At 59.2% G+C, this 57,671-nt stretch carries 48 protein-coding genes, 4 tRNA genes, 1 pseudogene and 1 riboswitch (1 of these 54 running past the window's edge); of the genes and pseudogenes, 15 read left to right on the top strand and 38 right to left on the bottom strand.

Annotation, left to right across the window (positions count from 1 at the left end):
- On the top strand, window positions 1-401 hold the final stretch of the coding sequence (rne, locus tag BW43_RS14765) for a ribonuclease E (RefSeq protein ID WP_218186593.1). The gene continues 2,782 nt to the left of window position 1, outside the view; the window shows 401 of its 3,183 coding nt (coding positions 2,783-3,183); its start codon lies beyond the left edge, outside the window; it ends in the stop codon at window positions 399-401.
- Between the two features lie 61 nt (window positions 402-462).
- Here rne and BW43_RS14770 read toward each other — a convergent pair whose 3' ends face one another.
- The 3 genes from BW43_RS14770 to BW43_RS14780 all read right to left on the bottom strand — a co-directional run bounded on the left by BW43_RS14770 (window position 463) and on the right by BW43_RS14780 (window position 3,501).
- Entirely contained in the window at window positions 463-1,041 is a 579-nt protein-coding gene (locus BW43_RS14770) for an NTP transferase domain-containing protein (RefSeq protein WP_032886793.1), read from the bottom strand.
- Window positions 1,038-2,024, bottom strand: coding sequence for an XdhC family protein (locus BW43_RS14775; protein ID WP_032886792.1), 987 nt, complete (start codon window positions 2,022-2,024; stop codon window positions 1,038-1,040). The genes BW43_RS14770 and BW43_RS14775 overlap by 4 nt, the downstream gene beginning before the upstream one ends.
- Window positions 2,025-2,169: 145 nt before the next feature.
- On the bottom strand, window positions 2,170-3,501 hold the full coding sequence (locus tag BW43_RS14780) for a dicarboxylate/amino acid:cation symporter (RefSeq protein ID WP_032886791.1): 1,332 nt from the start codon (window positions 3,499-3,501) through the stop codon (window positions 2,170-2,172).
- Between the two features lie 339 nt (window positions 3,502-3,840).
- Here BW43_RS14780 and BW43_RS14785 point away from each other — a divergent pair, with 339 nt between their 5' ends.
- A complete protein-coding gene (locus BW43_RS14785) occupies window positions 3,841-4,839 on the top strand; it encodes an AraC family transcriptional regulator (RefSeq protein ID WP_032886790.1) in 999 nt (332 codons plus the stop codon).
- 138 nt (window positions 4,840-4,977) lie between these two features.
- Here the strand turns inward: BW43_RS14785 and BW43_RS14790 are convergent, their stop codons facing one another.
- From BW43_RS14790 to BW43_RS14800, 3 genes are read right to left on the bottom strand one after another with little or no spacing between them, the layout of a single operon-like run.
- The gene (locus BW43_RS14790; protein ID WP_032886789.1) at window positions 4,978-6,324 is read right to left on the bottom strand and encodes an ATP-binding protein; all 1,347 of its coding nucleotides are present in this window, start codon (window positions 6,322-6,324) and stop codon (window positions 4,978-4,980) included.
- On the bottom strand, window positions 6,321-6,998 hold the full coding sequence (locus BW43_RS14795; protein ID WP_032886788.1) for a response regulator: 678 nt from the start codon (window positions 6,996-6,998) through the stop codon (window positions 6,321-6,323). Before BW43_RS14795 ends, BW43_RS14790 begins: the two co-directional genes overlap by 4 nt.
- A gap of 18 nt (window positions 6,999-7,016) precedes the next feature.
- Window positions 7,017-7,325 (bottom strand): hypothetical protein, encoded by a 309-nt coding sequence (locus BW43_RS14800; protein ID WP_032886787.1) that lies wholly within the window; start codon window positions 7,323-7,325, stop codon window positions 7,017-7,019.
- 125 nt (window positions 7,326-7,450) lie between these two features.
- On the opposite strand from BW43_RS14800, the gene BW43_RS14805 reads away from it, so the two are divergent.
- The gene (locus BW43_RS14805) at window positions 7,451-8,167 is read left to right on the top strand and encodes a 4'-phosphopantetheinyl transferase (protein ID WP_032886786.1); all 717 of its coding nucleotides are present in this window, start codon (window positions 7,451-7,453) and stop codon (window positions 8,165-8,167) included.
- A 4-nt stretch (window positions 8,168-8,171) separates the two neighbouring features.
- Here BW43_RS14805 and BW43_RS14810 read toward each other — a convergent pair whose 3' ends face one another.
- Both BW43_RS14810 and BW43_RS14815 read right to left on the bottom strand, forming a co-directional pair.
- Complete coding sequence (locus BW43_RS14810; protein ID WP_032886785.1) at window positions 8,172-9,782, bottom strand: ATP-binding protein; 1,611 nt, start codon at window positions 9,780-9,782, stop codon at window positions 8,172-8,174.
- Window positions 9,779-10,504: a response regulator gene (locus BW43_RS14815; RefSeq protein WP_032886784.1), complete on the bottom strand. Its 726-nt coding sequence runs from the start codon at window positions 10,502-10,504 to the stop codon at window positions 9,779-9,781. Before BW43_RS14815 ends, BW43_RS14810 begins: the two co-directional genes overlap by 4 nt.
- Window positions 10,505-11,219: 715 nt before the next feature.
- Between BW43_RS14815 and BW43_RS14820 the strand changes: the two genes are divergently transcribed.
- A complete protein-coding gene (locus BW43_RS14820) occupies window positions 11,220-14,114 on the top strand; it encodes a ribonucleoside-diphosphate reductase subunit alpha (RefSeq protein ID WP_032886782.1) in 2,895 nt (964 codons plus the stop codon).
- Between the two features lie 184 nt (window positions 14,115-14,298).
- Here the strand turns inward: BW43_RS14820 and flgE are convergent, their stop codons facing one another.
- From flgE to BW43_RS14850, 6 genes are all read right to left on the bottom strand, one after another.
- Window positions 14,299-15,603, bottom strand: coding sequence for a flagellar hook protein FlgE (gene flgE / locus BW43_RS14825; protein WP_032886780.1), 1,305 nt, complete (start codon window positions 15,601-15,603; stop codon window positions 14,299-14,301).
- A gap of 31 nt (window positions 15,604-15,634) precedes the next feature.
- Window positions 15,635-16,354 (bottom strand): flagellar hook assembly protein FlgD, encoded by a 720-nt coding sequence (gene flgD / locus BW43_RS14830; RefSeq protein WP_032886778.1) that lies wholly within the window; start codon window positions 16,352-16,354, stop codon window positions 15,635-15,637.
- A gap of 16 nt (window positions 16,355-16,370) precedes the next feature.
- Entirely contained in the window at window positions 16,371-16,814 is a 444-nt protein-coding gene (gene flgC, locus BW43_RS14835) for a flagellar basal body rod protein FlgC (RefSeq protein WP_032886776.1), read from the bottom strand.
- Window positions 16,815-16,817: 3 nt separating this feature from the next.
- A complete protein-coding gene (gene flgB / locus BW43_RS14840; protein WP_032886775.1) occupies window positions 16,818-17,225 on the bottom strand; it encodes a flagellar basal body rod protein FlgB in 408 nt (135 codons plus the stop codon).
- A gap of 312 nt (window positions 17,226-17,537) precedes the next feature.
- Window positions 17,538-18,365, bottom strand: a complete 828-nt coding sequence (gene cheR / locus BW43_RS14845) for a protein-glutamate O-methyltransferase CheR (protein WP_032886774.1) — start codon at window positions 18,363-18,365, stop codon at window positions 17,538-17,540.
- 44 nt (window positions 18,366-18,409) lie between these two features.
- Window positions 18,410-19,342, bottom strand: coding sequence for a chemotaxis protein CheV (locus BW43_RS14850; protein WP_032886773.1), 933 nt, complete (start codon window positions 19,340-19,342; stop codon window positions 18,410-18,412).
- An 80-nt stretch (window positions 19,343-19,422) separates the two neighbouring features.
- Between BW43_RS14850 and flgA the strand changes: the two genes are divergently transcribed.
- From flgA to BW43_RS14870, 4 genes are all read left to right on the top strand, one after another.
- Entirely contained in the window at window positions 19,423-20,187 is a 765-nt protein-coding gene (gene flgA, locus BW43_RS14855) for a flagellar basal body P-ring formation chaperone FlgA (RefSeq protein ID WP_032886771.1), read from the top strand.
- A gap of 141 nt (window positions 20,188-20,328) precedes the next feature.
- A complete protein-coding gene (gene flgM / locus BW43_RS14860; RefSeq protein ID WP_032886769.1) occupies window positions 20,329-20,646 on the top strand; it encodes a flagellar biosynthesis anti-sigma factor FlgM in 318 nt (105 codons plus the stop codon).
- Window positions 20,647-20,694: 48 nt separating this feature from the next.
- Window positions 20,695-21,165, top strand: a complete 471-nt coding sequence (locus tag BW43_RS14865) for a flagella synthesis protein FlgN (RefSeq protein WP_032886768.1) — start codon at window positions 20,695-20,697, stop codon at window positions 21,163-21,165.
- A gap of 96 nt (window positions 21,166-21,261) precedes the next feature.
- The gene (locus BW43_RS14870) at window positions 21,262-22,011 is read left to right on the top strand and encodes a flagellar brake protein (protein WP_032886767.1); all 750 of its coding nucleotides are present in this window, start codon (window positions 21,262-21,264) and stop codon (window positions 22,009-22,011) included.
- 60 nt (window positions 22,012-22,071) lie between these two features.
- Here BW43_RS14870 and BW43_RS14875 read toward each other — a convergent pair whose 3' ends face one another.
- Entirely contained in the window at window positions 22,072-23,466 is a 1,395-nt protein-coding gene (locus tag BW43_RS14875; protein ID WP_032886765.1) for an MFS transporter, read from the bottom strand.
- A gap of 277 nt (window positions 23,467-23,743) precedes the next feature.
- A tRNA-Arg gene (locus tag BW43_RS14880) sits at window positions 23,744-23,820 on the bottom strand.
- A gap of 326 nt (window positions 23,821-24,146) precedes the next feature.
- On the opposite strand from BW43_RS14880, the gene BW43_RS14885 reads away from it, so the two are divergent.
- The 3 genes from BW43_RS14885 (at window position 24,147) to BW43_RS14895 (ending at window position 25,281) form a co-directional block, all read left to right on the top strand.
- Window positions 24,147-24,374 (top strand): hypothetical protein, encoded by a 228-nt coding sequence (locus tag BW43_RS14885; RefSeq protein ID WP_032886764.1) that lies wholly within the window; start codon window positions 24,147-24,149, stop codon window positions 24,372-24,374.
- Window positions 24,375-24,385: 11 nt separating this feature from the next.
- Window positions 24,386-24,565 (top strand): PA3371 family protein, encoded by a 180-nt coding sequence (locus BW43_RS14890; protein WP_032886763.1) that lies wholly within the window; start codon window positions 24,386-24,388, stop codon window positions 24,563-24,565.
- Between the two features lie 389 nt (window positions 24,566-24,954).
- A complete protein-coding gene (locus BW43_RS14895) occupies window positions 24,955-25,281 on the top strand; it encodes an Arc family DNA-binding protein (protein ID WP_003175643.1) in 327 nt (108 codons plus the stop codon).
- A gap of 108 nt (window positions 25,282-25,389) precedes the next feature.
- On the opposite strand, the gene mgtE is transcribed toward BW43_RS14895, so the two are convergent.
- The 8 genes from mgtE to ltaE all read right to left on the bottom strand — a co-directional run bounded on the left by mgtE (window position 25,390) and on the right by ltaE (window position 33,130).
- Window positions 25,390-26,832: a magnesium transporter gene (mgtE, locus tag BW43_RS14900; protein WP_032886762.1), complete on the bottom strand. Its 1,443-nt coding sequence runs from the start codon at window positions 26,830-26,832 to the stop codon at window positions 25,390-25,392.
- Between the two features lie 339 nt (window positions 26,833-27,171).
- Window positions 27,172-27,248: transfer RNA gene (locus tag BW43_RS14905), tRNA-Arg, on the bottom strand.
- Between the two features lie 72 nt (window positions 27,249-27,320).
- Window positions 27,321-27,397: transfer RNA gene (locus BW43_RS14910), tRNA-Arg, on the bottom strand.
- A gap of 108 nt (window positions 27,398-27,505) precedes the next feature.
- Window positions 27,506-27,596 (bottom strand) — tRNA-Ser (locus tag BW43_RS14915).
- A gap of 62 nt (window positions 27,597-27,658) precedes the next feature.
- Window positions 27,659-27,847 (bottom strand): carbon storage regulator CsrA, encoded by a 189-nt coding sequence (gene csrA / locus BW43_RS14920; protein WP_003175645.1) that lies wholly within the window; start codon window positions 27,845-27,847, stop codon window positions 27,659-27,661.
- Between the two features lie 175 nt (window positions 27,848-28,022).
- On the bottom strand, window positions 28,023-29,264 hold the full coding sequence (locus BW43_RS14925) for an aspartate kinase (RefSeq protein ID WP_032886761.1): 1,242 nt from the start codon (window positions 29,262-29,264) through the stop codon (window positions 28,023-28,025).
- A gap of 96 nt (window positions 29,265-29,360) precedes the next feature.
- Window positions 29,361-31,979: an alanine--tRNA ligase gene (gene alaS / locus BW43_RS14930; RefSeq protein WP_032886760.1), complete on the bottom strand. Its 2,619-nt coding sequence runs from the start codon at window positions 31,977-31,979 to the stop codon at window positions 29,361-29,363.
- Between the two features lie 146 nt (window positions 31,980-32,125).
- Window positions 32,126-33,130, bottom strand: coding sequence for a low-specificity L-threonine aldolase (ltaE, locus tag BW43_RS14935; RefSeq protein ID WP_032886759.1), 1,005 nt, complete (start codon window positions 33,128-33,130; stop codon window positions 32,126-32,128).
- Between the two features lie 191 nt (window positions 33,131-33,321).
- Window positions 33,322-33,491: riboswitch (FMN riboswitch) on the top strand.
- A gap of 97 nt (window positions 33,492-33,588) precedes the next feature.
- Here ltaE and BW43_RS14940 point away from each other — a divergent pair.
- A complete protein-coding gene (locus BW43_RS14940) occupies window positions 33,589-34,098 on the top strand; it encodes a 6,7-dimethyl-8-ribityllumazine synthase (protein ID WP_032886758.1) in 510 nt (169 codons plus the stop codon).
- 133 nt (window positions 34,099-34,231) lie between these two features.
- Here the strand turns inward: BW43_RS14940 and astE are convergent, their stop codons facing one another.
- The 7 genes from astE to BW43_RS14975 form a co-directional block, all read right to left on the bottom strand.
- Window positions 34,232-35,236 (bottom strand): succinylglutamate desuccinylase, encoded by a 1,005-nt coding sequence (gene astE, locus BW43_RS14945; protein WP_032886757.1) that lies wholly within the window; start codon window positions 35,234-35,236, stop codon window positions 34,232-34,234.
- Window positions 35,237-35,247: 11 nt separating this feature from the next.
- On the bottom strand, window positions 35,248-35,538 hold the full coding sequence (locus tag BW43_RS14950) for a hypothetical protein (RefSeq protein ID WP_003214319.1): 291 nt from the start codon (window positions 35,536-35,538) through the stop codon (window positions 35,248-35,250).
- A gap of 24 nt (window positions 35,539-35,562) precedes the next feature.
- Complete coding sequence (astB, locus tag BW43_RS14955; RefSeq protein ID WP_032886756.1) at window positions 35,563-36,909, bottom strand: N-succinylarginine dihydrolase; 1,347 nt, start codon at window positions 36,907-36,909, stop codon at window positions 35,563-35,565.
- A gap of 156 nt (window positions 36,910-37,065) precedes the next feature.
- Window positions 37,066-38,535 carry a succinylglutamate-semialdehyde dehydrogenase gene (gene astD / locus BW43_RS14960; protein ID WP_163033222.1) on the bottom strand — a complete coding sequence of 490 codons (1,470 nt, stop codon included), beginning with the start codon at window positions 38,533-38,535 and terminating at the stop codon, window positions 37,066-37,068.
- Window positions 38,532-39,557: an arginine N-succinyltransferase gene (astA, locus tag BW43_RS14965; protein WP_032886754.1), complete on the bottom strand. Its 1,026-nt coding sequence runs from the start codon at window positions 39,555-39,557 to the stop codon at window positions 38,532-38,534. The genes astD and astA overlap by 4 nt, the downstream gene beginning before the upstream one ends.
- A gap of 51 nt (window positions 39,558-39,608) precedes the next feature.
- Entirely contained in the window at window positions 39,609-40,628 is a 1,020-nt protein-coding gene (aruF, locus tag BW43_RS14970; protein ID WP_032886753.1) for an arginine/ornithine succinyltransferase subunit alpha, read from the bottom strand.
- A 195-nt stretch (window positions 40,629-40,823) separates the two neighbouring features.
- Entirely contained in the window at window positions 40,824-42,044 is a 1,221-nt protein-coding gene (locus BW43_RS14975) for an aspartate aminotransferase family protein (RefSeq protein WP_032886752.1), read from the bottom strand.
- A 310-nt stretch (window positions 42,045-42,354) separates the two neighbouring features.
- Between BW43_RS14975 and BW43_RS14980 the strand changes: the two genes are divergently transcribed.
- Window positions 42,355-48,267, top strand: coding sequence for a dermonecrotic toxin domain-containing protein (locus BW43_RS14980; protein ID WP_032886751.1), 5,913 nt, complete (start codon window positions 42,355-42,357; stop codon window positions 48,265-48,267).
- Between the two features lie 33 nt (window positions 48,268-48,300).
- On the opposite strand, the gene BW43_RS14985 is transcribed toward BW43_RS14980, so the two are convergent.
- The 7 genes from BW43_RS14985 to acs all read right to left on the bottom strand — a co-directional run bounded on the left by BW43_RS14985 (window position 48,301) and on the right by acs (window position 56,187).
- A complete protein-coding gene (locus tag BW43_RS14985) occupies window positions 48,301-49,281 on the bottom strand; it encodes a GlxA family transcriptional regulator (protein WP_032886750.1) in 981 nt (326 codons plus the stop codon).
- A gap of 129 nt (window positions 49,282-49,410) precedes the next feature.
- Window positions 49,411-50,175 carry an ABC transporter ATP-binding protein gene (locus tag BW43_RS14990; protein WP_032886749.1) on the bottom strand — a complete coding sequence of 255 codons (765 nt, stop codon included), beginning with the start codon at window positions 50,173-50,175 and terminating at the stop codon, window positions 49,411-49,413.
- 27 nt (window positions 50,176-50,202) lie between these two features.
- Window positions 50,203-51,315, bottom strand: coding sequence for a succinylglutamate desuccinylase/aspartoacylase family protein (locus tag BW43_RS14995; protein WP_032886748.1), 1,113 nt, complete (start codon window positions 51,313-51,315; stop codon window positions 50,203-50,205).
- Window position 51,316: 1 nt separating this feature from the next.
- A complete protein-coding gene (locus BW43_RS15000; protein ID WP_032886747.1) occupies window positions 51,317-52,015 on the bottom strand; it encodes an ABC transporter permease in 699 nt (232 codons plus the stop codon).
- The gene (locus BW43_RS15005; RefSeq protein ID WP_032886746.1) at window positions 52,012-52,701 is read right to left on the bottom strand and encodes an ABC transporter permease; all 690 of its coding nucleotides are present in this window, start codon (window positions 52,699-52,701) and stop codon (window positions 52,012-52,014) included. Before BW43_RS15005 ends, BW43_RS15000 begins: the two co-directional genes overlap by 4 nt.
- Before the next feature lie 91 nt (window positions 52,702-52,792).
- The gene (locus BW43_RS15010) at window positions 52,793-53,578 is read right to left on the bottom strand and encodes an ABC transporter substrate-binding protein (RefSeq protein WP_032886745.1); all 786 of its coding nucleotides are present in this window, start codon (window positions 53,576-53,578) and stop codon (window positions 52,793-52,795) included.
- 653 nt (window positions 53,579-54,231) lie between these two features.
- On the bottom strand, window positions 54,232-56,187 hold the full coding sequence (acs, locus tag BW43_RS15015; RefSeq protein ID WP_032886744.1) for an acetate--CoA ligase: 1,956 nt from the start codon (window positions 56,185-56,187) through the stop codon (window positions 54,232-54,234).
- Between the two features lie 412 nt (window positions 56,188-56,599).
- Between acs and BW43_RS15020 the strand changes: the two genes are divergently transcribed.
- Window positions 56,600-56,869 carry a DUF2790 domain-containing protein gene (locus tag BW43_RS15020; protein WP_032886743.1) on the top strand — a complete coding sequence of 90 codons (270 nt, stop codon included), beginning with the start codon at window positions 56,600-56,602 and terminating at the stop codon, window positions 56,867-56,869.
- A gap of 575 nt (window positions 56,870-57,444) precedes the next feature.
- Window positions 57,445-57,671, top strand: a pseudogene (locus tag BW43_RS0127465) (ribonucleotide-diphosphate reductase subunit beta); the annotation flags it as partial.

Genomic DNA, 57,671 nt, shown 5'->3' with positions numbered 1-57,671 from the left:
AAGTTCGCGAAGAACAGACCGCCTTCCAGTGGACTGCCGAACCTGCCGCCCCGGTCGAAGCTCCCGCGCCTGCGCCTGTTGTAGAGGAAGCGCCAGCACCGGTGGTTGAAGTCGTAGTTGCCGAGCCTGCACCAGTGGTTGTTGAAGCCCCGGTTGTTGCCGAAGTTGAAGCACCCGTGGTTGAAGCTGCTCCTGCCAGCGCCTTGAGCGAAAACGGCCGTGCGCCGAACGATCCACGTGAAGTGCGTCGTCGCCGCAAGGAAGCTGAGGCAGCCGCCGCTGCCGCCGCCGCCGCCGCTCCGGCTGTAGTCGAAGCTGTCGAAGCGCCTGCTCCGGTTGCTGAAGCCGTGGTAGAGCACAAGGCCCTGGAAGAAGAGCACGAGCCTAAACCCCTCGTCTGATTCCATCAGCCACTAAAAAGCCCCGCCTGAGTGATCAGGCGGGGCTTTTTTTGTCTGCCGGTCAGCGGTAATGCAACAACGCGGGCACATCCACATCCCACAACACACCGGGGTCCTCCACCCGCACCTCCTTCAAAACAGCCTGTACAAATAACGCTTTGGCACCACGATCGCCACTCAGCGCCATCAAGGCGGGCCCAAATGCACGGGCAAAGGCAACCGGGTGGCCATACTGACCGACATGTACCGGCACATTGATGCTATCCAGGCCATCTATCACGCGCTCGATCGTCGACGCTTGAATAAACGGCATATCCCCCAGTACCACCAGCCAACCCTGCGCCGAAGCACTGGCTGCGACAGCTGCGGCAATACTGTCGCCCATGCCAGCCGACTGCAGCAGCAAGACCTTGCAGCCATACACCTTCGCCAACCGAATGACCTCCGAACGATCTGGCGAGGTCACCACCCAGCGCTCCACTACGTCTGCCGGCAGATTCAACAGCACCTGCTCGATCACCGGTCGCGTCACGCCATCGCGACCTACACAGAGCGCCAGCAATTTATCCTGGTCGGCCCCAGCTTCTGCGCGGAAGCGGCTGCCCTGCCCTGCCGCCAGCACAATCGCCGTCACGGTCACTCAGCTACCACCGGCAAAGGCTTTTTCTGCATAGGCGCCACGCCGTTCTTGATTGCGACAATTTCCGCCATCAGCGACAGCGCGATTTCCGCCGGCGTATGGCTGCCGATATGCAAACCAATCGGCCCATGCAAGCGGGCAATCGCCTCCGCCGACAAACCCAGTGCGGCGAGGTTTTCACGGCGCTTCTGGGTATTGACCCTTGAACCTAGCGCGCCGATATAGAAGGCATTGGAATTCAACGCCGTCAGCAACGCCATGTCATCCAGGCGCGGGTCGTGTGTGAGGCAGACAATCGCCGTGCGTTCGTCGGTCTGGATATTCAACACTGCCTCATCAGGCATACCCGGCACAAAGCGGCCATGTTGCTCTTCCCAGCCATACACGAACTCTTCGCGCGGGTCGCAGATCAGCACTTCGAAATCCAGCAAACGCGCCATTTCCGCCACATAGCGCGACAGTTGCCCGGCGCCGATCAGCAGCAGGCGCCAGCGTGGTCCATAGATGGCGCGCAAGCGTTCACCGTCGAAACTCACCACATCAGTCTTGCTCGCGCCGCTCAGGGTCACTTCGCCGGTAGCAAGGTTTAGCTCCCGAGCAACAATCTGATGATCCTCGCAGCGCGCCAGTAACTTCTCTACCCAGCCCCAGTCATCCACCCTCTCCTCGGTCAAGCGCAGCGTGCCGCCGCACGGCAACCCAAAACGCGCAGCTTCGTCGCGTGTAACGCCGTAGGTCACCATCTGCACCGGCGGGCCGTCATGAGGCAAGCGGCCGTCCTGCAACCGCGCGATCAAGTCATCCTCGATGCAACCACCGGAAACCGAGCCAATCACCACGCCGTCGCCCCGCAGGGCTAGCATTGCCCCCGGCGGACGCGGTGCACTGCCCCAAGTCTGGACCACGCTGTACAACACCACTCGCTGTCCAGCGCGGCGCCATTCCAGCACGCTGCGCAGGACATTCAAATCCACACTGTCCATTCAGTCTCCCGCCAGCGTTGTTGATGAAGTATTCATTTACTGTAAAGCAAAGCGATTCAAAAGTGGCCGAGCAGAAACGCAAACGCCCCGAACCAGTCGGGGCGTTTGCGTATAGCTGCTAGCGTGGGCTCACGCCTTCAGCGGCTTACTTGACGACAGGTGCAGGGCCTTCGGCCACGCCCAGGTCATCGATTTCGCGGGTTTCGGAGATACCGGTACCGCCAGACGCCAGCTCGCTTTGCAGCTTGTCGGTGTCCAGTTCCTTGACCCACTTAGCCACAACGATGGTGGCAACGGCGTTACCGACCAGGTTGGTCAGTGCGCGGGCTTCGGACATGAAGCGGTCGATACCCAGGATCAGCGCCAAGCCGGCAACCGGCAGGTGGCCTACAGCCGACAAGGTTGCAGCCAAAACGATGAAGCCACTACCGGTCACGCCAGCAGCGCCTTTGGAGGAGAGCAGCAGCACCAGCAGCAGAGTGATCTGGTGGGTGATGTCCATGTGGGTGTCAGTCGCTTGAGCGATGAACACGGCAGCCATGGTCAGGTAGATCGAAGTACCGTCAAGGTTGAAGGAGTAGCCAGTCGGGATTACCAGACCTACTACGGATTTCTTGGCACCCAGACGCTCCATCTTGATCAGCATGCGTGGCAGTGCGGACTCGGAGGAGGAAGTACCCAATACGATCAGCAGCTCTTCACGGATGTAGCGGATCAGCTTGATGACGCTGAAACCGTGAGCGCGGCAGATACCGCCCAGCACCACCAGCACGAACAACAGGCAAGTGATGTAGAAGCAGATCATCAGTTGGCCCAACTGCACCAGGGAACCTACACCGTAGGCACCGATGGTGAACGCCATGGCGCCCAGGGCACCGAGTGGCGCGAGCTTCATGATCATGTTGATGATGTTGAACATCACGTGGGCGAAGCGATCGATGAAGTCCAGCACCGGCTTGCCGTAGGCACCCAGGCGATGCAGGGCAAAACCGAAGATCACCGAGAACATCAGCACTTGCAGGATGTCGCCGTTGGCGAAGGCGCCGACGATGGTGTTCGGGATCACGTTAAGCAGGAAGCCAACGATGCTCTGGTCTGCGCCAGCAGTCACATAGGCAGCGACTTTGGAAGCGTCCAGGGTCGCTACGTCGATGTGCATGCCGGCGCCCGGTTGCACAACGTTCACCACGATCAGGCCGATCAGCAGGGCGACGGTGGAAACGATTTCGAAGTACAGCAGCGCGTAGCCGCCGGTTTTGCCGACCGATTTCATGCTTTGCATGCCAGCGATGCCGCTGACAACGGTGCAGAAGATGATCGGGGCGATGACCATTTTGATCAGTTTGATAAACCCGTCACCCAGTGGCTTAAGGGCCACACCGGTTTGCGGGTAGAAGTGACCGAGCAAAATACCGATAACGATTGCAACGATCACCTGGAAATACAGGGATTTGTAGATTGGCTGACGAGTCGTCATTGCAAAATTCCTCAATCGTCCCGTGTGGCAAATATCCGCCATTGCCCACGACACTTGAATTGCGAACCCTCCTGCACTGGAGGGATTTGTTGTTTGCGAAGCCTGTAGGTCCAGGCCTGCGCTGTAATCCTTATCGCAAACGCCGTGCCACTTTGCTCAAAAGCCCTAAAGGCCTTTAGGCATCAGGGCTGATCGTTTTCAGACGCCTCGCCAGGCGCCAAATCGGTTGGCGAATTTCCGCCACCGCACCCAATCGCGTCCTACAATTTGGCGGATATCCGCCTTGTCGCCTTGCCAGGTGCTGACTACCATCCGCCATTCCATGGACGAGGGCCCCGCATGCGTGAACGCACCATCGCCAGTCACTACGCACGGGCCGCCCTGGGCGGAGCGCGTCGGGCCGGTTACGATTATTCGGGCCTGCTGCAACAGTTGGGCATCACCCCCGAGCAGTTGACTGAACCTCGCGCCCGCATTGCGCCGGAGCAATTTACCCGGTTGCTCCAGATGCTTTGGCTGGCGTTGGACGACGAATACCTGGGCTTTGCCGACGGTCCGAGCAAACGTGGCACTTTCGCCATGATGTGCCATGCGTTGATCCACTGCCGCACGCTGGAGAAAGCCCTGGAACGCGGCTTATTATTTTATAGCCTATTCCCACAAGGCCCGCGTTGGCAGCTCACACGGGAAGGCGAAATGGCCCGCCTGAGCCTGGATGACTCCCAACTGTGGGACCCGGATCACTTCCTCAGCGAATGCCTGCTGGTGATCTGGCACCGCCTGGGCAGTTGGCTGATCGGCCAGCGCATCCGACTGCACCAGGCCACGTTCAGCTACCCGATGCCGGCCCACTCCAGCGAATATGACCTGCTGTTTCCCTGCGACCGGGTGTTCGGTTCGCCGAACAGTAGCCTGGTGTTCCCTGCCCGCTACCTGAACATGCCGCTGCTGCAGGATGAGCGCACCCTCAAGCACTTTCTGGAGCGCTCTCCCGCTGACCTGCTGTCACGCCCGGATGAAGGCGATAGCTTGAGCAGTCAGTTGCGACGCCTACTGAGCCGCGATCGCACGCCGTGGCCGGATCTGGAAGCCGTCGCTCAGCACTTGCACATCAGCCCACAAACCCTTCGCAGGCATTTGCGCGAAGAAGGCACCAGCTTTCAGGCGCTCAAAGATGAGTTGCGGCGGGACATCGCCATCTACCATCTGGGACGGGCGGATTTGTCGTTGCAGGAGATTGCCGAGCAGCTGGGATTTTCCGAACCGTCGGCATTTCATCGGGCGTTCAAGAAGTGGACAGGGTTAACGCCGGGGGCCTATCGTGCACGGGAGAGTTAGAGAGGCGTTGTGTGTGAGGGCATCATCGGGCGCAAGCCCCCTCCCACCTTTGACTGCGTTCACAAAGTTTGATGCTTGAATAAATTCAAAATGCGGGAGAGGGCTTGCCCCCGATAGGGCCAGCCCAGCCAGTGAAGATCACACAGATGGAAAGTGGATCTTGAACGCCGCGCCACCCAGTGGTGAATCCCCAAGCGTCAGTCGCGCGCCGTAGCTTTCTATGATGTCCTTGACCACCGCCAACCCAATCCCCTGCCCCGGATGCTGGCGGTCCAGCCGCTCGCCCCGTTGCAAAATCCGCGCGCGCTGATCTGGCGGCACGCCTGGTCCGTCATCTTCTATGCACAACTCAATGCCTTCGAGGTTCTCGACCAGACTAACGCGCACTTCACTCAGGCACAGCCGATAGGCGTTTTCCAGCAGGTTGCCGAGCAATTCGAGCAAGGCACCCTTTTCGATCGGCACATCGCAGGCGTGCGGCAGTTCAAAGGACACCCTGACGCCCTTGTCACGGTAGACCTTGCCCAAGGTATCGCACAGGCTTTGCAGCACCGGTTCCAGGCGCACTTGATGGCGCACCAGGCCGCTTTTGCGCAAACTGGCGCGCTGCAACTGGTAGCTGATCTGCTGGCTCATGCGTTCGATCTGCGATTGCAGCACCCAGGCCTGATCGCGGTCTTCTGGGCGCTTGGCCATGTCTTCACTCACGCCTTGCAACACGGCGAGCGGGGTTTTCAGGCTGTGAGCCAAGTCATCGAGGGAGTCGCGGTATCGCGTACGTTGTTCACGCTCACTGTGCAGCAAGCGGTTGAGGGAGCCGGTAAGGCGCAGCAATTCACGTGGGTGTTGTTCGGACAGGCTTTCGCGGGTGCCGCCTTCGATCTGGTCAAGCTCCTGACTCAGGCGCCGCAGGGCTTGAAGGCCCCAGGTCAGGCCCAGCCACAGCAACGTCAGCAGCACCAGCAACGCCGCGCCGAAGCCCAAGTAGAGGTTTTCGCGCAGGCCTTCGAGGGTCAGTTGGTATTCGCGCACCGGTTGCAGGGCGACGATACTGAACGCCGCGCTCTTGCCGCCGAGCAGCTTGACCTCCACGTCATAGACGAAGAACTCCTGGCCGTCCGCTTCGCGAATCCTCGCGAATTCATTGCCTCGCCCGTCATAGCGCGGCTTGTAGTTGATGTTTTCTTCCCGGGTAGCCCGCGAGCGCCACACCAAGTGGCCTTCGCGGTCGTAGATATAGCCGAGCAGACGGCTATCGGTCAGGTTGAAACGTTCGTCCGGCAACTGCGCAGGCATCAGCAGGCGGTTGTTTTCGACCCGCGCGGCGGAGATCAGCGTCGTCACGTCCGACGCCAGGCGCTGTTCGATGGAGTCCTGCAGCGCCAGACTGAAAGCGCCCTGCATGGCCGGCAACAAGCCCAGCATGAACAACACGGCCAGGGTCGCTGCCGCCAGCATCAAACGCACACGTAACGAGCGGATCAACGGCAGCGCTCATTGAACAGGTAGCCCAGGCCACGCACGGTGTCGATCGGCTTGAACCCTGTGGGGCCTTCCAGCTTGCGGCGCAGGCGGCCGACCAAGACTTCAATGACGTTTGGATCGCGCTCGTCGTCGTCGGGGTAAAGCTGTTCCATCAAGCGGTCTTTGGCGACAACTTGCTGGTGATGGCGCATCAGGTATTCAAGGATGCGGTATTCGTAGGCGGTCAGCGCCAGGGGCTGTTCGTCGAGGGACGCTTGCTTGCGGTTGAGGTCCAGCAGCAAGGGCCCGGCAACGATAGTCGATTGGGTGAACCCGCTGGAGCGGCGCAGCAAGGCGTTCATGCGCGCCTCCAACTCTTCGAACTGGAATGGTTTGACCACGTAGTCGTCAGCGCCGGCGGCCAGGCCTTCGACCTTGTCCTGCCAGTTGCCGCGCGCGGTGAGAATTAGGATCGGAAACGTTTTGGCCTGGCTGCGCAGTTGGCGGATCAGGTCCAGGCCGCCCATGCCGGGCAGGCCCAGGTCGATAATCGCCAGGTCATGGTTGAATTGACCGACCTGGTAAAGCGCCTCTTCGGCGTTGGCCACAGCTTCGACCACGTGGCCGCTGTCGGTCAGGCGGGTAAACAGGTGATGACGCAGCAGCGCCTCATCTTCCACCACCAGCAATTTCATAAGGCTCTCCAAAGCAAATCAACTGTCCGACAGGGGGACATCATAGCGGCCCTGCAGGTCTTGCGGGCGCAGTTTAATGCCATTGAACTGGCCACTCAGGTGCGCGTAACCGGTGCGGTAGGCTGGCTGTGGGGTAGCAAGGCCCAGGGACTGGCCCCAAGGCGTAGGCTGACTGCTCGCGTCTTCGAAACTGACACGTTGAATCAAGGTGCTGGTTTTCTTGGTTTTCTCGCGGCCGAATGCGGCAAAGTCACCATCAGAGGCCTGGACCCCTGCGGTAGCACTGAGCATGGTCAACGCCAACATCAGCTTTTTGATCGCAGTCATGGTGTTACCTCATACGCGTTTGGCTGTTGAGGTCAGCCTACGCAAAAGCCCCTGAACTCCCCCTGAACAGGCGGTGCGCCGCAGCGGGCTATCCTCTGGCGCCTCAACTCGGCAAAATACCGCCCATGAATCTTCTGCCCGCTTGCTGCACACCACTCGACGCCCATTGTCCACTGCCCGAACCATTACCGGGAACAGTGTTTCTCGGCACTCACTTCGACCCGGCATTGTTGGCAGCCGGTGATTTCCAACGCTGCGCAGTGCCGGCACCGGCGAGCATCCAGCGCTCAGTGGCCAAGCGCCAAGCCGAGTTTCTGGCCGGTCGCCTGTGCGCCCGCGCCGCTCTGCAACACCTCGATCAGCTTGACTGCATCCCGGCTATCGGCGAAGACCGTGCACCGGTCTGGCCCGCGCACATCAGTGGCTCGATCACACACAGCACCGGGCATGCCGCGGCGATTGTCGGGTACAAGGCGCAATGGCGCGGGTTGGGGATGGACCTGGAAAATGTACTCACGCTGGAGCGCGCGGAGCGTCTGGCCGGGGAAATTCTGACAGCCGACGAGCTGCAGCGTATGGGCGGTGTGGCGCGAGAGCAGATTGCCCTGCTGGTGACGCTGACGTTTTCGGTCAAAGAGAGCCTGTTCAAGGCGCTTTACCCGATTGTGCACAAGCGCTTCTACTTTGAGCATGCCGAGGTGGTGGAGTGGACCGAGGCCGGGCGAATAAAGCTGCGGCTGCTGACTGACTTATCGGATGAGTGGTGCCATGGCAAAGAGTTGGTTGGGCAGTTTGCGGTGAATGATGGGCAGCTCTTGAGCCTGGTGAGCATCAGCGCCTGATAGGTCAGGTTTTATCCTGCCCCCTCGGCCAACTCAAACTGAAACACGCCCCACCCAGGTTGTTGCTCTTGCTGATCAATGCGCGCCCGCCGTGCCAATAGATAATCCGCCGTACAATCGACAAGCCCAGGCCATGGCCCCCGGACGCTCGGGTGCGGCTGTCGTCGAGCCGCAGGAAGGGCGTAAAAATACGCTCCCAGGCGTTTTCCGGCACACCGGGGCCATCGTCCTCGACATCGATTCGACAGCGCACCTGACCCACCTGATAACTGATCAGCACCTGGCTCTGCGCGTGGCGCATGGCATTGCTCACCAGATTTTGCAAGGCACGGTGTAAATAGCGGGGTTCGGCGTCGACCCAGGCGTTATCCCAGTGGGCCGATGACAAGCAGATACCCCGCGCCACAGTCACCTGTGGGCGCAGTGGCGATAATTCGCCAATCACCTGATCAAGCAACGCATCAAGGTCCACTCGCTGAAAACTCAGCTCGGGTGCGCCCTGCTCCAGCCTTGCGTAGGTGAGCATTTCATCCACCAGGCCATCGAGGTCCTGGATATCGCTGTCCATGCCTTCCAGGTACTTGCGCCGGGCCTCTGGGGTAGCAGCGTCGCCGATCATCTCCAATCCGAAGCGCAGGCGCGCTACCGGCGTGCGCAGTTCGTGGGACACCGCACGTACCAGTTCGCGCTGAATCGCCAGCAATTGCTGCAAGTGCTCAGCCATGCCATTGAAGGCCGCGGCGAGGCGACCCACCGAGTCCGCTCCCCGGGCCGGCACGCGTACTTCCAGATTGCCCTTGGCAATGCGTGTCGCGGCCGCCTCCAGGCCACGCAGCCGGCGCTCAAGCTGACGCACCAGCAGATAGACGATCAAGCCGATCAAGGTCAGGCCAATCAAAGCAATCAGGACCAGCCACTGCACCGGGTACGGGTTCATTTGATACAGCGGACCGAGTTCCAGCACCCAGGGCGTACCGACGATGCCGGAGAACACGCGGATCGAGTCGCCACCCTTGCCCAGGGCCATCACCGTATCGCCCTCCGACACGCGGCGGCGCTGGTCGTCGTCCATATCGGCCTGGTCGAGGGTCATCAGGTGCATTTCGAACCCAAAGCCCTTGGCTTCTTTTATATCCGCCAACCTTTGTGGCTGCTCGGCCACGGGGAAGCGCACCAATTCGTCAGCCAGCAGGTAAATGGTCGCACGGGCCAGTTGTTCGCTGATCTGCTGCACCTCGCCCGTCAGCACCCATTGCTCTTTATCGCTGACCAGGCGCAGAACACGGGCGGCGTGAGGGCCGGTCTGCTGCACCAGAACCTGGCCGCGTTGCAGGCTGTTGCGCTGGCTGAGGTCCAACTGCGCGTCGGTGAGGCTGCGCAGTTCCAGGGGAATCCCCAGCAAGCGCTCCCACACCGCCAAGGCACGTTGGCGTTCGATAGCGCTCATGGGTTGCAGGTTGTCGCCCATCAAGGCAAAGGTGCCATGGGCGAGGCGCTCGCGGTATTGGCCGCTGCGCACCTCGTTAAGCAGGTGCAAGGCCAGTACGCCCAACAGCGCCACCAGGATCAGCGCCGCGCACATGCCGCCGTAGATACGCAGGAAGATCGAGTTCACAGCGACATATCGGCGGCGGCTTCAGGGACGAATAAGTAGCCTTTGCTACGAATGGTCTTGATCAGACGCGGATGGATCGGATCGTCGCCGATTTTCGGGCGAATTCGTGAGATGCGTACATCGATGGACCGGTCTTGGCCGTCATAGCCGATACCCCGCAGGGCGATAAAGATTTCTTCGCGGGACAGGATGCGCCCGGCATTCGCCACCAGCAGCCACAGCAGGTCAAATTCAGCGCTGGTCAGTTCGATACTGCCGTCGTGCAGCCAGGCTTCGCGCAGGGCGTTGTCTACCACCAACGGGCCGAATTCCAGGCGGCGCTGGTTTTCTACCGTTGCGGATTCGGCGGGCTCACTGCGCCGCAGCAGCGCCTGGATACGCGCCAGCAACAGCCGGGGGCGCACGGGTTTGCATACGTAGTCGTCGGCGCCCATGTCCAGGCCCAGCACCTGGTCCATGTCGTCGGTGCGCGCGGTAAGCATGAGGATCACGCCCTCGTAGCGCTCGCGCACCTTGCGGCAGATGCTCAGGCCATCTTCGCCGGGCAGCATCAGGTCGAGGATCACCAGGTCTGGTTGCTCGGCGATGATACGCGCTGCGGCCTGGGCGCCATCGCCTTCAACCGAAACACGCAGGCCGTTGCTTTCCAGGTACTCACGGGTCAATTCGGCCAATCGCTCGTCGTCCTCGACGATCAGGATTTGCCAGGCTTCTTGCTCCATGCGCTACCTCGATTCTAATTATTGTCATGTACGGGAAGCACAATACTGCCTCTATTGAAGGCCGATTGTAGCCATGCCCCAACCCTGGAACACAAGGCGGTAAATCCATTCGGTGATCGCGTTTTTTTGTGGTAGGGTTCGCGCCCTCAAAAATCCAACCGGCTGTTTTTATATTGGAATATTCGGTGACAAACGGCCGAATCCAGCAGTACTGCGGCCTACACGGGCGTTCCACGTTTCATACACATTTTACCCACAGCGTTATCCACAGGTCGTGCGTTGCTAAGCCCCCCAAAACGCATTATCTTGTACCTCGGCGCTAAAAAAACCCTACATGTAGGGTTTTGAGCGAAAAGACCCAACACAAGTCAGACAAGAAACTCAAGCCCTTTCTTGCTCCTGTTTGGTCGAACCCAAGCATTTTTTGAAAGCCCAAACCGCTCAAGCGGATGGCAGCCGTTTTCAAGCTCCAATAGCAGAAAACGGTACGGGTGTTGCAGTGCTTGAACCTGGCAACTGTCACCCACCAGGAATACGGCCAAGGGCATTAAAGCCCCGAACCGAAGACTTCGGCATGGAAGCGGCGCGAACAGCCCCCCTTCCTCCTGTCCCGAAGTTGTTATGCCAGGCCAACGCCTGCTGTAAGTGCTTCAGGACGGAACGGTGGGCACCGTGATGGTGCCCAAATAAATATAGAATGTGGAGACAACCCCCCATGCAAACCGACACAACTCGCGAGAACCCGCAGGGCTCCGTGCCGCTGGCAGCAGATTCGAATATGGATCTGTCCGCCACTGCACCAGGGCAACTGCGCGTGATCAAGCGTAACGGCACTGTCGTTCCTTACACCGATGACAAAATCACCGTCGCTATCACCAAAGCGTTTCTTGCAGTTGAAGGCGGCACCGCTGCCGCTTCGTCGCGCATCCACGACACCGTTGCCCGCCTGACCGAACAAGTCACCGCGACCTTCAAGCGTCGCATGCCGTCGGGCGGCACTATCCACATCGAAGAAATCCAGGACCAGGTCGAACTGGCCCTGATGCGTGCCGGCGAGCAAAAAGTTGCGCGCGACTACGTGATCTACCGTGACGCCCGCTCCAAAGAGCGCGCCGTGCGCTCCCCGGCCGAAGAAGCCGCCGTACAAGCTCACCCGTCGATCCGCATCACCCTGGCCGACGGTACGTTTGCACCGCTGGACCTGGGCCGCCTGAACACCATCATCACCGAGGCCTGCGAAGGCCTGGAAGAAGTCGACGGTGACCTGATCCAGCGCGAAACCCTGAAGAACCTGTACGACGGCGTGGCCCTGACCGACGTCAACACCGCCCTGGTGATGACCGCCCGTACCCTGGTTGAACGCGAGCCGAACTACTCGTTCGTGACCGCGCGCCTGCTGATGGACACCCTGCGTGCCGAAGGCCTGGGCTTCCTGGGCGTGGCCGACAGCGCCACCCACCACGAAATGGCCGACCTGTATGCCAAGGCCCTGCCTGCCTACGTCGCCAAGGGTATCGAGTTCGAATTGCTGAACCCAATCCTGGCCACTTTCGACCTGGAAAAACTCGGCAAGGCGATCAATCACGAGCGCGACCAGCAGTTCACTTACCTGGGCCTGCAAACCCTGTACGACCGTTACTTCATCCACAAGGACGGTATCCGCTTCGAACTGCCGCAAGTGTTCTTCATGCGCGTGGCCATGGGCCTGGCGATCGAAGAGAAACACAAAGAAGACCGTGCGATCGAGTTCTACAACCTGCTGTCGTCCTTCGACTACATGTCGTCGACCCCGACGCTGTTCAACGCCGGCACCCTGCGTCCACAGCTGTCGAGCTGCTACCTGACCACCGTGCCGGATGACCTGTCGGGCATCTACCACGCGATCCACGACAACGCCATGTTGTCCAAATTCGCAGGCGGCCTGGGCAACGACTGGACGCCGGTGCGGGCCTTGGGTTCGTACATCAAGGGCACCAACGGCAAGTCCCAGGGCGTCGTACCGTTCCTGAAAGTCGTGAACGACACCGCGGTAGCGGTCAACCAGGGCGGCAAGCGCAAAGGCGCTGTGTGTGCCTACCTGGAAACCTGGCACATGGACATTGAAGAGTTCATCGAGCTGCGCAAGAACACAGGTGATGATCGTCGTCGTACCCACGACATGAACACCGCCAACTGGATCCCTGACCTGTTCATGAAGCGTGTCTTCGATGACGGCCCGTGGACCCTGTTCTCGCCATCCGAAGTGCCGGACCTGCACGACCTGACCGGCAAGGCTTTCGAAGAACGCTACGAGTATTACGAAGCCCTGTCCCAGTACCCAGGCAAGATCAAGCTGTTCAAGACCATCCAGGCCAAAGACCTGTGGCGCAAGATGCTGTCCATGCTGTTCGAAACCGGCCACCCATGGCTGACCTTCAAGGACCCATGCAACCTGCGCAGCCCGCAGCAGCACGTGGGCGTGGTTCACAGCTCGAACCTGTGCACCGAGATCACCTTGAACACCAACAAGGACGAGATCGCCGTTTGCAACCTGGGTTCGATCAACCTGCCGAACCACATCGTCAACGGCAAGCTGGACACTGCCAAGCTGGAGCGCACCGTCAACACCGCAGTTCGCATGCTCGATAACGTAATCGACATCAACTACTACTCGGTGCCACAGGCGCAGAACTCCAACTTCAAGCACCGCCCGGTTGGCCTGGGCATCATGGGCTTCCAGGACGCGCTGTACCTGCAGCACATCCCTTACGGTTCGGATGCAGCGGTCGAGTTCGCCGACAAGTCCATGGAAGCGGTCAGCTACTACGCGATCCAGGCGTCCTGCGACCTGGCCGACGAGCGCGGTGCCTACGAGACGTTCCAGGGTTCGCTGTGGTCCAAAGGCATCCTGCCGCTGGACTCGCAACAGATCCTGATCGAGCAACGTGGCCAGAAGTACATTGATGTTGACCTGGAAGAATCCCTGGACTGGGCGCCGGTACGTGCCCGCGTGCAGAAAGGTATTCGTAACTCCAACATCATGGCCATCGCACCGACCGCGACCATCGCCAACATCACCGGCGTGTCCCAGTCGATCGAACCGACCTACCAGAACCTGTATGTGAAATCGAACCTGTCGGGCGAATTCACCGTGATCAACCCGTACCTGGTTCGCGACCTCAAGGCTCGCGACCTGTGGGACTCGGTCATGATCAACGACCTGAAGTACTACGACGGTTCCGTGCAGCAGATCGAGCGCATCCCGCAAGAACTCAAAGAGCTCTACGCGACCGCCTTCGAAGTGGACACCAAGTGGATCGTTGACGCCGCCAGCCGTCGTCAGAAGTGGATCGACCAGGCTCAGTCCCTGAACCTGTACATCGCTGGCGCTTCGGGCAAGAAGCTGGACGTGACCTACCGCATGGCTTGGTACCGTGGCCTGAAAACCACTTACTACCTCCGTGCCCTGGCCGCAACCAGCACCGAGAAGTCGACCATCAACACCGGTAAGCTGAACGCTGTATCCAGCGGCAACCATGGTGATGACTCGGTACTCGCTGCTCCAGCCGGTCCGGCACCCGTGCCAAAGGCCTGCGCGATTGATGAGCCGGATTGCGAAGCTTGCCAATAAGCTGAGCAGGTAAGCGCCCAACAGCGCTTACTCGAAACCCCCGATCAACCCTCTGGGCTGGTCGGGGGTTTTCTTTTGCCTGCGGTTTGATCGCTCTCACGCGTGGGGACCGTTTCAAACACACTTTTCTTACATCCACAAAAAAGCCCCTCTCACGAGGGGCTTCTTGTGGAGCATTACCGCATCAGGTCATCTGAATGATGGTCTGCATGATGGTGCTCTGGGTGGAGATGGTCTTGGCGTTCGCCTGATAGTTGCTCTGGGCCTTGATCAGGTCTACCAGCTCGTTGGTCAGGTTGACGTTGGAGTTCTCCAGGGAGTTGGCCACAATCGAACCCAGGGTCCCGGATTGCGGGGTGTCGTAACCCGGCTGGCCCGAGGAGAAGGTCTCTCTCCAAGCGGTACTGCCCGCAGGCTGCAGGCCCTGTTCGTTGTTGAAGCTGGCCAGGGAGATCTGGCCAATGGCCTTGCTCTGCTGGTTGCTGAACGTGGCGAACATGACGCCGTTGCCGTCGATTTTCAGGCCGGTGATCTGGCCGGTGGCGTAGCCGTCGGTAGTCGGTGGGTTGCGGTAGCTGGCAGAGTTGTACTGGGTGATATTGCCCATATTCACGGCAATTGGCCCGGCGGTCGCTTCGTTTGGCGTCCAATTGCCATCGGTCACCGATCCTGGGACCCAGCCAGTGAGCGTCAATGTCTTGCTGCTCACGCCACCGGTAACAACATCTTTAAGCTTACCGGCACCATCAAAAGTGATGGTCGATGGCACAGGTGCAGTGGTGCCGGTCGTTGTCGGCTTGGAACCATCCAGGTTACGACCATCGATCAACGTGTAGGCATTCCATTCGTTGGCGTCGGTTTTCACCATGTACTGCACCATGGCGTGCGAGTTGCCTTGGGAGTCGTACAAGGTGGTGCTGTACTGAGTGGTAAAGGTGGTGGTGTCGCTTGGGTTGAACGGCTTGTCGGTCTGATTGATCACCGGCTCCGACGAGTTCAGGTTACTGGTGGAATCCACTTTGGTGGACGCCTTCGGCGGCAGGTAAGACAAGTTCAGTTGCAGGTCGGTCAAGCCACCCTTGATGATCTTGCCGTCTTCATCCGCTGCGTAGCCTTGCAGGCGCGAGGTGCCGGTGTTGTTGGTGATATAGCCGTCTTTGTCGGCACGGAACGCACCACTACGGGTGTATTCCAGCGAACCGTCGCTGCCCTTCTGCACGAAGAAGCCACCGCCCTGGATCGCCATGTCCAGCACGCCGCCGCTGTTGTTGACGTCACCTTGGGTGAACTGCTGGGACACCGCCGCCAGGTTCACACCATTGCCGATGCTGTTCTGGCCGGTGCCCAATTTGGATGCGGCGTAGATGTCGGCGAATTCCGCACGGGACGACTTGAAGCCAGTGGTCGCGACGTTGGCGATGTTGTTGCCAGTCACGTCCAATTGTTTGTTGGCCGCATAGAGGCCGCTAAGGCCGATATTAAAAGACATGTTTCTCTCCCTCTGCCGTAGTTAGCCGGCTCTATGTACCGATAGTCTGAATTTGCGACAGCTTGACGCTGCCCATGCCACCCGCAAGGTTCAGCAGCATCTCGCCACCGGTCTTGCTCAAAGTCACGCTGGTCACCGTTGCCGGCAACGAAGTGGCCAGGGCCACTGAATCGCCCGCGTCATTCTTGGTCGTGGCCGCGAAGGTGTAGGTGCCCGCTGGAGCCACCTCACCCGCATCGTTCTTGCCATCCCAGATGAAGCTCGCAGTGCCGGCGCTCTGGGCACCCATATCAATGGTGCGCACCAAGTTGCCATCTTTGTCTGTGATCTTGATGGCGACGTTGCCGGTGGCTGCAGTCACAGCTACCGAACCGTTCATGCTCTTGCTCGTATCCACCAGGGCCTTGTCGGTCTGGGTGATGATCGAACGCCCAACCAGCGACGAAGCCTGCAGCGCCTGGGAGGAGCTGAAGTTGCTGGAAATTGCATTCACCGAGTCGTTGAGGGTGTTGATGCCTTCCAGGCTGCTGAACTGGGCCAGTTGGGCCACAAATGCACCGTTGTCCTGAGGCGACAGCGGGTCCTGGTTTTTTAGCTGGGTGACGAGCAGCTGCAGGAATGCATCTTTACCCAACGACTGATTGCCGGTAGCAGCAGCAGCCGTACTCGCGACATTGTTTGTTGCAGTGCTGACCTTGGAATTGAAAAGGTCCTGGACTGCCGAATTAGTAGACGTATCAACGATGGCCATTATTTGGCGCCCCTTATCACTGACCCAGGGTCAGGACCTTCTGCATCATGGTTTTGGCGGTGTTCATCATTTCCGCATTGGTCTGGAACGAGCGGCTGGCGGAAATCATGTCGGCCATTTCCTCGACCACGTTGACGTTCGGGTAGTACACGTAGCCTTTTTCGTTCGCAGCCGGGTGGTTCGGCTCGTAGCGGGCTTCGAGGTTGCTCTGGTCTTCGACCACGCCGAGCACCTGCACGCCAGAGCCTGCTGCGCCCTGCTCCTGGAACAACGAATCGCTGCCGCCGTTCTGGCCGCCCTGGAACATGGTCGCGAAGACCGGGTGACGCGCACGGTAGGTCTGGTCAATGCTCGAAGACACAGTCTCGGCGTTGGCGATGTTACTGGCGACGGTGTTGAGACGCGTGGTCTGGGCGCTCATGCCACTACCGGCAATATTGAAAACACTGGACAGGGACATGGCTTACTCTCCACGAAGGGCCGACATCAGCCCTTTGAATTTGCTGTTGAGCAGCGTAAAGCTGGCTTGGAAGTTCACCGAGTTCTCGGCGTAGGCCGATTGCTCCAGCTGGGCGTCGACGGTGTTCTGGTCGATCGACGGCTGCATCGGCGTGCGATACAGCAGCGACTCGTCACCACTGCTCAGACCTTGTGCTTCGATATGACGGTTGTTGGTCATGTTCAAGGCGAAGGTGCCGTTCTTGGTCTTGTCCTGCTGTGCGGCAAGCACGGCGGAGAAGTCCAGGTCCCGAGCCTTGTAGTTCGGGGTATCGGCGTTGGCAATGTTGTTGGCCAGGACTTCAGCACGCTGGGCGCGGAAGCCCAGGGCTTTTTCGTGGATACCGAGCGCTTTATCGAAGCTGATGCTCATGGCGGAAACCTTTAGGCTGACCTGCTGTTCGTTAACTGGGTTATAGCAAAGCGCATGCCAGTTTCTGAAAAGCCCATGAATCAAGGGTTTACGGGGATATTGCCGGCGGCAATGCCAGAAAAGCGGCAACGGGTCTCCGCGTAGCGCCAGTAAAGCGGCAATCCGGCTTGCCGCTATCCTGAGGATTGCCGCACAAAAAAAATGTGGGAGGGGGCTTGCCCCCGATAGCGGTGTATCAGTGATAGATGCATCAACTGAACCACCGTTATCGGGGGCAAGCCCCCTCCCACATTCTTGACCGCGTACGCTTTATTACTTGGCCTGGTAGATGATCCCAGGGCTGCACTGCACCATCTGGAAATGATCCGGCAGGCCATTGAGCGCCTCGGAAGCACCGAGGAACAAGTAACCGCCACGCTTGAGGGTGCCGTGGATGCGCAAGAGGATGTCTTTCTTCACTTCGGCCGAAAAGTAGATCAGCACGTTGCGGCAAAATACCATGTCGAACTTGCCAAGGCTGGCGTAGCTATCAAGCAGGTTGAACGAGCGGAACTCAACGCGGCTCTTGATTGGCGCCTTGATCGCCCAACGCCCCGCCCCTTTCGGGTCGAAGTAACGTTGCAGGCGTTCCTGTGACAAACCACGTCCCAGAGCCAGGCTGTCGTACTCGCCGGTCTTGCAATTAGTGAGCATGGTGCCGGACAGGTCAGTGGCAACAATTTGTGCCCCGGCCTTCAACTGACCCATGTTTGTCCGTTCGAACTCATCAATGGACATCGAGATAGAGTACGGTTCCTGCCCCGAGGAGCAGGCTGCCGACCAGATACGCAGACGCTGGCCCGGGCTGGCCTTGATAGCCTCCGGCAGCACTTTGCTCTTGAGCACTTCAAAGGGGTAGGTATCACGAAACCAAAGGGTTTCGTTGGTGGTCATGGCATCGACCACCATTTCTTTGAGACCACTGCGCGGCTGCCCCTGGATCCGTTGAACCAACTCGCCCAGGGACTTGATGCCCTGCTGCTCCATCAGTTTGTTAAGACGGCTGGATACCAGGTATTGCTTGTTTTCACCGAGCAATATGCCACAGGCTTTTTCCAGGAAGACCCGGAACTGTTCAAAATCCAAATTACCCGTAGACACTGATACCGCCTCTAAAATCGTAAGACCGCCAGGGCAACAAGCCCTTAGCTGTGATCTGCTGCCTTGATCCGGTCGACTACCCGGGATGCCAGGTCATCAGGACGGAATTTGGCCAGGAAGTCATCGGCACCGACCTTCTTGACCATCGCCTGATTGAATACGCCCGACAACGAAGTATGCAGGATGATATGCAATTTTTGCATGCGTGGATCGCTGCGTATCTCAGCCGTGAGGGTGTAGCCGTCCATTTCCGGCATCTCGATGTCGGAGATCATCATCAAGAATTCTTCTTCCGGTTTCTTGCCTTCATCCACCAGCTTGCGCAGGTAATCCAGCGCCTGGCGACCATCATTAAGCGCCACGACTTCCACGCCGACGGTTTGCAGGCAACGGGTCACCTGCTTGCGTGCCACCGAGGAGTCATCCACCGTGAGCACACGCAGCGAGACCGCCTTATGCGCCGTTTCGGCATCCACCACGCCCACGGAAATCGATTCCGAGGTCGGCGCAACTTCGGCGAGGATCTTCTCCACGTCGATGATTTCCACCAACTGGTTATCGACCCGCGTCACTGCCGTGAGGTAGTGGTCGCGGCCAGTGCCCTTGGGCGGCGGATGAATCTCTTCCCAGTTCATGTTGACGATGCGCTCCACCGAGCGAACCAGGAAACCCTGGGTCTTGGTGTTGTACTCGGTGATGATTACGAACGGGTTCTCGCGGTCCTGCAGGCCAGCCGAACCGGTGGCCAGGGCCAGGTCAAGAATCGGGATGGTCGCGCCACGGATGTTGGCTACGCCACACACCACAGGGCTGGACTTGGGCATGATCGTCAGCTTGGGACATTGCAGCACTTCCCGCACCTTGAACACATTGATGCCGTACAGCTGTTTGCCATCCAGGCGAAAAAGCAACAACTCCAGGCGATTCTGCCCTACCAGCTGTGTGCGCTGGTTTACTGAATCCATTACTCCTGCCATGCCCAGACTCCTACGCTAAAACCTTGAAGGTGCGACGCGCACCCAACACTAAACGGCACGAGCTTTGCTATTTATTGGCCATGGATATTAAAACGACAGTTTCCCGACGCCTTCGATTCCCACAGTACCGCAGATTGCTCTGCGCCTCGGTGGCATTGCTTGCTTCCTGCCTCGGCGCCACGGCCCGCGCAGATAACGTCACCTTGCCTGATCTACTTATCGGCGTCACTCAGGGCTTTCTTGAGTTCACTGTAGAAGATTATCTGGCGACCACCCAGACACCGGGCCGTTATGAAATCCAGGTCAACCAGTTGGACCCGCGCCTGCGCATGCCTATGTGCGACAAGGAATTGACAGCGACCCTGGAAAGCCCCGCTCAGCCTATCGGCCGCGTGACGGTGCGGGTGCGCTGCGATGGCGCCTCGCCCTGGACGGTGTTTGTGCCGGCACAGGTCAAGCTATTCCGCGATGTAGTGGTGGTGGCCCGACCGCTGAAACGCACCGGCATCATTGGTTTTGAAGACGTTGTGCTGCGTGAACGCGACATCAGCCTGATCAACCAGGGCTATCTCACATCAGTGGACCAGGCCATCGGGCAGAAATTGACCCGACCAGTGGTCACCGATCAGGTGATTACGCTGGTGCATCTGGAACAGGCCGAGGTCATTCGCAAGGGCGATCAGGTGGTGATTTCCGCGAGCAGCGGAGGATTGAATGTGAAAATGCCTGGCGAAGCACTGTCCAACGGCGGCATGAGCGAACAGATTCGAGTCAAGAACCTCAACTCCAACCGCGTGATCAAGGCGCGGGTGACAGCCCCAGGGCAAGTCGAGGTCGCTTTATAGATTACTGGTACAGGACGCTGGGTTTTCCTACACTGTGCACGAGAAGTCCCGTGCGGAGATTTATTGTCATTCGCGCCTAAAGTTTGTCCGGGTATGGCCGAAAACATGGCAAGCGTCCAAATACCCAGAGGTTTTTTTATCATGGTCATCGATTTCAGCCGTTTGAATAACGCCCCGACGACGTCAGGCACTACGCGCACCACCAGCACCAAGGACAGCGTAGAAGCCAAGGCCCCGGCGCTGCCCGTCAAGGCAGAACAGGCCAGCCAGAGCGGGGAATCCGTACACCTGAGCAATGAGGCTCAACAGTTGCAGAAGGTCACTGACTCGCTGCGCGATCAACCCGTGGTCAATAAAGCCCGTGTGGCCGAATTGAAACAGGCAATCGCCGATGGCAGCTATAAAGTCGACAGCAACCGTGTAGCCAGCAAGCTGCTTAATTTCGAAGCCGAGCGCTAGGCAAAGGCCTGCGCAGGGCTTTTGGACGCTTAAAACCCAAGGCCAGCCATGCATCACGACGAACATTTGCTGCAACTGATCATTGATGATCTAGCGCCGACGCAACAATTGCTGGAGCTGCTAAGAGAGGAATCACTGGCCCTTTACGGCCGGGATATGCCGTTGCTGGAAGAAATTCTGGCCCGCAAACAGTCGCTGATTGTCCTCTTGGAACAGCACGGCAAAAAACGCAGCCAGATCCTGATCAGCCTTGGCCTGCCGGCAGACCACGACGGCTTGGCGCAGCTGGCCAGCCACTCCTCGGTCGGCGATCAGCTCTTGAGCCAGAGCAAAGAACTCAACCAATTGCTCGCCCAGTGCCAGGAAGCCAACCTGCTTAACGGTCAGTCGATCCAGCTTCAGCAAGCCACGACCGCCAACCAGTTGCGCATACTCCACGGCGGAGAGCCGCCGGCACTGTATAACGCCCAGGGATCAACCTCGCGCCTGGTCAAGCCAAGCACCCGCAGCCAAGCCTGACGCCAGTTTACTGTGCGCCCTATCCAAGGCGCGCCACATGCTGGCAAAATGCCGGTTCTTGCGTGTAGTCGTATTTTGTCTGGAGATGGAAGAACCGTGTTCAACGCCCTTAATGCGGAAGATGCGCCGCAGCCACCCAAGGTGCTCACCACGCCTCTGGAAATCGCAGGCACCTTGCGGATGCTGCAAGACAGCCATGACCCGCTGATCATCACCTTCCATGAGCGCAGCCAGCGCTTCCAGAGCTATCTGGTGGACGTTAACCGTGACAGCAGCACGCTGGCGCTGGACGAAATGATTCCCCGTGATGGCGAACGCCACCTCGAAAACGGCGAACCCTTCCGTATCGAAGGCTTCCACGACGGCGTGCGCGTCGCCTGGGAAAGCACCGGCAACCTCAAAATCAGCGAAAAAGATGGCCACCGTATCTACACCGGCAGCCTGCCGGACGAGGTGGTCTACCATCAGCGCCGCAATGCATTTCGCGCCGCGCTGAAGCTGGCACAACTGGTGAACATCGAGCTCGGCGGCGAAAAACTCAAGGCGCCGGTCAACGGCAAATTGCTCGATATCTCCGCCACCGGCTGCAAACTGCGCTTTGAAGGCGACATCTCCGAACGCTTGCAACTGGGCCAGGTCTACGACCGCTTTATCGCCGCCCTGCCGTTTGGCAGCATGACCACTTCGGTCGAGCTGCGTTACCTGCACTTCGAAGAGAAGATAAACACCACCTTTGCTGGCGTGCGCTTCCACAACATGAGTGGCCTGGTGCAGCGCCAAGTCGAACGTTTTGTGTATCAACTGCAGCGAGAAGCGCGGCGCTTCGACAAGGACGACGATTTTTAATCATTAAAGATCGCGGCAAAAAAACGGGCAGATCCTTTGGGGATCTGCCCGTTTTTACTTTCAGGGGCGCGCCCTGCTCAAGTCATGCGGATGCTCTTCCGGCCCCAGAGGTTCCGGCGGCCCGACAAAGGCTGGCTCATCTACTGGCGCCAGGGGATCAGTTTCCGGCTCAGGCTCAGGATTAGGATCAGGGACATTCTGCATCTGCTCCTGCACCACCTGCTCATCGACCCGTGGATCAAGCGCGGCCACCAGCGGCGAACTCGACATGCTGTCGGGCATCGCCACGTGATGCAGGGGGGCATCCTCCACCTGATGCAAATTGGTCACCGCCTTCGGCCGGATGCGCCATACCAGGATCAACGCACACAGGCTGAAGAAGGCATACAGCATTTGGCTGCCGAACATCTTCATGATCACGCCTGCCAGCAACGGCCCGATACTCGCACCAACGCCATAAGTCACCAGCAGCATGGCAGTCAGCGATACTCGACGGTCGCCTTCCACATGGTCATTGGAAAACGCCACCGCCAGCGGGTACAGACAGAACTGCACCAGCGAACACAGGAAGCCCGCGACAAACAGCACTTCCAGCGGCACCTGAGTCATGATCGCCAGCGGCAAGGCCGCTACCGCCAGGCACAAGGCAAAACAACGAATCAACAGCGCCCTATCATAACGATCCGACAACCAGCCCAGAGGCCACTGCACCAGCAGCCCGGCAAAAATACAGCTACCCATGAACAGGCCGACTTGCTCCGTCGTGAGCCCCTGCTGGGACGCATAAAGCGGCGCCAAACCGTAAAACGAACCGACAATCAGCCCCGCACCCAACACTGTACTCAGCGACTGGGGCACGCGCTTGATAAAGAAACGCGGCTCCATCGGCGCGGGGTGTAAGGCCGCCGGGTGAATACGTCGAGTCATGGCCACCGGCACCAGGCACAGGGCAAAGCACAGCGCCACCAGCATCAGCAACTCAAGGCCAAGCTGGGGATGCATGACCAGGATCAATTGACCCAGCACCAGCCCAAGGTAGGACGCGATCATATAGCCGCTGAATACCACGCCCCTCTGCTTGGCATCCGCCTGCTCATTGAGCCAGCTCTCGATGACCATGTACTGGCACATCATTCCGAGGCCGACGATCATCCGCAGCACGATCCAGGCCGGCAACCAGTCGATCAGGCCATGGCCCAGCACCGCCGCGCCGACGATACCGGCGCAGGTGGCATAGGCACGGATGTGCCCGACTCTCGCAATCAAGCGGTGCCCGATCTTGCCGCCCAAAACCAGGCCAAAGTAGTTGGCCGCCATCAGCGCACCCACCCATAGGCTGTCGACATGGTCGGCCGCCAGACGCAAGGCCAGGTAGGTACTGAGCAGGCCAGAGCCGATCAGCATCATCAAGGACGCGAAATAAAGGGCTCGAAAAGATTTCCAGATCTGACGCATCGGCGTTCCGAGCGGCTCCTTGCAGTGAGAGACAGGGCTATCGGCATGATAGTCCTGGGTGGCCGGTTCCGGACAGGCGGTATGAGCTGTTTCCGGGGATTAATTTGCTTGAACAGCTCAGACGACACGGGGCGTCGTAAGAGGTACACCATCGCGAAAAATACCCGACAGCACCTGCTGTGAACATTGATCGGCGGCAAGGTTCGATTGTTGTTTGAAAAGACCGAGCACGCACAAAAAAGCCCCGCCCAGAATAGTCTGTGCGGGGCTTTGGAACTGGTGTCCCAGGGCCGGTTCGAACGGCCAACCTTCCCCTTAGGAGGGGGATGCTCTATCCAATTGAGCTACTGGGACAAATGACAGCCGTCGGGCCAAGGGCATTGCGACGGACGGCGTGCATGTTAACGGCCGAGTTAGGTTTTGTCATGTCGTCCGTGGGCTTTTTGAGTGTAGGAGGATCCGCGCCCCGGAGGTTGCGGTTTCGACCCGCAAATACGGGCACTCAGGCCAATCGTGCAAAATGCACTACCCCAAAATGCCAGCATTGCAAATTGCAAGCCTTTGACATCTTTATAAATACCTAAACCATTGATTTTATTGAACTAATAGATTGGCACGACACCTGCAATACTTCTCCCATACCACCCCTTCAGCCACGGCGTTAAGCGGAGAACATGACCATGAACAGTGCCCTTTTGTTAACCCTTAACGCCATCGCTCTGGCTACGCTGGTCACATTCCATTTTCAGTCGGCGGGCGATAATGACCCAGCACAGATCAGCCAGGCTGTTCCGCACCACTTGCAACAACGCCCGCAGCTGGCAGTCATGACGCCGAACGCGCAATCCCCGGTACGCTTGACTCAAGGCACTCAGGCCGCCCCGGCCTCCGAACACTGGGTTTTTTAAGGTAACCGCTCATGACCAAAACTGCCTGGCTTTTTCTGTGCCTGACCACTGTCACTGGCATCTACGGCTTGGGTGCCGAGTCCCAGGACACTCAACTCAACGCACTGATTGCGAGCGGTGTCTGCGCCTGCATTCTACTGCTGACCCTTGTTATGGGTCGCCGCATCAAATTCGACCCGGTTTTGCGCTGACCCCCTCCCCCTTCGTCCTACCTTATGTCGCCTCGCCCTAGTAAATCGGCAAATTGCCACTAGTCTTAAAGACAGGGGCAAAAGGCCACTTTGCTATACGATGTGCCGCCCGAATGCCCCGTTGCGGCCCGTTCTACGGGAAGATCGTCAAGCGCCCCTCTCGCAGAAAAGTTTTCCAACCAGTCCGCAAAAATGCAAATCAGTGCTGGCATAAAGCCTTTAGGCAGTTCAATATTTGTCACAGAATTGACGCCAAGGAACTGGCAAATCTGAGGCATGATGCGGCCTCTTTGCAATTCGGGTTGAACTTTGGTCGTGAGTCTTGTCTTAACTCTCATCGCTTGCGGCCAATTCCAAAAACCGCTCCCCTGAACTAACCGGTTAAATATATGCGCCCATTGAAACAGGCAATTTATTCCAGCCGTACGGCTGACAAGTTCGTCGTACGTCTGCCAGACGGAATGCGGGAACGCATTGCCGAGGTGGCTCGCAATCATCACCGCAGCATGAACTCCGAAATCATCGCGCGCCTGGAACAGAGCCTTATTCAGGAAGGTGCGCTAGGTGACGAGTTGAGCATGCGCCTGGATAGTCCTGAGCTGTCACTGCATGAACGCGAACTGCTGCAGCGTTTTCGTCAGCTCTCCCATCGCCAACAAAATGCCCTCGTCTCGCTTATCGCGCACGACGTAGAGGCGGCCGCAGAAGCCAATTGATCTGCAACTGAAAGCCGAGGCCAGCCATGTGCTGGCTTTTTTTTGCCCGGATTTTAGAAAGATAACGCGAGGCTGGGGGGGCAAATTTGCCCCCGCCGTCGGAAGGGATCAGAGCAGGAAGATCGTCGCCAGACCCAGGAAGATAAAGAAGCCGCCACTGTCGGTCATGGCGGTGATCATCACGCTGGCGCCCATGGCTGGATCTCGGCCGAGGCGCGCCAGGGTCATGGGGATCAGCACACCCATTAGCGCTGCCAGGAGCAAGTTGAGCGTCATAGCGGCGGTCATCACCACCCCCAGCGACCAGCTGCCATAGAGCAAGTAAGCCACCAGACCAATCACACCACCCCATACCAGGCCGTTGATCAGACCCACTGCCAGCTCCTTGCGCAGCAGGCGGGAAGAGTTGGCGGTACTCACCTGATCCAGCGCCATGGCGCGTACGATCATAGTAATGGTCTGATTACCGGAGTTACCGCCAATACCTGCCACAATCGGCATCAACGCAGCCAAAGCCACCAGTTTTTCGATAGACCCCTCAAAAAGCCCAATCACACGAGAGGCTATAAATGCCGTGATCAGGTTCACCGCCAGCCAGGCCCAGCGGTTATGCAGCGAACGCCAGACCGACGCAAAAATATCTTCCTCTTCACGCAAACCCGCCATGTTGAGGACTTCGGTTTCACTCTCTTCACGAATAAGGTCGACGATTTCGTCGATGGTCAGACGGCCGATCAGCTTGCCGTTCTTGTCGACCACGGGCGCCGAGATCAAGTCGTAGCGCTCAAAAGCCTGCGCCGCGTCGTAGGCGTCTTCGTCCGGATGAAAACTGACGGTATCGCTAGCCATCAGGTCAGCAACCCTTTTTTCAGGATCGTTGACCAGCAGCCGCTTGATCGGCAGCACGCCCTTGAGAATGCCTTCGTAGTCAACCACGAACAGTTTGTCGGTATGACTCGGCAGCTCTTTCAAACGACGCAGGTAACGCAACACCACTTCAAGGCTGACATCCTCTCGGATGGTGACCATCTCGAAGTCCATCAGCGCGCCGACCTGGTCCTCGTCATAGGACAACGCGGAGCGCACGCGCTCACGCTGTTGGCCGTCGAGTGCCTCCATCAGCTCATGGACAACATCACGGGGCAGCTCAGGGGCCAGGTCAGCCAGTTCGTCGGCGTCCATTTCCCTGGCCGCAGCCAGGAGCTCGTGATCGTCCATGTCGGCGATCAGGGTTTCACGAACAGAATCGGATACTTCGAGCAGGATGTCGCCGTCGCGGTCGGCCTTGACCAACTGCCAGAGGGTCAGTCGATCATCGAGCGGCAAGGCTTCGAGAATGTAGGCAACGTCGGCGGAGTGCAGATCATCGAGCTTGCGCTGCAATTCGACGAGGTTTTGCCGGTGAACCAGGTTTTCGACGCGGTCGTGGTTTGGACCTTCCTGACGATGCGTAAGGTCTTCGACCACGCGCTGGCGCTGCAGCAGCTCAATGACTTGAGCCAAGCGATCTTGCAGGCTTTCTTGTGTTTTCTTTACTTCTACTTCGGTCATAGGCGAACTCCACTCCCAGCAGCGGGGCACGCCGGAAGGATCAATCAGTCAATTCATGATTGGTAAAGCGGGGTACTGAGTAACTACTGGGTAAGTCCATGGAGGTATTCCACAAGCCCCGGCGGGGCTGACGGGCGCAATGATACACCGACCGACCATCTTAAATGTCAAAAAACTGGAAAGAACAAGCGCTTGCGAGCCAAAGCTGAGTATTGGCTGCATCTTAGAACTGCGACGCCACGGCGCGAAGGGAAAACACACAAGGAAGGAGAAAAAGATAAAGTCCGACACAAACCCCAGACGGCAAAAAGCCCGCACTAGGCGGGCTTTTTGTTTGTATGGTGCACTCGACAGGATTCGAACCTGTGACCGCTCGGTTCGTAGCCGAGTACTCTATCCAGCTGAGCTACGAGTGCAGATTGTGTTTTTAGACCAGATCACAACTGGTTGAAGCCAAGTTAACCGCATTACTGCAACTAACTCTTAAATGGTGCACTCGACAGGATTCGAACCTGTGACCGCTCGGTTCGTAGCCGAGTACTCTATCCAGCTGAGCTACGAGTGCATTTGTTGCCGCGCATTATAGGCCGTTCAATCTCTATGTAAAGCTATTTTTTCGTTAATTTTCAACAACTTACCGAAAAAACCAGATTGCAACGTACTAAGCAAATAATGGCGGAGAACGGGGGATTCGAACCCCCGACACCCTTTTGAGGTGTACTCCCTTAGCAGGGGAGCGCCTTCGGCCACTCGGCCAGCTCTCCGCAACACGGGGCGTATATTAACCACGTTCCTCCCCGTTTGCAAACATAAAAAACGATAAAAATTAAAGGCTTGGTTCTTCGTCCTTCTCTTTCTTGATCCGCAGGTAGATTTCCTCGCGGTGGACCGCTACCTCTTTCGGAGCATTAACCCCGATACGTACTTGATTGCCTTTGACGCCGAGCACGGTCACGGTGATTTCGCCATCACCGATAATCAGGCTTTCTGCGCACCGACGAGTCAGAATCAGCATACCTTTCTCCTCACGCATTTCATTTCAGGAACAACAGTCTGCAAAAAAAAGGCGTTCGACCTACGACCCGAGAGTCATAGCCCTAACGACCTAAGTATTGTCGAGCGCACACAAAAGACCATGCGCCCTACAAAAAAAGGAAAGGCGCGGTAGACCGCGCCTTCCTGGCACTACATCACTCGCCCTGTCGGGCCGGAGCGTCTAGCTCAAACGCGGTATGCAGCGCGCGCACAGCAAGCTCCAGGTACTTCTCTTCGATCACTACCGAGACTTTGATTTCAGACGTGGAGATCATCTGGATATTGATGCTTTCCTTGGCCAGAGCCCCAAACATGCGGCTGGCAACGCCGGCATGGGAACGCATGCCCACACCCACGATCGACACCTTGGCAATCTTGATATCGCCGACCACTTCACGGGCGCCAATCTCGCTCGCGGTGTTCTCCAGGATTTTCAATGCCGCATCGTACTCGTTGCGGTGCACAGTGAACGTGAAATCGGTGGTGTTATCGTGCGAGACGTTCTGCACGATCATGTCGACTTCAACATTCGCATCACTGATCGGGCCCAGAATCTTGAAGGCCACGCCCGGGGTGTCTGGCACGCCACGGATCGTCAGCTTGGCTTCATCGCGGTTGAAAGCGATGCCGGAAATGATCGGCTGTTCCATGGATTCCTCTTCATCAATAGTAATGAGGGTGCCCGGACCCTCTTTGAAGCTGTGCAATACGCGCAGCGGAACGTTGTACTTGCCGGCGAACTCCACCGCGCGGATCTGCAAAACCTTGGAACCGAGGCTGGCCATTTCCAGCATCTCTTCGAAGGTGATCTTGTCCAGACGCTGGGCCACGGAAACGACACGCGGGTCAGTGGTGTAGACGCCATCCACATCGGTGTAGATCTGGCACTCATCAGCCTTGAGAGCTGCCGCCAGAGCCACGCCGGTAGTGTCCGAACCACCACGCCCGAGGGTGGTGATGTTGCCGTGTTCATCCACACCCTGGAAGCCCGCTACAACTACCACGCGACCAGCTTTCAGATCAGTGCGAATTTTCTGATCATCGATCTGCAGAATGCGCGCCTTGGTGTGCGCACTGTCGGTGAGGATACGCACCTGGCTGCCCGTGTAGGACACCGCAGGAACGCCACGCTTGTTCAGGGCCATGGCCAGCAAGGCGATGGTCACCTGCTCACCCGTAGAGACGATCACGTCCAGCTCACGCGGGAGCGGTTGCTGGTCGCCACTGATTGCCTTGGCCAGCTCGATCAAGCGATTGGTCTCGCCGCTCATGGCCGACAGCACCACCACCAGGTCGTCGCCAGCATCGCGGAATTTCTTAACCTTGTCGGCAACCTGCTCGATTCTTTCGACAGAGCCGACCGAGGTGCCTCCAAATTTCTGTACGATCAAAGCCATTTCTAAGCCGCCTCAGCCCGTAAAGGGGCGCCTAAATATCCAATCAACCAGCACCGAACAAGCCCGCGACTAGACCACGGGCCAGTTAACAGCGCCTTAAATACCTGCCTCGACAAACGGCACGGTCAGGGCCAGGGCCGCATCCAGAGCACCGGCATCGACACCACCGCCTTGCGCCATGTCCGGACGACCACCGCCCTTCCCGCCCACCGCCGCGGCGGCTTGCTTCATCAAATCACCGGCCTTGAGTTGGCCAGTCAGGTCTTTGGTTACACCGGCAACCAGAACGACCTTATCCTCATGGACACCGCCGAGCAGGATCACTGCGCGGCCGAGCTTGTTCTTCAACTGATCGACCAGGGCCAACAGCGCCTTACCATCCTGACCATCCAGGCGCGCCGCCAGGACTTTCACGTCCTTGACGTCCACCGCAGAAGACGACAGATCGTCGCCCGCCGCACTGGCTGCCTTGGCCTGCAACTGCTCCAGCTGTTTTTCCAGAGCACGGTTGCGCTCCAGCACGGCGGACAGCTTGTCGATCAGGTTGTCGCGGCTGCCCTTGACCAGGCTGGCCGCTTCCTTGAGTTGTTCTTCGGCCGCATTGAGGTAGGCCAGGGCCGCAGCGCCAGTCACCGCCTCGATACGTCGCACACCGGAGGCCACACCGCCTTCACTGATGATCTTCAGCAGGCCAATGTCGCCCGTGCGGTTGGCGTGGATACCACCACACAGTTCCACCGAGAAGTCGCCGCCCATGCTCAGTACGCGCACGTTGTCGCCGTACTTCTCGCCGAACAGTGCCATGGCGCCCTTGGCCTTGGCGGTCTCGATATCGGTTTCCTCGGTTTCAACCGGGGTGTTCTTGCGCACTTGTGCATTGACGATATCTTCCAGGGCCTTGATCTGCTCCGGTTTAATCGCTTCGAAGTGGCTGAAGTCGAAACGCAGACGCTGGCTATCGACCAACGAACCCTTCTGTTGGACGTGCTCACCCAGCACCTGACGCAATGCAGCGTGCAGCAAGTGAGTGGCCGAGTGGTTCAAGGCGGTTGCATGCCGTACTTCGGCATCGACCTGCGTGTCCACTGGCGCGCCGACCGTCAAGTTGCCCAGCACCAACACGCCGTGATGCAGGAACGCACCGCCGGTCTTGGTGGTGTCACGCACTTCAAAACGACCCGATGTCGAGCTCAGGAAACCACAGTCACCGATCTGGCCGCCCGACTCGGCGTAGAACGGCGTCTGGTCCAGGACCACAACGGCTTCGTCGCCTTCATTTAGAACGTCGACCGACTTGCCATCTTTATAGAGGGCAACGATCTTGGCCGAGCCAAGGGTCGCCTTGTAGCCAGTGAACTCGGTAGGCACATCAACTTTGACCAGGGTGTTGTAGTCCAGGCCAAAGGAGCTGGCGGAGCGAGCACGTACGCGCTGGGCTTCCATCTCACGCTCGAAGCCGGCTTCATCAATGGTCAGCTCGCGCTCACGGGCGATGTCAGCGGTCAGGTCCATCGGGAAGCCATAGGTATCGTAAAGCTTGAACACCACATCGCCCGGCACCACGGTGCCTTTGAGCTCAGCCAGGTCCTGTTCCAGGATCTTCAGACCGTGCTCCAACGTCTTGGTGAACTGCTCCTCTTCAGCCTTGAGCACGCGCTCGATGTTGCCCTGCTGCTGCTTGAGTTCTGGAAACGCTTCGCCCATCTCGGCCACCAAGGCGGCAACGATTTTGTAGAAGAAGCTGCCGGTGGCGCCCAACTTGTTACCGTGGCGGCAGGCTCGACGAATGATGCGGCGCAGCACATAGCCACGGCCTTCGTTGGACGGCAGCACACCGTCGGCAATCAGGAAGCCGCAGGAACGAATATGGTCCGACACAACCTTGAGCGAAGACTGGCCCTCATTGGCGCAACCAATGGCCGCCGCCGACGCGCTCAGCAGGTTGGTGAACAGGTCGATTTCATAGTTGGAGTGAACGTGCTGCATCACCGCACTGATCCGCTCCAGGCCCATGCCGGTGTCCACCGACGGCGCCGGCAGCGGATGCAACACGCCATCGGCGGTGCGGTTGAACTGCATGAATACGTTGTTCCAGATCTCGATGTAACGGTCGCCGTCTTCTTCCGGCGAGCCCGGCGGGCCACCCCAGATGTCGGCGCCGTGATCGTAGAAGATCTCGGTGCAAGGGCCACATGGGCCGGTATCGCCCATCGTCCAGAAGTTGTCGGAGGCGTAAGGCGCGCCCTTGTTGTCGCCGATGCGAATCATGCGCTCGGCAGGCACACCGATTTGTTGGGTCCAGATGTCATACGCTTCATCGTCCGTCGCGTAGACGGTGACCCAGAGTTTTTCCTTTGGCAGCTTCAGCACGCCGGTCAGGAAGGTCCAGGCGAAGGTAATCGCATCTTTTTTGAAATAGTCACCGAAGCTGAAGTTACCCAGCATTTCGAAGAACGTGTGGTGACGGGCGGTATAGCCGACGTTTTCCAGGTCACTGTTCTTGCCGCCGGCACGTACGCACTTCTGGCTGCTGGTGGCGCGGGTGTAGGCGCGCTTTTCCTGGCCCAGGAAGCAGTCCTTGAACTGGTTCATCCCCGCGTTAGTGAACAGCAGGGTTGGGTCATTGCCTGGGATCAAAGAGCTGGAGGCGACACGGGTGTGACCTTGCTCTTCGAAGAAGCGAAGGAAGGCTTCACGGATTTCTGCGCTTTTCATTAGGTTCTTCCACGGAGGCTGCGGCCAAAGGCCAGTGCGCAACATCATCAGACGGAGCGACGGCAAAAGGCCGCATTATATCGGCCCTTTGCCGGGGGTACAGCGTGTTTATGCGATAGAAACGCTCAATTAGACGGTCTGCACGATCATTTGCGCGAAAATTCGACGAATGTCGCAAGCACCTGCTCAATCTGCGCCCGACTGACATCCAGATGAGTGACCATACGAAGGCGTGGCGCGGCGCTCAACTTGATCCCGCGTTCGGCAGCAAAGGCCTTCAAGGCCTGGGCCTGATCGCCGATCTGCACGTAGACCATGTTGGTCTGCACCGGCTCGACCTCATACCCCGCTTTGCGCAGCTCTTCGCCCAGCCACTGAGCGTTGGCGTGGTCATCAGCCAGGCGTTGCACCTGATGATCCAAGGCATACAGCCCCGCCGCAGCCAGGGAACCGGCCTGGCGCATACCGCCACCGACCATCTTGCGCAAACGCCGGGCCTTGGCGATCAACATCGTAGAGCCGCACAGCACCGAGCCGATGGGGGCACCTAGCCCCTTGGACAGGCACACCGACACCGAATCGAAATGCTGGGCGATCTCCCGCGCATCCACCCCAAGCTTGACCGCCGCGTTATAGATTCGCGCGCCATCCAAATGGAGGGCCAAGCCATGTTCACGGGTAAACGCCCGCGCCTTGGCCAGGTATTCCAAGGGCAGCACTTTGCCTTGCATGGTGTTTTCCAGAGCCAGCAAGCGGGTGCGGGCGAAGTGGAAATCGTCCGGCTTGATCGCGTCCCGTACATGGTTCAAATCCAGGGAGCCATCCGCCTGCACTTCCAGCGGCTGCGGCTGGATCGAACCCAACACTGCTGCACCACCGCCTTCATATTTGTAGGTGTGGGCCTGCTGGCCGACGATATATTCCTCGCCGCGCTCACAATGAGCCATCAACGCCAGCAGATTGCTCATGGTGCCGGTGGGCACGAACAACGCCGCAGCAAACCCAAGACGCTTGGCCAATTCAGCTTCCAGCAGATTGACGCTGGGGTCTTCACCGTAGACGTCATCGCCGCTGACGGCAGTGGCCATCGCGTCCAGCATGCCGGGGGTGGGTTGGGTCACGGTATCGCTGCGCAGGTCAATCACGGTCATGAAACAGGCCTCTAACAGGTTGAGTACGTCCTTTTATCGACGATTACTGCGGGCAAAGCCCCGGAATATCAAGCCCCGTTTGCATTCAATCGAATACCAACCAAACAAACCGATATAGGTTATCGATACGGCGTCCGTGCAGTTTTTGAAAAACCATGTTAAAAATCTCCCCGCCGCCAGGGTTCTGGTGGCAACGTTCTCAGGGCGGGGTGTAATTCCCCACCGGCGGTAATTACACGCAATGTGTATAGCCCGCGAGCGCTTGGCGCCTCGAACTGCTCACGCGGGACGGCGACAAGGTCAGCAGACCCGGTGTGATCCCGGGGCCGACGGTCATAGTCCGGATGAAGAGAGAACGGGATTGAGACCTAAGGGCCGCGCGCCTATTGACGCATGCGTACCCTTAAATCCCATTCGATTCATAACGCCCTGTTTTTTTCTTAAACAGGAGTCAGAACATGCAACCCACCGCTATCGACAGCAAAAGCAAAAACCACTACGGCGAGCGCGTCGCGTTTATCCAAGCCTGCTGGCACAAGGATATTGTCGACCAATCCCGTAAAGGCTTCCTCGCCGAAATGATCGCCCAGGGCTACCAGGAATCGGACATCGATTTCTTCGAAGTCGGCGGCGCCTTTGAAATGCCCCTGCACGCCAAGCTACTGGCCAAGACCGGTCGTTACGCCGGTATCGTTGCCGCCGCGCTGGTGGTGGACGGTGGCATCTACCGTCACGAATTCGTCGCCCAATCGGTGGTCAGCGGCCTGATGCAGGTGCAGCTGGAAACTGAAGTGCCGGTGTTCTCGGTATCGCTGACGCCGCATCACTTCCACGCGGGCAGCGAGCACCACGCGTTCTTCCATGATCACTTTGTGCACAAGGGCCAGGAAGCTGCACGCACGTGCGCCGACACCCTGCACAAAGTACGGGCGATCCGTCGTAGCGAGCCACGGGCGGTAGCGGTCTAAGCAACACTGCAAAACAAAATGTGGGAGGGGGCTTGCCCCCGATAGCAGTGTGTCATTCAGCTCATCTGTAGCTGAGACACCGCCATCGGGGGCAAGCCCCCTCCCACATTTGCATCCGGTTACGCCTTGAGACCTATGCCAGGCCAGCGTCCGTGGTCGGCACAATCAATATCCCTGCCCGCAAACCATTCTTCACCTTAGGGTTGGGAAAGATGATGCGTGCGCCCTCCTCCTCGATCACCCAACGCGTCTTGGCCACATCTTCGGCCAGCAGATAACCCTTTTCCAATTCCGAAAAGTTTTCCACGTCAGCCGGCAAGTGCAGCAGGAAAGCATCACTGTGCTTGATGACTTCACGCGATACGGCGAACAGTTTCAACCCGTCCAGGCTGTCAGTCTCAGGCTCCGTGCCTTCGATGATCTGTTTGAGGCGCAGCTCCAGGCGGGAAACATTCACCCCTTGGTTCTGCCCGAATGGCCGCGCCTTGCCCAGTTCCAGGGTGAAAGCTTCGGCGTCCAGTTGCTCGTAGGTAAACGCCGTGAAGGTGATCGACGTCTTGTTCTGCAGTAGCACCGCTTCCATGCCGGCAGCGTTCAAACGCGCCAGTTCGCGACGCGAATGCTGGCGCCCGTCTTTCCAGGGGTACAGGGCAAACTGCTCAATCTTCGAGCCGCGAATGGCGGTGTGCAAATCGTAATGCAGGCGCGAACGGCCAGGCTGGCTGAAGAAGCTACGGGCCAGTTGTTCAAGCTCGGCGGCGCGCATGGCTTCGGGGCCGATGTTTTTTTCGTGACGGCCGTTGAACAGCCGGTTGACGTCCAGTTCGAGGTAACGCTCGCCGCGGCGCATCGCCTCGGGGTTGCCGAATAGGAACAAAATACGAGTGCGGGGTTTGATCTCCCCACGGGCGATGCCATGCAACAAGCGGTCGAGCAGTTCGATCGGCGCGGTTTCGTTGCCATGGATGCCGGACGACAGCAGCAGGTCGCTGCCATTGTCCCGTGCTTCAGGAGGACGCACTTCAAGCGCGCCCTCGCTGAGCCAGCGCATCTGCACGCCGTCGACAGTCGATTGAATTTTTTGCGCCGGTTCACGACCGGCGAGGGTCAGTTCAAGCAATTTGCCGAGGGCGAGCATACGCAGCTTCCTTAGTGGTTGCAGCCTGGGCCGTGGACGTGATCGTCGTCATCACCTTCAACGTCGGCCGGTTCCATTTCCAGCTGCAGGCTCATCAGGTTGGTGGCCAGTGGGCGCATCAGCAGGTTGGCGTATTCGGCATCGCCTTCTTCGACGTCCACACCGATCAGCAGTTGGCCACGGCCGTCGTGCTGGATCCAGATTTCCTTGCCCTGCCAGACCACGGCGACGCGGGTGCAGGAGGTTTCCAGCTGGGTGCCGTCGGTGTCTTCAAGGATCAGCTTCAGGGTGTCGGTGGTCATAAAATAGTTCTCAGCCGTGCGGCGTTAATTGATCTGGAAAGGATAAACCGAGCCCAGTTTAAGGATTTGCGTCAGTTCATCCAGTGCCGTCCGGCACTCAAGCAGCAACTGCGGGTCAGCCAGGTCGGTTTCACGCAGGCTGTCGCGGTAGTGTTTGTCGACCCATTGGGTCAGCGTGTCGTACAAGGGCGCGGTCATGATAACCCCTGGATTCACCGCCGCCAGTTCCGTTTCGTTCAGCGCCACGCGCAAGCGCAGGCACGCCGGGCCGCCGCCGTTCTGCATGCTCTGCTTGAGGTCGAAGACCTTCACTTCGCGGATCAGCCCACCCGCAGCGGTCAGGCTTTGCAGGTAATGCCACACGCGCTCATTGGCGCGGCACTCTTCTGGCACGATCAACAGCATCGAGCCGTCAAGTCGGGTCAGCAACTGGCTGTTGAACAGGTAGGAACGCACTGCGTCCTCGACGCTGACCTGGGCGCGCGGCACGCACACCGACTGGAAGTTACCGCCCACTTTGCCCAACTTTCCTTGCAGTTCGGCGAGCATCTGTTCGGTATTGAGGAACGCATCCTCGTGATAGAACAGCACTTCGCCGTTGCCCACCGCGATCACGTCGTTGTGGAACACACCCGCATCAATCACGGCCGGGTTCTGCTGGGCGTAGACCACGCCGTCGTCTTTCAAACCGTGCAGACGGGCGACGGCCTGGGAGGCTTCGAGGGTCTGGCGTGCCGGGTATTTCTGGGGGGCCGGGTAACGGGGATCGAACGCGCTGCGGCCGAACACAAAAAACTCTACCCCCGCCTCGCCATATTCACGGCAAAAACGCGTGTGGTTGGCCGCGCCTTCGTCGCCGAACTGCGCCACCGCCGGCAATGCGGCGTGATGGGCAAAGTGTTTCTGGTCAGCAAACATCGCGCCCAGCACGCGGCTGGTGGTCGGGTGTTCAATGCTGCGGTGGTACTTGCAGTTGAGGTTGGCGGCGGTGAAATGCACGCGACCATCCGCCGTGTCGGCGCTCGGGCTGACCGTGGCGGCGTTGGCCACCCACATGCTCGACGCAGAGCAACTGGCGACCAACAACGGCATGGCCTGCTTGGCCGCCTGCTGGATCACCTGGGCATCGGTCCCGCTGAAGCCAAGGCTGCGCAAGGCGGCCACGTCCGGGCGCTCTTGGGGCGCGAGTACGCCTTGCACAAAGCCCATGTCCATCAGGGCTTTCATTTTTTGCAGGCCCTGCAACGCTGCTTCCTTGGGGTTGGAATGCTGCTGGCTGTTGCTCTGGGACGCGACGTTGCCGAAGGACAAACCGCCGTAGTTATGGGTCGGCCCCACTAGACCGTCAAAATTGACTTCATAGGATTTCATCGGCGAGGCTCCACGAACATCTGTTTTTATAGGCATCGAATTACTTGAATACACCACTGAACCCCTGTGGGAGGGGGCTTGCCCCCGATAGCGGTGGATCAGTCACCTGATTCATCAACTGACACACCGCCATCGGGAGCAAGCCCCCTCCCACATTTAGATCAGCGTAATGCCGGGGGTTAGCGTGGCCGGCACCACCAGGCTTGGCGTTTCAAGCGACGCCACCGGGTACGCACAATAATCCGCCGCGTAATACGCACTGGCGCGATGGTTGCCCGACGCCCCCACCCCACCGAACGGTGCGGTACTCGCAGCGCCGGTCAGTTGTTTGTTCCAGTTGACGATCCCGGCGCGGCTTTCCAGCCAAAATTGCTGGTAACGCGCCTCGGAGTCCGACAACAAACCGGCGGCCAGGCCGTACTGGGTGTTGTTGGCCTCGGCAATCGCCGCCTCAAAATCAGCGTAGCGGATCACCTGCAACAGCGGGCCGAACAGTTCTTCGTCTTCGCGCTCGGTCACACCGGTCACGTCGATGATGCCTGGGGTCAGCAAAGCGGCCTGATCCTGCGGCTGGGTCATTTCCAGCAGCGCGACAGCGCCATTTGCCAGCATCAGCTCTTGGGCATCCATCAGCGCTTTCGCAGCGCCGAGGGAAATCACCGAGCCCATGAACGGTGGCGGTTGCTGGTCGAACGCACCGACTTCAATCGTCGCACTCACCGCCACCAGCCGCGCCAGCAATGCATCGCCCCAGGCGCCTTCCGGCACCAGCAGGCGACGGGCGCAGGTACAACGTTGGCCGGCAGAGATAAACGCCGACTGGATAATGGTGTAGACCGCTGCATCCACATCGGCCACTTCGTCCACCACCAGCGGGTTGTTGCCGCCCATTTCCAGGGCCAGGATTTTGTCCGGGCGTCCGGAGAACTGCTGGTGCAGGTGATTGCCGGTACGGCTCGAACCCGTAAAGAACAAACCGTCGATGCCTGGGTTGGCCGCCAACGCGATACCGGTTTCCCGCGCACCTTGCAGCAGGTTCAACACACCCGCCGGCAGACCAGCTTCGATCCAGCACTGCACGGTCAGCTCGGCGACTTTGGGAGTCAACTCGCTCGGCTTGAACAGCACGGTGTTACCCGCCAACAAGGCCGGGACGATATGCCCGTTGGGCAAATGCCCAGGGAAGTTGTAAGGGCCAAACACCGCGACCACACCGTGGGGTTTGTGGCGCAACACGGCGGTGGCGTCACCCAGGGGGCCGCTCTTCTCGCCAGTACGCTCCCGGTAGCTTTGCACCGAGATCGCAATTTTGTTGGCCATGCTGGTGACTTCAGTGGCCGATTCCCACAACGGCTTGCCGGTTTCCTCACCGATGCAGCGGGCGATTTCATCGGCGCGACGTTTAAGGGTCGCGGCGAAGGTTTCCAGCACGCTGATGCGCTCTTCCAGCGAACGCTTGGCCCAGGCCGGGAACGCCTGGCGCGCAGCCTGCACAGCGGACTCGACCTGCTCGGCAGTGGCGCCGTTGCCGGCCCACAGCACGTCTTGAGTCACCGGGTTGCGTGATTCAAACAACTCACCCTGGCCAGACAGCCAGCTACCTGCGATATACAGCGAATTCATTATTTCGACTCCCGAGCAGCAGACAACGGTACAGCGCGCACTTGATCACCCACCACCAGTTGCAGGCGCTTGGCAGTCTGCGGATCGACCACCAGCGTGCCTGCCGCCAGGCGGGCCGGTGCGGCGGTGATGCGACACTCTTCGCGCTTGCGGTTATGGATCAGGAACGGCGTGGCGTCGTCCCCCGGCGTGCCGATGGCCAATACCAGCGACTGGCTGTCGCGCACCGCACGGATTTTGCTGGTCTCACACTCCACTGCCGGGCCGGCGTCGAAGATATCGACATAGCCCTGGTAGCTGAAGCCTTCGCTCTTGAGCATGCTCAGCGCGGGTTCGGTGTCCGGATGGACCTTGCCGATCACGTTGCGCGCGTCTTCCGACAGGAAACAGCTGTACAACGGAAACTTCGGCATCAGCTCGGCGATAAACGCCTTGTTGCCCACGCCGGTGAGGTAGTCAGCCTGGCTGAATTCCATCTTGAAGAAGTGACGCCCCAGGCTTTCCCAGAACGGCGAACGCCCGGCATCGTTAGACACGCCGCGCATCTCGGCAATGATCTTGTTGCCGAACAACTGCGGAAACTCAGCGATAAACAACATGCGCGCCTTGGCCAACATGCGGCCGTTGAGGCCGTTGCGGTAGTCGGCGTGCAGGAACAACGAGCACAACTCGGAATTGCCGGTGAGGTCGTTGGCCAGGAACAGCGTCGGAATCTCGCGGTAAATGTTCAGTTCCTGGGAGGCGCTGACGGTCAGGCCCACCCGGAAGTTATACCAAGGCTCACGCAGGCCAACGGCGCCAGCGATGGCGGAAATCCCCACCACGCGGCCTTCGTCGTTTTCCAGCACGAACAGGTAGTCCGCATCGCCACGCCCGGCGTCGCCGCGAAAGGTTTTTTCCGCCCAGCCAACCCGATGGGTCAGGCGCTCTTCGTTGGCCGGCAAGGTCGTGAGGCCGGTGCCGGTGCTGCGCGCCAGATCAATCAGGGCCGGTAAATCGCTGCTGCGTACGGGACGAACGATCATGCTATCTCCTCAGACGGGCCGCTGTTGTCAGCCACCCGCGAAACTCAGTCTTTATACCGCTACCAAGCGCACACTCGCGCCTTCGCCAACGCCCAGGGCTTCGGCAGTTGCCAAGTCTAGGGTCACCGGTTTGCCGGGCGCGTAGTCCAGCTCCAGCATCACCGCACGGTAATCCTGCAACTGCGCGTTGCTCACCAGGTATTGGCGGCCGACACCCTTGACCATCTCGCCGATCTTCACCGGAACCACGCGGCTCTGGGCAATAGAGCGAATGCCCGAAACCCGTGCATGCAGCGTGGGGCCGCCATCGAAGATGTCGATGTAATGGTCGGTCTCGAAGCCCTCGCGCATCAGGATGTCGAAGGTAATCTGCGCACGCGGGTGCACCTGGCCCATGGCTTCCTGGGCTTCGTCCGGCAACAGCGGTACGTAGATTGGGTAGTGCGGCATCAGCTCGGCGAGGAACGTACGGCTTTTCAGCCCGCACAGACGCTCGGCGGCGGCGTAGTTGAGGTCGAAGAAGTTACGGCCGATGGCATCCCAGAACGGCGAATCACCGTTCTCGTCGCTGTAGCCGACAATCTCGGTCACCACCGAGTCGGCAAAGCGCTCGGGGTGGCTGGCGACGAACAGCAGGCGGCCACGGGAATTGAGTTCCGACCACGGCGAACCGACCAGCTCGGGCACCACGTAGAAACTGGTAAGCAGGCTGTTGCCGGTGAGGTCGTGGCACTGGGAAAGCACGTGGATCTTGTTGTGGATCTTCAGCTCGCGCGAGGCGTGCACGAAGGTCTCGTTACGAAAACTGTAGAAAGGCTCCGAGTAGCCGGCCGACGCGACGATGGCCGAGCAACCGGCGAGCTTGCCGGTCTCGGTGTCTTCGAGCACGAAGAAATAGCTTTCTTCACCGTTGAAACTTACCTCGGCCGCGAAGGACGCTTCGCTGGCGGCGATCTTGTCGCTGAGGCGTTCCACATCATCCGGCAAGGAGGTGACACCAATCGGGCTGTCCGCAGCCAGACGCTGTACCTCGCCCAGATCAGCCATTTGCGCGGGGCGCATCACCAGCATGGTGTCACTCCTTAACTCTAAAACTCATAGGGAAAAATTACCGGACATAGCTGGAACAACCGTATTCCAATGTGGGAGGGGCTTACCCCCGATAGCGGTTTATCAGTCACCGGATGTATCAACTGACAGACTGCTATCGGGGGCAAGCCCCCTCCCACATTTTTGACCCAGTCCGGCCGTCAGAAGGTGTAGTTATCAGGCTTGCGTCAGGGTTTTTACTGCACGTTCGAAGCGATCCAGGCCTTCGTTGATGTCCGCTTCTTCCACCACCAGGCTCGGCGCGAAACGCACCACGTCCGGACCGGCTTGCAGGATCATCAGGTTTTCTTTCTCGGCCGCGTTGAACACGTCCTTGGCCTTGCCTTTAAACGCATCGCTCAATACGCAACCGATCAGCAGGCCCATGCCACGCACTTCGGTGAAGATGCCGTACTGCTTGCCGATCTGTTCCAGGCGCGCCTTGAACTGGTTGTGTTTGGCGTTGACGCCGGCCAGCACCTCAGGGGTGTTGATCACGTCGATGACCGCTTCGGCCACCGCACACGCCAGCGGGTTACCGCCGTAAGTGGTGCCGTGGGTGCCGACCACCAGGTGCTTGGCCAGGTCTTCGCGGGTGAGCATCGCCGCGATCGGGAAACCGCCGCCCAGGCTCTTGGCGCTGGTGAGGATGTCCGGCGTCACACCGTAGTGCTGGTAGGCAAACAGGTGGCCGCTACGGCCCATGCCGGTCTGCACTTCGTCGAACACCAGCAGCGCATTGTTGGCGTCGCACAGTTCGCGGGCGCCTTGCAGGTAAGCCAACTCGGCCGGCAGTACGCCGCCTTCGCCCTGGATCGGTTCGAGCACCACGGCGCAGGTCTTTTCCGACACGGCGGCTTTCAGCGCAGCCAAGTCGTTATAAGGAACGTGGGTGATGCCGGTGATTTTAGGACCGAAGCCATCGGAGTACTTCGACTGACCACCAACGTTGACGGTGAACAAGGTACGGCCGTGGAAGCTGTTCAGCGCAGCAATGATCTCGTACTTCTCGGTACCGAAACGGTCGAACGCCACGCGACGGGCCAGCTTGAACGCGGCCTCGTTGGCTTCGGCGCCGGAGTTACAGAAGAACACGCGCTCGGAAAAGGTGGCGTCGATCAGCTTATGGGCCAGGCGCAGGGCCGGCTCATTGGTGAACACGTTGGAGACATGCCACAGCTTGTTGGCCTGTTCGGTCAACGCACCGACCAGCGCCGGGTGGGCGTGGCCCAACACGTTGACCGCGATGCCGCCGGCAAAGTCGATCAGCTCGCGACCCGCCTGGTCCCACACACGGGAGCCTGCGCCACGCACGGGGATGAATGCGGCAGGTGCGTAGTTGGGAACCATGACCTGGTCGAAATCGGCACGTTGCACCGGGGCTTGCTCAACGGACATCGGAGTCTCCTGAAGAGGAACGCCTGCCTGGAACTGGCGGGCGATGCAGGGATTGTAAGGACAGTTTTCAGAGCGGCCTTGCCGCCAAGCGACAACTTCTTATAGCGCCAACCCGCGTTTTCAGCGGGTTTACGCCAATGCGACAAATAGCGTCGCAAAGGCGCAGTTTAAACCGTGCGCAGGCCTCGTGGGCAGGGGATGACAGGATCTTCGCAAATCAGCCCCAGCGCGCTGCGCTAACTGTCTACCGCCCAACGACAAGCCTGCGCTGTTTTGCTGAGCCTCCTCAAAAGCCATCAAGGAACGGCCCATGGCGCAGCATCCCGAAACCCAAACACCACACCTCGACATTCTCCGCGACGCTATCCCTCCTTGGTTGGGCACGGCCAGTGCCGCCAAGCGCGTGGCGTTGAAAGCCTGCACGCCGTTGATTGCCGACTGGTATACCCGTGCAACCGAATCGCAACATGCACAGCTCAAAGAACTCAACGCCGCCGCCTGGACCGCGCAGAACCTCGTGGACAAGGCTCTGGCGGCACTGAAAAGCCCGGAGCAGTTCGGCGCCGAACGCCTGCACGCGGCACTCAAGGACGAGTTCGGCATCGACACTGATGTGCGCACCACCTACCTGCAACTGTACGTCCCGTTGACCGTTGTCGGTTTTACCGTCAAGCAGGGCGCGGCCAGAACCTGGTCGGTCTCACTGCTGGAAGCGGCGCTGCACAACTTCGAAACCGACGAGACCTACGCGCAGCACTCCGGCTTCAGCACGCAACCCACGGCCACAGGGCAGTTCAGCCCCCTGCCCGACCTCGACGCGAAGATCAGCGTCGCGCAATTCACCCAGCTCTGCCGGCGCCTGGACATCGGCGGCCAATACCAACGCTACCTGGACGAGTACCTCGACCTGGGCAACCCCGTGGCGCGCAACGCCCTGGAGCACTGGCTCAAACAAAGCCACTTGAGCGCGCTGAAATTCGCTCTGTACATGGCCTTGCTCAAGGACGAGCTGCCCGCCGCCAGCCACACCGCGGTACTCAATCTGATCGAAAACGGCGACGCCACGCACAACGGCTGCCCACCGCTGATAGCCCATGATTTATTCATCATGGATTGTCGCCTCACTGGCGTGGTGCTGTTCGCTCCGGATCTGGAGAACAGCCGCGATACAGCCCCGCTGATCGCCTATATCCCCGACGATCCGCAACACCCGATCAAACACTACCCCAGCAGTGCCGCGTTCATGCAGAGCCTGGTCGCCCGGTTGCGCTCGAAGGACTTTCAAGGGTTCTTCAGCCGTTTTGTCCGCCATGAAGACGCTGCGGTGTTCTTCGCCAACCTCAATCAACGCCTCAGCCAAGTCACCTGGCATGCGCATAAACAGGGCGATCCACTGCCCAGTTGGCGTGACACCCCGACCCAGAGCCCCCAGCTGCAATTTCGCAGCCTCAGGATCAACGGTGACCTCTTCGCGCATCTATTCCAGATGCACCTGAGCAAGCTGCTGGCAGACGCGCAGAGCCGCGCGGTCTCCACCGCCAAGGTCGACCAGAACGCACGTTGGGAACGCTGGGAATTCCTGAAAAAAATCGGCGATACCCTGCTGCAGATCGTTGCCTTCGTGGCACTGCCGTTCGTGCCGCCGCTGGGCGCACTGATGCTGGCGTATACCGCCTATCAGGTGCTCGACGAGGCCTTCGAAGGCATCATCGACTGGGCTGAGGGCCTGCGACATGAAGCCCTGGGCCATGCTTTGGGCCTGCTGGAGCAGATGGTCCAACTGGGCCTGTTCGCCACCGGATTGCCCATCATCGAAGGACTGGTGCGCGAAGCATTGCCCGCGCAGCTGCTGGCCTTCATCGAGCGCTTGCAACCGGTCAAGCGGCCCAACAGTCAGCGCCGTCTGTGGCAACCCGACCTCAGCCCCTATCGCCAGGACGTGACACTGCCCGCCGAGGCACGCCCGGACGCGCAAGGCCTGCACCTGCACGCAGACAAAAACATCCTTAGCCTCAATGGCGAGCGCTATCACGTGCAGAAAGACGCCGGCCGCTATTTCATCCAGCACCCCACGCGACCTTCGGCTTACCGTCCGGCCGTGATGACCAACGGACAGGGCGCCTGGGTCACCGAGCTGGAAAACCCCTTGAGCTGGGATAGCACTACGCTGATGCGCCGCCTCGGTTACCAGACCGATTCATTGAGCGACGCGCAATTAGCGCAGGTCCGCGACAGCAGCGCTACCCATGACAACACGTTGCGCAAAACGCACAGCACCCAGCAGCCTCCACCACCGCTACTGGCCGACACCCTCAAGCGCTTCAAGATCGACCAGCAGTTGCAGGAATTTGTGACACAGATGAACAGCGACGACCCGGCGATCTACGCCAAGGCCGATCCGCAGACCCAATTGCAGTTGCTGATCAGCTATGGCCTGTGGCCCTCCGGCAAGACCTTGCGGGTGGTGGATGCCAGCGGCAACACCCTGTGGGAGTTCCTCGGAGAATCCGGGGCCAGCACTGTGCAGGTACTTGAGGAGCAATTGCGCAACGGCGACCTGCTGCCCACCCTGATCGACAGCCTGAATGAGCCGGAGCGCAAGGAACTACTGGAAGAAGAATTCGGGCTGCCTCCCGCCTCCAGCCGCACCCGCGCAGCCGCTTTGCGCAAGAAACTTGCGCGTATTGCCCAGGACAAGCGCTTCTCACTGTTCGACTCACGCTACCGCGGCCAGGACCGCACCAGCGACCCACGTGTGCAAAAGCTCATCGACAGTGCCTCGCGCCCCGGCCTGCCGACGCCGGTTGCCGAGGAGTTACTGGCCGGTGCCAGTGGCGAGGAGCTCAAGTCGATCGACGCTGGCAAGGTACCGACGCGCCTGACCGAACTGGCCGAATGGTCGTTGCATGAAGTGCGCACCACACGCGCCTATGAAGGCCTGTATCTGGACGCTGTGGAAAATCCGGACACTTGCCGGCTGGCGCTGCATTCGCTGGAAAACCTCAATGGCTGGCCCGAGTGGATTCGTCTGGAACTGCGCCAATACCGCGCTGACGGCGAGTTGCTCGACGCCATCGGGCCTACTTACGCGCCGACCAAACGTACGCTGGTGGCCACACCGGACGGCCAATTCATCCCCGAGAACGGCCAGACCGCACTGTTTGGCAGCACCGATTTCTACACCGCCGTCCTGCAGGCCCTGCCTGACAGTGCACGCAATGCGCTGCAACTTCATATCGGCCAGGGCCCACGCCTCAAGCAGGCGATCGGCGATGCCCCGCTGGATCGCCCTACCTTGCGCGACATATTAAAGAGCGACCCGCACAACAAACCCAGCTACGACCCCAATGTCATGCGTTTGCGCGGCGGCATGGACGGTTACCCGCCAGCCATTCCCGAGGTGCCGGGACCCAGCCGCGGCCCCTCGCTCGAACAACAACTGCAGACGCTGCGCCCGCAACTGTCGCGTGCAAGAATCCGCGACATGATCGCCGCCCTGCAAAATACCCCCGGCGGTGCACAACTGGCCTTAACCCGGTTGCGCAACGAATACATCCAACTGGACCTGAACCTGGTGGTCTGGGAATCCCAGACACCCCGTGTACACCCCACAACCGGCGCTACGCTGAGCGCGCTCCAATATGAATACCTGCGGCGCGACCGCAATTTGTTTGCCCACCAACTACGGCGAGCCTGGCGCCAGGAAACCGAGCTCGATAACTTCTATGAGCCGCCAGCCATCAACGGTCATATCCTGCGACTGTCAGCCCCCCTGCTGGGTGAGTTGCCCACCCTGAGTGCACGCTTCGAACATGTCTCTCACCTGGAATTGCAGGGTGCGCACCAACGCATGGAAATCGACGGATTCCTGCAGCTTTTTCCAAGCTTGCGTCGGCTGAACATCCGCAATCTTGCCGTGGACGAACTGCCGCCCAGCCTGGCCTCGATGAACACGCTCAACGAATTGATCCTGAGCAGCTGCAACATCCGCCTCACCGAGCAAAGCCATGCGGTCATCAACAACATGACGCGCCTGTTGACCCTTGACCTGTACAACAACCCCCTGACGCTGACTCCCAATGTGGAACAGATGCCGCAGTTGCAATACCTGGACCTGGCCAACACCGACATCGAGCAACTGCCCGAAGGATTGCTGAGTCGCAGCCACCTGACGCTGGCGATGCTGTCCAATAACAGGATCAGCGAGTTGCCTGCCGCCCTGTTCGATTTGCCCGTCGACATCACTCGGCATTTCGACCTGTCCAACAACCCGTTGTCCGAGCCGACACTGGAGAGCGTCAAAGCCTACTTCCAGCGTACCCAACACTACCTGGAAGCGATCCCGGCCAGGGTCGACGCGGAGCAGGCCAAAAGACTGTTTCCCTCGTTCAACGGTGACCAAATCAACCGCTTCATTTTTGGCCTGCCAGGGGACCTGGCAGCCGGTCGCGTCGAGATGAGTCGGCTGGAGAACGAATTTCCCACTATCCGTCAGGATTGCCTTGGCTGGGCCAACGACAGCAACGTCACCGCCGAGGAACAGGCCCTGCGCCACCGATTCATCGTTGCACTTGAGGCAGGCTGGCGACGCGATATCACCTCGGGCGATGTCAACTTCGGGCTGCCGATGCTCAGCTACGAATTCAGCCTTTTCCTCCCGGTGAGCGGCGATTTGCCCGCCCTGCGCACCTCGTTCAATCATGTGTCCGTGCTCGCCTTAAAGGGCTTGGGCTCACCGTTGGGCCTGGATGCGTTCCTGCGCAGTTTCCCGGCGCTGACTGCGCTGCATATCGAAAACTATGCACTGAGTGAACTGCCGCGACTCGGCCACCTGCCAAACCTGTCGTACCTGGTGCTGGACCGCTGCACGCTGCAATTGTCGCCTTCCGCGCAGCAAGCCTTGCAGGGCATGCGTGAACTCAAGCACCTGAACCTCGATAACAACCCGCTGGCGCGACTGCCGGATTTCAACCAGCTGCCCAACCTGGTCAGCCTGTCACTGCGTAACACTGGCTTGAGCGAACTGCCCCGCTCGCTGATTCAGCCAGCGGTATTGCGTGCCCGCGTGGACTTGAGCCAGAACGCTTTGCGCGAGCTGCCTGAAGAGGCCTTCGAACTGCCGCGGGCGGCCAGCAACGCATTCGACCTGTCGGCCAACCCGTTGTCGCCCTCGACCTTGCACGCGATCAAGCGCTATTGCCAAGCCAAGGGCGAACACTGGAATGCCAGCATTCCCGATGCACAATTGCAGCGCATCAACGCGCTCTACCCCAGCCTCACGGAGCGAGATACCAAGCGCATCTTTTTTGAGCTACCCGGCGAACTGGAGGACGCCGACGCGCAAATCAGCCGCCTGAGTGCCGAATACGAGCGGCTCGACAGCGACCTGGAGGAATGGGTACTCAACGTCCCCGCCATGGACCAGCTGGCCAACCCCCTGCTGATCGAAAATGCCCGCGCCGAGGAGCAGGTGCGTCGCCTGGCATTCAAGGAATTGATACTGCGCTGCTGGCGCAGAGAAACCGATCTGGATGAAAACGAATGGCCCGCCCGAAACACTCACAAGCTGATCTTCAACGGCCAGCTTTCCGGAGATCTGCCAGCCCTGAATGCGCGCCTGGAACATGTGACGCTGATGGAACTGACGGGCGACAAGCGCCATGTTCGCGTAGGCGAATTCCTGCAGGCGTTCCCAAACCTGACTGCGCTGACAGTGGAGCAGCACGCCCTGCAGCGGATTCCAGACCGGGTGTTCGAACTCAAGCAATTGCGCCTGCTCAAGCTCAGCAATAACCAGATCCGCCTGACGCCGAACAGCATCGAGCAGCTATCAAGCCTGACGGAGCTCACTTACTTGGATCTGAGCGACAACACCCTCACCCAAGCGCCGGACCTGCGCAACATGACGCGACTGACGATGGTGTACCTGCACAACTGCAGGCTGCGCGACATACCCACGGGGATCTTCAGCCTACCGCGCCTGCGGGCCGTAGACCTGAGCGACAACCTGATCGAGCACTTGCCGGACGACCTGCTGGGAATGCCACTGCCGCTCGACGATGACTCGGATGTGAGCGGCAACCCCCTGTCTCCCGAAAGCCTGACGATCTTGCGTACCTATTACCGGCAGACGGGTTATGAGTTGGGCGTGGAGGAAGCGACATACGACGAAAACATGGAGGACATAACCCCGCCCGGCACACCGGAACCCATGGAGGAGTGAGACAGTCGCGTACCTGTTCGTGACAACCCGGTTTCAGCCGCGTTCGGACGGCACCGATGACAACTCGAACGGGCTGCTGCTGCGCCGTTGATTGCGGTCTTCACGCGGGGTGGCGCCGAAGAAGTTACGGTAGGCGCTGGAGAAGTGTGGCCCCGAGGAGAAGCCGCAGGACAGGCCGATCTGGATGATCGACTTGCTGGTTTGCATCAGCATTTGGCGGGCCTTGTTCAGACGCAGCTCCAGGTAATACTGGCTGGGGACGCGGTTGAGGTACTGCTTGAAGATCCGCTCCAGTTGTCGTCGCGACACACAAACGTGCTGGGCAATTTCGTCAGTGGTCAGCGGTTCTTCGATATTGGCTTCCATCAGCAACACGGCCTGGGTCAGCTTAGGATGGCTGGAACCCAGGCGGTTTTGCAGAGGAATCCGCTGGCGTTCGCCGCCTTCGCGGATGCGTTCCACCACCAGTTCTTCGGAGACCGCACCCGCCAGTTCGGCGCCGTGGTCGCGGGCCAGTACCGCCAGCAGCAAGTCGAGTACCGACATGCCACCGCAGGCGCTCAGGCGATCACGGTCCCAGTCGAACAGGTGGCTGGTGGCGATCACCTTGGGAAAACGTTCGGCGAAGTCATCCTGCCAGCGCCAGTGCACGGCGGCGCGATAACCGTCGAGCAGACCGAGTTGGGCCAACGGGTACACGCCGGCCGACAAACCACCGATCACACACCCGGCCCGCACCAATTGCTTGAGGGCCGTGCTCAGTTGCGAGGCAATAACGGTTGGCGGCTCGTCGGCCAGCAGAAACAGCTTCTGAAAGCTTTCGAGCTTGCCGGCCCATGGTTCACCCGGCAATTGCCAGGCGCCTTCAGTGGCAGGCTCCGCGAGCAAAAACGACAGCTCGTAAACCACATCCGGATGCACCCGCTGAGCAACGCGTAAGGCCTCCTCAGCCAGCGCAAGCGTGAGTGCCTTTGTGCTGGGCCAAATCAGGAAACCAATTTTATGGGCGGTCATGGAGTGCTATCCGAAGCCTGTAACAGTAATGAAGACAAGGGCCAATGCTAGCCCGTAAACCAACACAAAGCTTAAAAACGATAAAGATCCAACTGTAGAACCCCAATGTAGAGATCCATGTGGGAGGAATTATTTCAAACTGCCGGACAGGAACTGCTGCAACCGCTCGGACTGCGGGTTCACCAGCACTTCCCGCGGGTTGCCGCGCTCTTCAACAATCCCTTTGTGCAGGAACACCAACTGGTTCGACACTTCGCGGGCAAAGCCCATTTCGTGGGTGACCACCACCATGGTGCGGCCTTCCAGGGCCAGGTCCTGCATCACCTTGAGCACTTCGCCGACCAGTTCCGGGTCCAGCGCCGAAGTCGGTTCGTCAAACAGCATCACCTCAGGTTCCATCGCCAAGGCACGGGCAATCGCCACACGCTGCTGCTCGCCGCCGGACATATGGCCAGGGAACGCATCCTTACGATGGCCCACGCCGACTTTAGCCAGATAGTGCTCGGCCTTTTCACGGGCATCTTTCTTCGACATGCCCAACACGTGCACCGGAGCTTCCATCACGTTTTCAAGCGCGGTCATATGCGACCACAGGTTGAAATGCTGGAACACCATGGACAGGCGCGAACGCATGCGTTGCAGCTGCTTGGGATCAGCGGCCTTCAGGGCGCCGTCCTTGTTGGCCACCAGTTTCAGCTCTTCGTTATTGAGCAGAATCTTGCCGGCGTGGGGTTGCTCCAGCAGGTTGATGCAGCGCAAAAAGGTACTTTTGCCCGAACCACTGGAACCGATGATGCTGATCACATCACCGGCAGCAGCGGCCAGGGAAACACCTTTGAGCACTTCATGACTGCCATAGCGTTTATGCAGGTCTTGGACTTCAAGTTTGTACATGCGGTCGGTTCTCACAAAAACAGGTGGTCAGTCGTTGAGCAAGCGCCCGTGTCGCAGCGCGTCGCGCCCCGCCACCTTGGCCAGCCAGAAACCCGCTTGGGCATAACGTAGCCGTTCAACGGCAAACAACACCCCCGACGTACGGGCGCAGATAACGCTCACGCGGTCTTGCAGGGGGTCAATCACTTCAAAAATCGGTTCGCCGGCGTCCACCCAATCTCCGGCTTTGCGCAGGTAACTGATCACACCGGCGTGGGGCGCGAAGAGCAACTCGGTGCCTTCAAACGGCATGCCTTCGCACGCTTCGTGCTGCGCAGCCGGCCATTCGCCGTTGATCAGGCCTTGCTCGGCAAGGAATGCGAGGATGCCCTCGGCGTGGAAGATTGCTTCATCACGCCCGGTGTCGGCTTGACCGCCCAGTTCCAACGTCGTCGCGAGGCACGCCAACGGGATCTGAGCGTCCGGAAACATCCGGGACAAGCGCAACCATGGCAGCGAGCAGGCTTCATCAAACGAGCTGCCACCGGAATCCTCCGCCAACAAGCCGACCTTCACATTCAGATGCGCCGACAGCGAACGCCACTGGGGCCAGTGCTGGGGCAGCGCGTACATATGCAGCGCGGCTTCGGCGTCGCAATGCAGGTCGAGGACGATATCAGCGGTGCACGCGTGGCTCAGCAAGACGCGTTGCATGCCTTGCAACTGGCTGCTCGGCTCGGGCAAGTCGCTGAGCGCATCGCTCATGGCCTGACGGATCAGGCGCACATTGGCATGGGGATCATCCCCCAGCTTGCCTTGAAGCAATGCGGCAACCGGTTCGCTCAACTCGACGAAATCGCGGTTGAAATTCTTGCCACTGCCTACTTCGAAACGCCCCTGGTGGCTGCCTTGCAACAACTGGCCCAGGCCCATCGGATTGGCCACCGGCACCAGCTCAATCACACCGTTGAGTGCGCCTTGCTGTTCCAGTTCTGTCAGGAGTTTTTTCAGTTCCCAGGCGGCTCGCATGCCGGGCAGTTCATCGGCGTGCAGGCTGGCCTGGATATAGGCCTTGCGCTCGCCGCTGCCAAAACGGAACACGCTCAGTTGGCGCTCGCAGCCCAGGTGGCCCCAGGGCAACAGGTGGTCGATACGTTCCATATCAGTGCTTCCGTGGAGCCAGGTAGCTCAGCCAGCGGCGCTCGGCCAACTTGAACAGGCGCACCAGGATAAAGGTCAGGCACAGGTAGAACACGCCAGCGGTGATATAGGCTTCGAACGGCAAGTAGAACTGGGCGTTCACCGTGCGTGCGGCGCCGGTGATGTCGATCAGGGTGACGATGGAGGCCAGGCTCGTGGTCTGGAGCATCATGATCACTTCGTTGCTGTACTGCGGCAGCGCACGGCGCAAGGCCGACGGCAGCAGGATGCGGCGGTACAGCTTATAGCGCGACATGCCCATCGCCTTGGCCGCTTCGATCTCGCCATTGGGCGTGGCCTTGAGGCTACCGGCAATGATCTCGGCGGTGTAGGCGCTGGTGTTGATCGCAAAGGCCAGGCACGCACAGAACGTGGCGCTGGACAGCAGGGGCCACATAAAGCTTTCGCGCACCGCTTCGAATTGCGCCAGACCGTAGTAGATCAGGAACAGTTGCACCAGCATCGGCGTGCCGCGGATCACGTACGTGTAGAGCCAGGCCACACCGTTCACGACCGGCTGCTTGGACACACGCATCAACCCCAGGGGCAAGGCGGCGAGCAGGCCGAAAAACAGCGAGATGGCGAGCAATTTCAGGGTAGTCAGCAGGCCGCCAAGGTACAGCGGCATGGCCTCCCAGATGACGTTGTAGTCGAAGATCATAGATCAGCCGCCCTTACGCCTACCGAGTAGCGCTTCTCAAGATAGCGCAGCGCCAGCAACGATACGCTGGTGATCACCAGGTACATCGCCGCCACTGCGAGGAAGAAGGTAAAAGGCTCGCGGGTGGCATCTGCCGCCTGCTTGGCCTTGAACATCATGTCTTGCAGGCCTACCACCGAGATCAGCGCGGTGGCCTTGGTGAGTACCAGCCAGTTGTTGGTGAAACCAGGGATCGCCAGCCGAATCATCTGCGGCACCATCACCCGGAAAAACACTTGGAAGCTGCTCATGCCATACGCAAGGCCGGCTTCGGCCTGTCCCTTGGGGATGGCCATGAAGGCGCCACGGAAAGTTTCCGAAAGGTAGGCGCCAAAGATGAACCCCAGAGTGCCGATACCGGCGGCCAAAGGGTTCAAGTCGATATAGTCGTCGTAGCCGAGCATCGGCGCGACGCGGTTGAGCAAGTCCTGGCCACCGTAGAAAATCAGCAGGATCAGCACAAGGTCAGGGATCCCGCGGATCACCGTGGAGTACAAGTCACCCAGCCAGGCCAACCAGCGCACCGGCGACAGGCGTAACGCGACCCCGATCAGACCCAGAACAATGGCCAAGGCCATGGACGACAAGGCGAGCTGAAGCGTCAACCATGCGCCATCGAGGATGACGGCCCCGTAGCCTTTCAACATGATTCAGGTCCTCGAAAAGGGGGATGAAAAAATGGCGCAAACCGCAGGAATTCTGTTGCTTGCGCCATTTAGGACAGACCGCTGCGACGTTTTACTGGGCTTCTGGGCCGTAAATGTCGAAGTTGAAGTACTTTTTCTCGATTTCTTTGTATTTGCCGTTGGCACGGATCGCAGCGATAGCAGCGTTGATGCGGTCCAGGTTTTCCTTGTCGCCTTTACGTACCGCGATGCCTATGCCGTCGCCGAAGTATTTGGCGTCAGTGAAGGATGGGCCAACGAACGCGTAGCCTTTACCAGCGTCGGTCTTCAGGAAACCGTCTTCCAGCAGGGTGGCGTCGGCCACGGTACCGTCGAGGCGGCCAGCGGCCACATCCAGGTAGATTTCGTTCTGGGTGCTGTAACCCTTGATGTCAGCGCCTTTTGGAGCCAGGACTTCACGAGCGAAGCGGTCGTGGATCGAACCACGTTGCACGCCGATCTTCTTGCCTTTCAATTCATCCAGACTGTCGCTGACAGCGGTGCCTTCCTTCATCACCAGGCGTGCTGGGGACAGGTAGTAGCGATTAGTGAAATCAACGGACTTCTTGCGGTCTTCAGTGATGGACATGGACGACAGGATGGCGTCGATCTTGCGCACTTTGAGCGCAGGGATCAGGCCGTCGAACTCTTGCTCGACCCACGTACATTTGACCTTCATCTCTTCGCACAGGGCGTTGCCGATGTCGTAGTCAAAACCAACGATGTTGCCATCCGGCGCCTTCGAGGCAAACGGAGGGTAAGCCGCTTCGATACCAATTTTCAGAGGCTTGCCTTCAGCGAAGGCCTGCATGGACAGCACGGACAGCGCCAGGGCGCCCAACAGCACGAGTTTCTTCATCTTGGGACTCCATCGGTATAGGGCAAAACAGCAGTATGAGCCATGGCCCACGATGCGGCGAAGGTGAAACCGAATAGCGGTGCTGCGTCCGACACCAATTCAACATCGGCGACGACGAGCGAGTGATCGGCATTCTAACGACAGGCCGGAAGCCGATATTTCCTCAATGCGACAACAATTTACAGAAGCACAGAGAAAGCGGTTCCAGCTCATTGACAGCCCCTGGATTTTATGCAGAGACAAAAGACATTAAACCTGTAGACGCTGCAAATTGCGGGCCTATTATTCGCAAACCCTTCTGGCACGGCAAGTCTGGCGTTTAATCTTATTTCTTGGGGTGTCTGGAATGGGGTTTTTCGGGGCACGGGCGTAGCGCTTTGCCTCATGTGTGGACATGGGGTTACACATTTGCCCCGCTCGGTAACATTCAGAAACCTCCTACGCGATAAACCGATATTTATTCGGGTGGCGCAGATCCAAACGTGGGAGGGGGCTTGCTCCCGATGGCGGTAGACCAGCGACAGCTGTATTCACTGCCCCACTGCAATCGGGGGCATGCCCCCTCCCACACTGGATCCCCACCGGCTCGAAGCGAACATAAAAAAGCCCCACCCGGCTCACACCGAATGGGGCTTTGTCCAACCAACCTCGCCTTAAGCGACGTTCATGGTCTTGTGGGTTTCAATCAAATGCGCCACTACACCTGGATCCGCCAGGGTGGAGATATCGCCTAACCCGTCGTACTCAGCCGTGGCGATCTTGCGCAGGATACGGCGCATGATTTTGCCCGAGCGGGTCTTCGGCAAGCCCGGCGCCCACTGGATCACGTCCGGCGAAGCAATCGGCCCGATTTCTTTACGCACCCAATTTTTCAGCTCCAGGCGCAGCGCTTCGTTTGGCTCTTCGCCATTTTTGAGGGTGACATACACATAAATGCCCTGCCCCTTAATGTCATGCGGCACCCCAACCACCGCTGCCTCAGCCACTTTAGGGTGGGCAACCATGGCGCTTTCAATCTCGGCAGTGCCCATGCGGTGGCCGGAAACGTTCAACACGTCATCCACACGCCCCGTGATCCAGTAGTAACCGTCCTCGTCACGGCGCGCGCCGTCACCGGTGAAGTACATGCCACGGAAGGTCTTGAAGTAGGTATCGACGAAACGGTCATGATCGCCAAACAGCGTACGCGCTTGGCCCGGCCACGAATCGAGGATCACCAGGTTGCCTTCGGCAGCCCCTTCGATCAGGTTGCCCAGGTTATCCACCAAAGCCGGCACCACGCCGAAGAACGGCCGTGCAGCCGAGCCTGGCTTGAGCGCATGGGCGCCCGGCAGCGGGCTCATCATGTTGCCGCCGGTCTCGGTCTGCCACCAGGTGTCGACAATTGGGCAACGGGATTGACCGACGTTCTTGTAGTACCAATCCCACGCTTCCGGGTTGATCGGCTCGCCAACGGAACCGAGCAGGCGCAGGCTGCTGCCGTCAGCACCTTCAACGGCTGCGGTGCCGGAGGCCATCATTGCGCGGATGGCGGTCGGCGCGGTGTAGAGGATATTGACCTTGTGCTTGTCGACGATCTTCGCCACCCGAGTGATGTCCGGGTAGTTAGGCACGCCTTCGAACAACACCGTGGTCGCGCCATTCGACAGCGGACCATAGACAATATAGGTGTGGCCGGTGACCCAGCCGACGTCGGCAGTGCACCAGTAGATTTCGCCCGGGCGATAGTCGAACACGCGCTCGTGGGTGAGGCCGGCGTAAAGCAGGTAGCCGCCGGTGGTGTGCTGCACGCCTTTAGGCTTACCGGTGGAACCGGAGGTGTAGAGGATAAACAGGGCTTCTTCGGCGCCCATTTCTTTTGGCGCGCATACGGTGCCCGCCACTTTCATCAGGTCTTCGTACCAGATGTCGCGATGCTGGTTCCACTTGATCTGGCCATTGGTGCGTTTGCACACGATGACCTTCTGGATGCTGCTGGTTTCCGGGTTGGTCAGTGCGTCGTCGACGTTGGCCTTGAGCGGAATCTTCTTACCGGCGCGAATGCCTTCGTCGGCAGTGATCACCACCTTCGACTTACAGTCAATGATGCGACCGGCCAGGGCTTCCGGCGAAAAACCACCAAACACCACCGAGTGAATCGCACCGATGCGGGTACACGCCAGCATGGCGACCACAGCTTCGGGGATCATCGGCATATAGATAGTCACCACGTCGCCGCGGTGCACGTCCTGACCACGCAGGGCGTTGGCGAACTTGCAGACTTCTTCATGCAGCTCGCGGTAAGTGATGTTGCGGCTCTCGGCAGGGTCATCGCCCTCCCAGATGATCGCAATCTGGTCGCCACGCTCGGCGAGGTGACGGTCCAGACAGTTATAGGACACGTTCAGGGTGCCATCGGCGAACCACTTGATGTCGACATGGTGATCGTCGAACGAGGTCTGCTTCACCGTGGTGAAAGGCTTGATCCAGTCAAGACGCTTGGCTTGCTCACGCCAGAAACCGTCGGGGTTGACCACCGACTGCTGGTACATGGCCTTGTAGGTCGCCTCATCGGTCAGCGTGTTGGCTGCTACTTCGGGGCGAACGGGGTACAGGGAAGCCGCACTCATCTTTCTTACCTCGGTGACAATAGTTGTTTTTGTATGCCCTGTTGTAGCCGGGGCGACCCCATAGAACCATTCGACGATGGTAGTAACAAGCCCCTACACATTGCCCTGGTATCGGCTGACAGGGCTCTGGGCCAAGGGCTGCAAGGCTTCTGGCGCTGTGTGAAAAAACCTTTACCACGGGATTGTTACAAAAACCGCCAATAGTGTTTATCAAAAGCACGGGTATATGAATATAACCCGCAGGCCTAAAATCAACTCCGTCAACACGACGCCGTGGTTTACACGGCAGTGATTAACAACGTAACAGCCCCCACGAAGGCAACGTTAATCCGAACTAACCAATCCTAAGTTACACACGTGGCCTCACAAGGGCCCCGTGACCCCTTTCGCCCTGAAGAAGGTAAGTAAAGAAATGAAAGCTCTCGTAGTTATGGCCCTCAGCAGCTTGTGCGCCACCGCCGCCCTGGCCGACGAAGCCCCGACCGAGCTGGCCGGCCAGAACGCCCCGATTGTTGAAGATTACACCTACAGCACCCACTTGGACGTTGCCAAAGTATTGTCCATGAGCGAAGTTCCGAATGTATGTGAAGTTGTACCTGCGAAGATGGAATATGAAGATTCCCAGGGTCAACGCCATATTCTTAACTACAAGATTATGGGCAACGGTTGCTCTAACGGCTAACAACTTAGTCAGTTAGAAAACACCCGGATCTTATTCGCCGCAAGAAATCGTTCTTGCGGCAAAGAACCGGCTTGAGGCACCACGCAGTCCAGGTGTGGGAGGGAGCTTGCCCCCGATAGCGTCAACCGCCGCACCTCTCTATTACGCCCTACGTCCCGTCCCCTGCCCCCACCCGCAAAAAGCCGCTCATCGCTCCTCAAAAAAAACCAACCCCAGCAAAGCCTCGCAAACACACGCTTTGGCCAAAAACCACGCCATTTTGGCCCTCGCCCGTGACCATCCACCGCAACACAAAACCGAATTTTTCCCTATAATGCGCGGGTAAATCGGGCCTGCAATATCCCTTTACACTGGGACGAAGAGCCAGACCTGAGGCCTCCGCGCGAGCTTGCACCTACCGCTGCGCACCTCAAGCCTCAAGCAGAGTACCCGTAACCCTATTCCGTTTAATGCCTGCGCTAGCTGCTGCAACAAACGATTCCTTAAGATCCACCGCGGCCCTAGGGCCGTGTGAACACCCAACCATCCGGTTTCACACGGGCACCTTTGAGCCCTCACGCAGGAGACGACACGTCATGCTGAGCTGGGACGAATTCGACAAAGAAGAAGAAGGCGAAGTAGCCACCAAAGGCGCCAACGCCGGCCACGCCACCGAAGCCAACATGGACCGCCTCGACGGTGCCGGCGCAGCCGCCGCCATCGAAGCACGCGCCGTCACCGCCAGTGACTCCGCCGCCATCGTGCGCGCCAAGGCTGCCCTGGACAAACTCGACGTCGCCGAAGGCCTCGCCGAACTCGAAGG

Source organism: Pseudomonas sp. RIT357 (assembly GCF_000632245.1).
Taxonomy (GTDB): Bacteria; Pseudomonadota; Gammaproteobacteria; order Pseudomonadales; family Pseudomonadaceae; genus Aquipseudomonas; species Aquipseudomonas sivasensis.
The sequence above is the reverse complement of the archived record's forward strand: the minus strand, read 5'-3'. Positions and strand labels throughout refer to the sequence as shown.

Excerpts from the sequence above, each read along its gene's own strand:
- BW43_RS14800 (WP_032886787.1), bottom strand. The coding sequence starts at position 7,325 with ATGACTGCGATCAAAAAGCTGATGTTGGCGTTGACCATGCTCAGTGCT.
- BW43_RS15020 (WP_032886743.1), top strand. The coding sequence starts at position 56,600 with ATGAAAGCTCTCGTAGTTATGGCCCTCAGCAGCTTGTGCGCCACCGCC.
- astB (WP_032886756.1), bottom strand. The coding sequence starts at position 36,909 with ATGAAATCCTATGAAGTCAATTTTGACGGTCTAGTGGGGCCGACCCAT.
- BW43_RS14980 (WP_032886751.1), top strand. The coding sequence starts at position 42,355 with ATGGCGCAGCATCCCGAAACCCAAACACCACACCTCGACATTCTCCGC.
- astE (WP_032886757.1), bottom strand. The coding sequence starts at position 35,236 with ATGCTCGCCCTCGGCAAATTGCTTGAACTGACCCTCGCCGGTCGTGAA.
- BW43_RS14925 (WP_032886761.1), bottom strand. The coding sequence starts at position 29,264 with ATGGCTTTGATCGTACAGAAATTTGGAGGCACCTCGGTCGGCTCTGTC.
- flgB (WP_032886775.1), bottom strand. The coding sequence starts at position 17,225 with ATGAGCATCAGCTTCGATAAAGCGCTCGGTATCCACGAAAAAGCCCTG.
- aruF (WP_032886753.1), bottom strand. The coding sequence starts at position 40,628 with ATGCTGGTGATGCGCCCCGCGCAAATGGCTGATCTGGGCGAGGTACAG.
- BW43_RS14890 (WP_032886763.1), top strand. The coding sequence starts at position 24,386 with ATGACCAAAACTGCCTGGCTTTTTCTGTGCCTGACCACTGTCACTGGC.
- BW43_RS14820 (WP_032886782.1), top strand. The coding sequence starts at position 11,220 with ATGCAAACCGACACAACTCGCGAGAACCCGCAGGGCTCCGTGCCGCTG.
- mgtE (WP_032886762.1), bottom strand. The coding sequence starts at position 26,832 with ATGACCGAAGTAGAAGTAAAGAAAACACAAGAAAGCCTGCAAGATCGC.
- BW43_RS14940 (WP_032886758.1), top strand. The coding sequence starts at position 33,589 with ATGCAACCCACCGCTATCGACAGCAAAAGCAAAAACCACTACGGCGAG.
- flgM (WP_032886769.1), top strand. The coding sequence starts at position 20,329 with ATGGTCATCGATTTCAGCCGTTTGAATAACGCCCCGACGACGTCAGGC.
- ltaE (WP_032886759.1), bottom strand. The coding sequence starts at position 33,130 with ATGACCGTGATTGACCTGCGCAGCGATACCGTGACCCAACCCACCCCC.
- BW43_RS14780 (WP_032886791.1), bottom strand. The coding sequence starts at position 3,501 with ATGACGACTCGTCAGCCAATCTACAAATCCCTGTATTTCCAGGTGATC.
- BW43_RS15000 (WP_032886747.1), bottom strand. The coding sequence starts at position 52,015 with ATGATCTTCGACTACAACGTCATCTGGGAGGCCATGCCGCTGTACCTT.
- csrA (WP_003175645.1), bottom strand. The coding sequence starts at position 27,847 with ATGCTGATTCTGACTCGTCGGTGCGCAGAAAGCCTGATTATCGGTGAT.
- BW43_RS14865 (WP_032886768.1), top strand. The coding sequence starts at position 20,695 with ATGCATCACGACGAACATTTGCTGCAACTGATCATTGATGATCTAGCG.
- BW43_RS14785 (WP_032886790.1), top strand. The coding sequence starts at position 3,841 with ATGCGTGAACGCACCATCGCCAGTCACTACGCACGGGCCGCCCTGGGC.
- flgA (WP_032886771.1), top strand. The coding sequence starts at position 19,423 with ATGGATATTAAAACGACAGTTTCCCGACGCCTTCGATTCCCACAGTAC.
- BW43_RS14995 (WP_032886748.1), bottom strand. The coding sequence starts at position 51,315 with ATGGAACGTATCGACCACCTGTTGCCCTGGGGCCACCTGGGCTGCGAG.
- BW43_RS14885 (WP_032886764.1), top strand. The coding sequence starts at position 24,147 with ATGAACAGTGCCCTTTTGTTAACCCTTAACGCCATCGCTCTGGCTACG.
- acs (WP_032886744.1), bottom strand. The coding sequence starts at position 56,187 with ATGAGTGCGGCTTCCCTGTACCCCGTTCGCCCCGAAGTAGCAGCCAAC.
- BW43_RS14775 (WP_032886792.1), bottom strand. The coding sequence starts at position 2,024 with ATGGACAGTGTGGATTTGAATGTCCTGCGCAGCGTGCTGGAATGGCGC.
- BW43_RS14990 (WP_032886749.1), bottom strand. The coding sequence starts at position 50,175 with ATGTACAAACTTGAAGTCCAAGACCTGCATAAACGCTATGGCAGTCAT.
- BW43_RS14895 (WP_003175643.1), top strand. The coding sequence starts at position 24,955 with ATGCGCCCATTGAAACAGGCAATTTATTCCAGCCGTACGGCTGACAAG.
- flgD (WP_032886778.1), bottom strand. The coding sequence starts at position 16,354 with ATGGCCATCGTTGATACGTCTACTAATTCGGCAGTCCAGGACCTTTTC.
- BW43_RS14805 (WP_032886786.1), top strand. The coding sequence starts at position 7,451 with ATGAATCTTCTGCCCGCTTGCTGCACACCACTCGACGCCCATTGTCCA.
- alaS (WP_032886760.1), bottom strand. The coding sequence starts at position 31,979 with ATGAAAAGCGCAGAAATCCGTGAAGCCTTCCTTCGCTTCTTCGAAGAG.
- BW43_RS14795 (WP_032886788.1), bottom strand. The coding sequence starts at position 6,998 with ATGAAATTGCTGGTGGTGGAAGATGAGGCGCTGCTGCGTCATCACCTG.
- BW43_RS14950 (WP_003214319.1), bottom strand. The coding sequence starts at position 35,538 with ATGACCACCGACACCCTGAAGCTGATCCTTGAAGACACCGACGGCACC.
- flgC (WP_032886776.1), bottom strand. The coding sequence starts at position 16,814 with ATGTCCCTGTCCAGTGTTTTCAATATTGCCGGTAGTGGCATGAGCGCC.
- BW43_RS14815 (WP_032886784.1), bottom strand. The coding sequence starts at position 10,504 with ATGGAGCAAGAAGCCTGGCAAATCCTGATCGTCGAGGACGACGAGCGA.
- BW43_RS14850 (WP_032886773.1), bottom strand. The coding sequence starts at position 19,342 with ATGGCAGGAGTAATGGATTCAGTAAACCAGCGCACACAGCTGGTAGGG.
- flgE (WP_032886780.1), bottom strand. The coding sequence starts at position 15,603 with ATGTCTTTTAATATCGGCCTTAGCGGCCTCTATGCGGCCAACAAACAA.
- BW43_RS14875 (WP_032886765.1), bottom strand. The coding sequence starts at position 23,466 with ATGCGTCAGATCTGGAAATCTTTTCGAGCCCTTTATTTCGCGTCCTTG.
- BW43_RS14975 (WP_032886752.1), bottom strand. The coding sequence starts at position 42,044 with ATGTCCGTTGAGCAAGCCCCGGTGCAACGTGCCGATTTCGACCAGGTC.
- BW43_RS15010 (WP_032886745.1), bottom strand. The coding sequence starts at position 53,578 with ATGAAGAAACTCGTGCTGTTGGGCGCCCTGGCGCTGTCCGTGCTGTCC.
- BW43_RS15005 (WP_032886746.1), bottom strand. The coding sequence starts at position 52,701 with ATGTTGAAAGGCTACGGGGCCGTCATCCTCGATGGCGCATGGTTGACG.
- astA (WP_032886754.1), bottom strand. The coding sequence starts at position 39,557 with ATGATCGTTCGTCCCGTACGCAGCAGCGATTTACCGGCCCTGATTGAT.
- BW43_RS14985 (WP_032886750.1), bottom strand. The coding sequence starts at position 49,281 with ATGACCGCCCATAAAATTGGTTTCCTGATTTGGCCCAGCACAAAGGCA.